This is a genomic window from Actinokineospora sp. NPDC051303 (assembly GCF_055586285.1).
The window spans coordinates 318,038-375,708 of record NZ_JBVJIN010000001.1; the positions used below are offsets into that span (position 1 = coordinate 318,038).

General features: G+C 74.0%; 27 protein-coding genes and 4 pseudogenes. 12 read left to right on the forward strand and 19 right to left on the reverse strand.

Annotation, left to right across the window (positions count from 1 at the left end; all coding sequences use genetic code 11):
• The first annotated feature begins 125 nt into the window (after positions 1 to 125).
• Positions 126 to 455 (forward strand): helix-turn-helix domain-containing protein, encoded by a 330-nt coding sequence (locus tag ACZ6SD_RS01450; RefSeq protein ID WP_465314909.1) that lies wholly within the window; start codon positions 126 to 128, stop codon positions 453 to 455.
• 10 nt (positions 456 to 465) lie between these two features.
• On the opposite strand, the gene ACZ6SD_RS01455 is transcribed toward ACZ6SD_RS01450, so the two are convergent.
• The 3 genes from ACZ6SD_RS01455 to ACZ6SD_RS01465 all read right to left on the reverse strand — a co-directional run bounded on the left by ACZ6SD_RS01455 (position 466) and on the right by ACZ6SD_RS01465 (position 3,216).
• Positions 466 to 1,056 (reverse strand): ClpP family protease, encoded by a 591-nt coding sequence (locus ACZ6SD_RS01455; RefSeq protein WP_465314910.1) that lies wholly within the window; start codon positions 1,054 to 1,056, stop codon positions 466 to 468.
• Positions 1,053 to 1,667, reverse strand: coding sequence for a ClpP family protease (locus ACZ6SD_RS01460; protein WP_465314911.1), 615 nt, complete (start codon positions 1,665 to 1,667; stop codon positions 1,053 to 1,055). Before ACZ6SD_RS01460 ends, ACZ6SD_RS01455 begins: the two co-directional genes overlap by 4 nt.
• Before the next feature lie 97 nt (positions 1,668 to 1,764).
• Positions 1,765 to 3,216 (reverse strand): MFS transporter, encoded by a 1,452-nt coding sequence (locus ACZ6SD_RS01465; RefSeq protein WP_465314912.1) that lies wholly within the window; start codon positions 3,214 to 3,216, stop codon positions 1,765 to 1,767.
• Between the two features lie 140 nt (positions 3,217 to 3,356).
• Here ACZ6SD_RS01465 and ACZ6SD_RS01470 point away from each other — a divergent pair, with 140 nt between their 5' ends.
• Both ACZ6SD_RS01470 and ACZ6SD_RS01475 read left to right on the forward strand, forming a co-directional pair.
• Complete coding sequence (locus ACZ6SD_RS01470; RefSeq protein ID WP_465314913.1) at positions 3,357 to 3,884, forward strand: MarR family winged helix-turn-helix transcriptional regulator; 528 nt, start codon at positions 3,357 to 3,359, stop codon at positions 3,882 to 3,884.
• Positions 3,885 to 4,429: 545 nt separating this feature from the next.
• A complete protein-coding gene (locus ACZ6SD_RS01475) occupies positions 4,430 to 4,564 on the forward strand; it encodes a hypothetical protein (protein WP_465314914.1) in 135 nt (44 codons plus the stop codon).
• A 238-nt stretch (positions 4,565 to 4,802) separates the two neighbouring features.
• Here ACZ6SD_RS01475 and ACZ6SD_RS01480 read toward each other — a convergent pair whose 3' ends face one another.
• The 11 genes and pseudogenes from ACZ6SD_RS01480 to ACZ6SD_RS01530 all read right to left on the reverse strand — a co-directional run bounded on the left by ACZ6SD_RS01480 (position 4,803) and on the right by ACZ6SD_RS01530 (position 44,698).
• A complete protein-coding gene (locus ACZ6SD_RS01480) occupies positions 4,803 to 6,677 on the reverse strand; it encodes a helix-turn-helix domain-containing protein (RefSeq protein ID WP_465314915.1) in 1,875 nt (624 codons plus the stop codon).
• Positions 6,678 to 6,835: 158 nt separating this feature from the next.
• Positions 6,836 to 10,144 (reverse strand): type I polyketide synthase, encoded by a 3,309-nt coding sequence (locus ACZ6SD_RS01485; protein WP_465314959.1) that lies wholly within the window; start codon positions 10,142 to 10,144, stop codon positions 6,836 to 6,838.
• A 36-nt stretch (positions 10,145 to 10,180) separates the two neighbouring features.
• A pseudogene (locus ACZ6SD_RS01490) lies at positions 10,181 to 10,846 on the reverse strand (beta-ketoacyl synthase N-terminal-like domain-containing protein); the annotation flags it as partial.
• Positions 10,847 to 10,915: 69 nt separating this feature from the next.
• Positions 10,916 to 10,966, reverse strand: a pseudogene (locus ACZ6SD_RS01495) (hypothetical protein); the annotation flags it as partial.
• 28 nt (positions 10,967 to 10,994) lie between these two features.
• Positions 10,995 to 21,125, reverse strand: a pseudogene (locus ACZ6SD_RS01500) (type I polyketide synthase); the annotation flags it as partial.
• 56 nt (positions 21,126 to 21,181) lie between these two features.
• Positions 21,182 to 39,076 carry an SDR family NAD(P)-dependent oxidoreductase gene (locus ACZ6SD_RS01505; protein ID WP_465314960.1) on the reverse strand — a complete coding sequence of 5,965 codons (17,895 nt, stop codon included), beginning with the start codon at positions 39,074 to 39,076 and terminating at the stop codon, positions 21,182 to 21,184.
• Between the two features lie 85 nt (positions 39,077 to 39,161).
• A complete protein-coding gene (locus ACZ6SD_RS01510) occupies positions 39,162 to 40,175 on the reverse strand; it encodes an alpha/beta hydrolase (protein ID WP_465314916.1) in 1,014 nt (337 codons plus the stop codon).
• A 1-nt stretch (position 40,176) separates the two neighbouring features.
• Positions 40,177 to 40,935, reverse strand: a complete 759-nt coding sequence (locus ACZ6SD_RS01515; RefSeq protein ID WP_465314917.1) for a 2-oxo acid dehydrogenase subunit E2 — start codon at positions 40,933 to 40,935, stop codon at positions 40,177 to 40,179.
• A gap of 70 nt (positions 40,936 to 41,005) precedes the next feature.
• On the reverse strand, positions 41,006 to 42,046 hold the full coding sequence (locus ACZ6SD_RS01520; protein ID WP_465314918.1) for a 3-oxoacyl-ACP synthase III family protein: 1,041 nt from the start codon (positions 42,044 to 42,046) through the stop codon (positions 41,006 to 41,008).
• Between the two features lie 118 nt (positions 42,047 to 42,164).
• A complete protein-coding gene (locus ACZ6SD_RS01525) occupies positions 42,165 to 43,640 on the reverse strand; it encodes an FAD-dependent monooxygenase (protein WP_465314919.1) in 1,476 nt (491 codons plus the stop codon).
• Positions 43,637 to 44,698 (reverse strand): LLM class flavin-dependent oxidoreductase, encoded by a 1,062-nt coding sequence (locus ACZ6SD_RS01530; RefSeq protein ID WP_465314920.1) that lies wholly within the window; start codon positions 44,696 to 44,698, stop codon positions 43,637 to 43,639. Before ACZ6SD_RS01530 ends, ACZ6SD_RS01525 begins: the two co-directional genes overlap by 4 nt.
• 211 nt (positions 44,699 to 44,909) lie before the next feature.
• On the opposite strand from ACZ6SD_RS01530, the gene ACZ6SD_RS01535 reads away from it, so the two are divergent.
• Positions 44,910 to 46,109, forward strand: a complete 1,200-nt coding sequence (locus ACZ6SD_RS01535) for a cytochrome P450 (RefSeq protein ID WP_465314921.1) — start codon at positions 44,910 to 44,912, stop codon at positions 46,107 to 46,109.
• Positions 46,109 to 46,315 carry a ferredoxin gene (locus ACZ6SD_RS01540; RefSeq protein WP_465314922.1) on the forward strand — a complete coding sequence of 69 codons (207 nt, stop codon included), beginning with the start codon at positions 46,109 to 46,111 and terminating at the stop codon, positions 46,313 to 46,315. Before ACZ6SD_RS01535 ends, ACZ6SD_RS01540 begins: the two co-directional genes overlap by 1 nt.
• A gap of 96 nt (positions 46,316 to 46,411) precedes the next feature.
• On the opposite strand, the gene ACZ6SD_RS01545 is transcribed toward ACZ6SD_RS01540, so the two are convergent.
• On the reverse strand, positions 46,412 to 47,077 hold the full coding sequence (locus ACZ6SD_RS01545; RefSeq protein WP_465314923.1) for an alpha/beta hydrolase family protein: 666 nt from the start codon (positions 47,075 to 47,077) through the stop codon (positions 46,412 to 46,414).
• A 68-nt stretch (positions 47,078 to 47,145) separates the two neighbouring features.
• Between ACZ6SD_RS01545 and ACZ6SD_RS01550 the strand changes: the two are divergent.
• A pseudogene (locus ACZ6SD_RS01550) lies at positions 47,146 to 47,529 on the forward strand (fumarylacetoacetate hydrolase family protein); the annotation flags it as partial.
• A gap of 33 nt (positions 47,530 to 47,562) precedes the next feature.
• On the opposite strand, the gene ACZ6SD_RS01555 reads toward ACZ6SD_RS01550, so the two are convergent.
• The gene (locus tag ACZ6SD_RS01555; RefSeq protein WP_465314924.1) at positions 47,563 to 48,708 is read right to left on the reverse strand and encodes an alkaline phosphatase family protein; all 1,146 of its coding nucleotides are present in this window, start codon (positions 48,706 to 48,708) and stop codon (positions 47,563 to 47,565) included.
• Positions 48,709 to 48,829: 121 nt separating this feature from the next.
• On the opposite strand from ACZ6SD_RS01555, the gene ACZ6SD_RS01560 reads away from it, so the two are divergent.
• The 4 genes from ACZ6SD_RS01560 to ACZ6SD_RS01575 are packed head-to-tail and all read left to right on the forward strand — an operon-like array spanning position 48,830 to position 51,740.
• A complete protein-coding gene (locus ACZ6SD_RS01560) occupies positions 48,830 to 49,753 on the forward strand; it encodes a GTPase domain-containing protein (RefSeq protein ID WP_465314925.1) in 924 nt (307 codons plus the stop codon).
• Entirely contained in the window at positions 49,740 to 50,165 is a 426-nt protein-coding gene (locus ACZ6SD_RS01565) for a hypothetical protein (protein ID WP_465314926.1), read from the forward strand. The genes ACZ6SD_RS01560 and ACZ6SD_RS01565 overlap by 14 nt, the downstream gene beginning before the upstream one ends.
• The gene (locus ACZ6SD_RS01570) at positions 50,162 to 50,515 is read left to right on the forward strand and encodes a hypothetical protein (RefSeq protein WP_465314927.1); all 354 of its coding nucleotides are present in this window, start codon (positions 50,162 to 50,164) and stop codon (positions 50,513 to 50,515) included. The genes ACZ6SD_RS01565 and ACZ6SD_RS01570 overlap by 4 nt, the downstream gene beginning before the upstream one ends.
• A 55-nt stretch (positions 50,516 to 50,570) precedes the next feature.
• A complete protein-coding gene (locus ACZ6SD_RS01575; protein WP_465314928.1) occupies positions 50,571 to 51,740 on the forward strand; it encodes an NAD(P)/FAD-dependent oxidoreductase in 1,170 nt (389 codons plus the stop codon).
• 54 nt (positions 51,741 to 51,794) lie between these two features.
• Here ACZ6SD_RS01575 and ACZ6SD_RS01580 read toward each other — a convergent pair whose 3' ends face one another.
• Together ACZ6SD_RS01580 and ACZ6SD_RS01585 are read right to left on the reverse strand one after the other, a co-directional pair.
• Positions 51,795 to 53,084, reverse strand: coding sequence for a S8 family peptidase (locus tag ACZ6SD_RS01580; protein ID WP_465314929.1), 1,290 nt, complete (start codon positions 53,082 to 53,084; stop codon positions 51,795 to 51,797).
• Positions 53,085 to 53,274: 190 nt separating this feature from the next.
• Positions 53,275 to 54,696: a toll/interleukin-1 receptor domain-containing protein gene (locus ACZ6SD_RS01585; protein ID WP_465314930.1), complete on the reverse strand. Its 1,422-nt coding sequence runs from the start codon at positions 54,694 to 54,696 to the stop codon at positions 53,275 to 53,277.
• Between the two features lie 158 nt (positions 54,697 to 54,854).
• Between ACZ6SD_RS01585 and ACZ6SD_RS01590 the strand changes: the two genes are divergently transcribed.
• Positions 54,855 to 56,270 carry a TIR domain-containing protein gene (locus ACZ6SD_RS01590; RefSeq protein WP_465314931.1) on the forward strand — a complete coding sequence of 472 codons (1,416 nt, stop codon included), beginning with the start codon at positions 54,855 to 54,857 and terminating at the stop codon, positions 56,268 to 56,270.
• Here ACZ6SD_RS01590 and ACZ6SD_RS01595 read toward each other — a convergent pair whose 3' ends face one another.
• Positions 56,271 to 56,840, reverse strand: coding sequence for a class I SAM-dependent methyltransferase (locus tag ACZ6SD_RS01595; RefSeq protein WP_465314932.1), 570 nt, complete (start codon positions 56,838 to 56,840; stop codon positions 56,271 to 56,273). It abuts the gene before it with no gap.
• 55 nt (positions 56,841 to 56,895) lie between these two features.
• On the opposite strand from ACZ6SD_RS01595, the gene ACZ6SD_RS01600 reads away from it, so the two are divergent.
• Complete coding sequence (locus ACZ6SD_RS01600) at positions 56,896 to 57,636, forward strand: AraC family transcriptional regulator (protein ID WP_465314933.1); 741 nt, start codon at positions 56,896 to 56,898, stop codon at positions 57,634 to 57,636.
• The last annotated feature ends 35 nt before the right edge of the window (positions 57,637 to 57,671 follow it).

The following is a 57,671-nucleotide window of genomic DNA, read 5'->3' on the forward strand; positions in this document are numbered from 1 at the left end:
CACTGGGGACCGTGCCGGTCGACCGGGTAGGCGCCGTCGCCGCACAGGGCGGTGTCGGGGCGCAAGTGTTCCGCTGGCAGCGGAACGCACGTCCCGGCGTGCCGGACCGGTGCCAAAATCACGGCATGGCGAACGTTGTCTCCCTCCACCCGAAGCGCGCCCCGGAGCCGCTGTGGCGCGAAGTGCTGGGCCGGACCCTGCGCGCGATCAGGGCGGAGCAGGGTGGCAGGCTCGTTGACATCGCGAAGCGGGCGGGCATCTCGCCGCAGTACCTGTCGGAGATCGAGCGGGGCCGCAAGGAGCCGTCCAGCGAGATGATCGCCGCGGTCACCGGCGCGCTGGGGGTCGACCTGGCCGATGTGCTCGCGGACATCGCGGGCGGGCTCCCCCGGCCGCGCGGCGCGGGTCTCGCGGTCGGGCGCCGACCCGAGGGGCCCACGGCGATGGCCGCCTGAGCCCGCGGTCTCACGGCCGGTGGTCGAGGACGTGGTCCGCGAGCCCGTAGCCGACGGCACCCGCCGCGTCGAACACGCGGTCCCGGTCGGTGTCGTGCCGCAGCCGCGCGACGTCCTTGCCGGTGTGCGCCGAGAGGATCTCCTCCAACTGGGTCCGCACCCGCACGACTTCGTCGGCTTGGAGAATGAGGTCCGGGATGGTGCCGCGGCCCTGCGCCGCGGGCTGGTGCAGCACCACCCGGGTGTGGGGCAGCACGAAGCGGTTGCCGGGCTTGCCCGCGGCCAGCAGCACCGCGCTGGCCGCCACCGCCTGGCCGACGCATGTCGTGGACACCGGGGCCTTGATGAAGCGCATGGTGTCGTACAGCGCGAGCATCGCGGACGGGTCGCCGCCCTCGGAGTTGATGTACAGGCTGATCTCCCGGTCCGGGTTGTCCGCCTCCAGGTGCAGCAGCTGGGCGATCAGCGCGTTGGCCACGCCGGAGTCGATCGCGGTCCCGAGGTAGATGATCCGCTCCGACAGCAGGTGCGAGTAGACGTCCATGATCCGCTCGCCGCCCGCGACCCGGGTGATGACGTTGGGGATGGTGTAGGTGCTCATGCGCGCGCCCCCAGCCCCAGCGGATGCGCGCGCGGCGGCGCCACCTGCTCGAACGTGGTGACGACATGGTCGATGAAGCCGTAGTCCCGCGCCTGTTCGGCGGTGAACCACCGGTCGTGCAGCGAGTCGGCGAAGATCCGTTCGAGCGGCTGCCCCGTGTCCGCCGCGATGATCCCGAGCACGGTGTCCCGGGTGTGCCGCAGATCGTCGGCCTGCACTTCGACCTCGACCGCCGACCCGCCGATCCCCGCCGAGCCCTGGTGCATCAGGACGCGCGCGTGCGGAAGGGCGAAGCGCTTACCCGGTGTGCCCGCCGACAGCAGGAACTGCCCCGCGCTGCACGCCAGCCCCAGCGCGAACGTGGCCACATCGCACGGCGCCAGCCGCATCACGTCACGGATGGCCAGCATCGCGGGAACCGAACCCCCCGGCGAGTGAATCCACAACGCGATGTCCTTGCCCGCGTCCTCACTCGCCAGCGACAACATCTGCGCGGCGAGCACCGTCCCGTTGTCGTCGTCAAGCACCCCATCGAGGACCAGCACCCGCTGGCGCAGAAAATGCTCCCGAAGCCGCTGGTCGAACCGCGGCTGCTTCTCGTTGTCGGTCATGCCCCGACAATGCCGCCACCTCGGCGTAGCTCGCTGGTTTCGCCGCTGTGAGCGGATCAGCTCCCGGCAGAACGGCGGATGGTCCATTATGGACATTTCAGCCGGTGGGCGCGCTCGCGGCCGAATCGATCTTTGGCAATGCCAGGCACAGCAGGGCGCACACCAGGAAGAACCCGGCGATGACGAGGGTTGAGGCCGTGAACGCCGAGGTGTGCCCGGTGTTGGCGAGGATGGAGAAGAAAATCGTGCCCGACACCGCGACGCCCAGTGCGCCGCCGAACTGCTGGCTGGTGCTCCAGACTCCGGACGCGCCGCCCGCCGCGTCCGGGGGGACGTCGGCCAGGGTGAGGCTGATCAGCGGCACCACGATCATGTTGAGGCTCGCGCCGAGGACGAGCAGGCCCGGGAACAGGTACCAGGCATTGATCGCGTGTTCGGACTGCTGGGCGGCCAGCGCCAGCGCGGCGCAGCCGACAGCGAACAGGACGGTGCCCACCATGACGACGTAGCGGCCGAACCTGGCCGCGAGGCGACCGGCGGGGGCCGCGGTGATGAGCGTGCCGAGGCTGAACACGATGGTGGTCATCCCGGCCTGGAGCGGCGAGTACCCCTGCCCCTGCTGCAACCACAGGGTGAACACCAGCAGGAACCCGGCGAGCCCGGCGAAGGCGAGCATCTGCACGGTCATCCCCGCGCTGAAGGTCGGTAGCCGGAACAGCGACACCGGCAGAACCGATGCGCGCTTGTCCCGGCGTCGCGACTCGAACACGGCCAGCGCGATGATCGCCAGGACACCGGCCGCCAGCAGCACGAAGATCCACAGCGGCCAGTCGAAGCGGCGCCCTTCCAGCAGCGGGTAGATCACCGCGACCAGGGCGACGGTCAGCAGTCCGGCGCCGACCAGGTCCAGCCTGCCCGCCTCGCGCGACCGAGTTTCGGGGATCACCGCCAGCGCGAGGATCACTAGGACGACCGCGATCGGCACGTTCACCAGGAAAATCATTCGCCAGCTCAGCCCGAAGACGTTCGCGCTGGTCAGTAGACCGCCGACCGCGACGCCGAGCGCCTGCGCGAGCCCGCCGACCATGCCGAACAGGCCGAAGACCTTGCCGCGCTCGGCGCCGTGAAAGATCGTTTGCAGGGTGCTCAGCACCTGGGGCGCGAGGCCCGCGGCGGCGATGCCCTGCAACGCCCTGGCCGCGATCAGTTGGCCGGGGCTCTGCGCCAGGCTGCACAGGAGGCTGGTCAGGCCGAACATGCCGACCGACCAGACGAACAGCCGTCGGCGACCCCACAGGTCGCCCAGCCTGCCCGCGGTGATCAGCATGACGGCGAACGCGAGCAGGTAAACCGCGACCACCCACTCCAGGGAGTTCGACTCCAGCCCGAGATCGGCCTGGATGGTGGGCAGGGCGACGTTGACGATGGTGGCGTCGATGAGGTCCATCAGCGCCGCCACCATCAGGACGCCCGCCGCGGCCCACCGCTTGGGGTAGGGGGTTGGCGGTTCGGCGGTCTCTTCCCGCGCCGGGGTAACTTCGCTGGCCACTGGCTCACTCCGCGATCTGGTCCGCGCGATACAATCGCGCCAGGATGAGTATGTCGGCACGTCGATTGAGTCGAGGTAGAAAGTATCTCGTCCAGACGAGTAACTTGTTGAGCTGAGACAGTAGTGGGGGAGGTCAGCCGATGGCAAGCCATACGCGCCCGCAGCTCGAACGCGCGATTGACGCGGCCCTGCGCGGGCAGGTCGCGGGCGCGACGGTGGCCAAGCATCAGGTTGGCAAGGCGTTCGACCTGGTGCTCAGCACGTGCGAGGGGCACTTCGCCAACCTCCTCGAACTGCACGGACCGCTCACGCCGAGCGAGCTGGGTCGGATGACGGGCCTGCGCTCGGGAACCGTGACCGGCGTCATCGACCGGCTGGAGCGGGCGGGCTACGTCCGGCGCGAGCGCGACACCAAGGACCGGCGCAAGGTGATCGTGTCGCTCAACCACGAGTCGATCGCGAAGGAACCGGTGGCGCACGAGCGGGCGCTGCCGCAGATCCTGGCGGGATACACCGACGACCAGTTGGAGGTGCTCGCCGACTTCCTGGTGCGCGTGACCAACACCTACACCGAGTTCAACCCGTGCGTCGAGAAAGCCGCTGACGTGCGGTCCGAACTCGATCGGGATGAGCGCAGGCCCGCCCGACTGACCAGCGGGCATCGGTGAAGCGCCCCCCACGGTCGGGACCGTGGGGGCGGGTGGCGGCGGTGCCGGTCAGACCGGTCGGGCCTCGATCGCGAAGAACAGAAACGGGCAGCGCGGCGACGTCACCCGGCCAAGCTCGAAGCCCGCGGCGCCGAACAACCGCTCGTACTCGGCCAGCGTGCGCTCCTTGCCGTTGGTGAGCTGGCTACCGCCAGCTTGTCGGCGGGGTCGAACCCCTGGGTCGCGGTGTCGCCTTCCGGCAGCAGGGACGTGAACACCACGACCCGCGGCCGAGCACCGCAGCGGCGTGCGTGCGCGGCAGGTCGAGCACCAGGCCCGCTTACCTGCCTTCCGGGGCGTCGGTCAGCCGCCGCAGCCGGGAACGGTCGGGGCGGCGGGCTTGGTGACCTCGGCAAACGGGGGCCGGTCGTGGTGGACCAGTCGAAATCGGCGACGACGAGGTGTGCGTGGACACCAGCGGGGATCACCGGTGCGGCGAACGCGAGTCTGTCCGCCGCGCGTCGGAAGATGTCGACGATGGGGTCCATGTCGGGGGAGTGGAACGCGTGGCTGACCCGCAGCCTGCGTGCCTTGATCCCGCGCGCCCGGAATCGGGCCGCGACCACGGCCTCGCCGCGGAGACCACCGGCCGCTGGTCCCGCACAAGGAGCGTCTCCAACATCTTCTTCCACCGCCGGTGATCCGTTGTCAGCCCCCAAGTGAGCCTGGGCGAGGACCACGTTGTCGCCCGCCCAGGTTCACCTGACCCCCAGATCCGCGATTTCCACGCTAGGGGTTTCCGGTGGTGTCGCGCGCCCTCACGCGCGCACAATTCCGGCGTTTCGGCTATCACGGGTGCACGGTTGGGGCGTCACCGCGCACAACGGGGACGGGCCGACCCCTCATCGGTGCACTGATCCGGGTGACGCGGGGCCGCGGTTACCGTTGCCAGGCGGACAGCAGTGGTGGGCGTCCTGTGCTCACGTAGAGGGCGAAGGCAAGTGGGCGGACCCCGCCGGGCAGGTGCTCCCCGTCGTCGCGGGCGTTGTCCGGCTCGGTGATCAGTTCACGCTGGATCAGGGGGGCGGCGGCGCGCAGGTGGCTGCGGACGGTCACCGGGGAGATGTTCAGCGCCGCGGCCGCCGGTTCCGCGCGGGTGTCGTGTTCCAGCCACGCCGAGAGGGTGCGCGGGAGATCGCGGCGGTCGGCCTTCAGCGGGCTCAGCAGCGCCTCGGCCCAGGCCCGGGTTTCGGGGGCGGCGAGCATGGCGGTGAAGTCGGCCGCCGGGTCGGTCGCGGCGTCCTCGTGCCCGTGTGTGATGGCGATCTTCAGGGCGGCGGAGACGGCCACCTGGCTCAGGACGCTGCGCCGGTCGAGGCCGAGCAGGTCGAAGCACCGGGAGATCCGATGGGTCACGGTGTTGCGGTGGACGCCGAGGATGCGGCTCACGGCCTTGTGCGGGAAATCCAGGGCCAGGTCGAGGGTGCGCAGCAGCCGGTCGCGCTGCGCCATGGGCAAGGTCAGCACCGGCCGCAGGACCGCGGCGGCCCAGCGCCGCGCCGGGGCCGGGGGCAGGATGTCCACCAGGCTCGTCCGCTCGTCGTAGAGCGCCACCCGCTCCGGCAGCCGCCGGGCCATCACCAGGGCGGTGGCCGCTTCCGTGTACGCGTCCGCGGTGTCGCCGAGCGGGTGCGCGCGACTGCCGCCCATCACGTGCCGGGGCAGCGCGGCGACGATCAGCCGCAGCGCGTCGCGCACGGTGTTGGCGTCGTCGTCGTGCGCCGGGTCCAGCGCGAGCAGGTGGTTGTAGGCCGGGCAGCGGGCGACCAGCGCGCGGTCCCCGATGGCGTTCTCGGCCTGCCTGGCCGCGATCTCCCGGTCCTCTTGGCCGCAGTCGATCACGTAGACCCGGGCGTTCTCGGTGGCCAGCAGATCGGGCGCGAGCGCGGCCATGACCCGCTGCGCGGCGACCTCCTCGCCCAGCAGGAGCAGTTGGAACACACTGACGCGCACCTCGCGCGCGGCGATCGTGGTGTCGTGGTGCCCTCGCGCCTGGTCGATCAGGCCGAGAACCTTGGCCGCGGGCCGGATCAGCTCGGCGCCGACGTCGTCCAGCGGACGGCGCGCGGCCAGCGAGAGCATGGTGGTCGACCCGGTCGTGGCGAGCGGGATCGACTGTGTGTGCAGCGCGCCGTCCGCGGGACGCGCGGTCTGTCGGGCGAGCAAGGGGGCGAGGGTCCCGGGCGCGGTGTCGGGCGACGCGGCCAAGACCCCGCGCCGCGGATCGCTGACGAGCACCTCGGCGTCCGTGGCCGCGGCCAGCCAGTCGGCGATCCGCTGCATCGCGCCGCTGTCCGCGTCGGCGAGCCTGCCGGGCAGCCGGTTGAGCAGCGCGGTGAGCTGGTCGACGTGCCACTCGGCCTGCCGGTAGCGGTACTCCCGCAGGCGTGGTCCGAGGTCCGCCCACGCCGCCAACGTGTTCGTCGTGGTCAGCAGCGGCACGTTCAACCGCTCCGCCGAACCGCGCACCGCCCGCGGCACGGCCTCGGCGTCATGCCGGTCGACGGCCACGGCGAGACCGGCGGCCCGGCCGCGGGACAGGGCGCGCAGCAGTTGGTCGGCGGCGAGCCGGTCTTCGGACAGCGCGGAACCGCCGAGCACCACCAGGGCGTCGGTGACATCGCCCAGGGAGTCGCCGCCCGCGGTCTCCGACAGCACGCGGAGGCAGTCCACCGCCCGGTTGGCCGACTGCTCCCCGCCGACGAACCGGAGTGCGAAGTCCGGCTCACCGCACATCTGGCTCAGTGTGGGCATGACACCCTTTCCGCCGACCCGCCTCCACCGCGCGGCGCCGTGACCGGCGCCCGCCCGAACGCGATCGGTGTCGCGCACCGAACGATTCTGCTCGGGCGGGCGGGCCGCGAAAACAACCAGTCGGGGGACGCGTGGTGGCACCAGGGTGGCGCCCCGCCTCAGGCGCTCAGGTCGACCACCCAGTCCGCCGCCGACAGTTCCGCGCGCAGGTAGCGGGCGAGGGCCCGCGGCGTGGGGTGGTCGTAGATGGCGACGGGGGGCAGCAGCACGCCCGCCTCGGATTTGAGGCGGTTGCTCAGTTCCAGCGCGGTGAACGACGAAAACCCGATCTCCAGCAGGCTCAGCTCGGTCTCCACCAGCTCCGGCGACCCGTGGCCGAGCACCGCCGCGGCGTGCGTGCGCAGCAGGTCGAGCACCAGGCCCTCCTGCTCGTCTTCCGGGGCGTCGGCCACCTGCCGCAGCCAGGAACGGGCCGGGGCGGTGGTCTCGGTGCTCTCGGCGACCTCAGCGAACAGGGGGGCGGTCGTGGTGGACCAGTCGAAATCGGCGACCACGAGGTGCGCGGCGGCGGGGGCCTGGGCCAGCGCGTTCATCGCGAACCGCAGTGCCGGGTCGGTCGGGGACCACGGCCCGAACGCCACCGACGTCGCGGGCAGGCCCAGTGCCCGGCGGCGGCGCACCAGGGCCGCGGCGGGGCCCTCGGCTCCGAAGCGGGACAGCACCGCGAACGCCGACAGGGGCAGGTCCCGGGTGGCCAGGTCCAGCGCCTCGGCCAGCTCGACGGGGCCATCGACGACGACCGCGCTGACATCGCCGAGATCCGCGGTGTCCAGCGACCGCACCACCTCGGCGCCGGACCGCCGCACCCAGCGGGCGGCGGGCGCGGCTAGGTCCCCGTCGCCCACGACCAGCACCGTTCCCGACGGCGTCCACTCGGACCCGGCCCGCGCCCGGACGAGCCGCCGGGCCAGCACGCCTTCCGGCCGCAGCACAAGCTGGTCGACCGGCCCGCCGAGCACCGACCCCAGCCGCGCCAGATCCGGTGGACCCGAGACCTCCGGGCTCGCTTCCGCCGAGCCTGCGCCGCCGGAGCCCTCGGCCGACCCGGTCGCCGCCGCGGAACCCAGGTCGACCAGGCCCACCCCCTCCGGGACCCATCCCCAGATCGCCGCCTGGGTCGCGTCCACGGTCTCCCCGACCGCGCCCCGGGTGACCACCCAGAGCGGCGCATCCGGTCTTCTGGCCACCAGGTCCCGGGTGGCCGCGACCGGGTCGGGGCCCAGGGCCAGCAGGGAGACGACGCCGTCGTAGCCGGTGAGGTCGGCGGTGGCGGGCACGGTCTCGCCGAAGCCCGCGGTCAGGCCGTCGGGGGCCACGACCGCCCAGCGGCCGGTGACCGGTCGGCCGGGCACGGGCGACCAGGTCTCGGTGTACCGCCAGGTGTGCTGTTCGCGGGCCGCGGCCAGCGTGGGCAGCAGCACTTCCAGCGCGGCCCGCTCGGCGTCGTCGGCGTGCAGCGCCTCGGCGGCGGCCGCCGGGTCGCCCAAGTCCAGGGCGGCCAGCACGGGGTCGTCGGCGCGGCGGGGGTGGGTGGGTTTGAGCCAATATCGGTCGCCTTGGAAGGGGTAGGTGGGGGCGGCGATGTCGGGGGCGGGGCCGGTGAATCCCCAGGTGACCGCCGCGCCCGCGGCGTGGAGGCGGGCCAGGGCCGTGCGCACGGACTGGTCTTCCGGGACATTCTGGCGCAGCGCGGGCTCGAAGGCGGCCGGGCCCGTCACGCACTCGGTGGCGAGCGCGCTGAGGGTGGCGTTCGGGCCGATTTCCAGGAAGTGCTTGACTCCCAGTGATTCGAGGGTGCGCACGCCATCGAGGAAGCGGACAGTGCCGCGCAGGTGGTCGGCCCAGTAGTCCGCGGTGGTCGCCCGCGCGTCGGCGAGCCGACCGGTCACATTGGACACCAGCGGGATCACCGGTGCGGCGAAGGCGAGTCTGCTTGCCGCGCGCCGGAAGATGTCCAGAATCGGCGCCATGTCGGGGGAGTGGAACGCGTGGCTGACCCGCAGCCTGCGTGCCTTGACCCCGCGGGCCCGGAACCGAGCCGCGATCTCGGCGACCACGGCCTCGTCGCCGGAGACCACCGTCGCCCTCGGCCCGTTGACCGCCGCGACGCTCACCCGGTCTTCGTGCCCGGCCAGCGCGGCGGCGACCTCGGCCTCGGGCGCGGCGACCGAGACCATGGCGCCGCCCTCCGGCGCGGCCTGCATCAGCTTCCCGCGCGCGGCGACCAGCGCGCACGCCTCGCGCAGCGGCAGCATCCCGGCCACGTGCGCCGCGGCGAGTTCGCCGATCGAGTGCCCGAGGACGTAGTCCGGGACGAGCCCGCGCGACTCGACGAGCCGATAGAGCGCGACCTCGAAGGCGAACAGCGCCGCCTGGGTGAACGCGGTCTGGTCCAGCAGCGCCGCGTCCGCGTCGCCGGGCGCGGCGAACACCACGTCCCGGATCGGCCGGTCCAGCAGCGGGTCCAGGTGCGCGCACGCGGCGTCCAGCGCCGCGGCGAACACCGGTTCCCGCCCGTGCAACTCGCGGCCCATGCCGAGCCGCTGGCTGCCCTGCCCGGCGAACAGGAAAGCCGTCTTGCCCTTGCTCGCCACCCCGGTCAGCACTGTCGGCGCGGGCTCCCCGGCGGCGACCCGGTCCAGCGCGGCGGCCACCTCGTCCCGATCTGCCGCGACGACCACGGCCCGCACGGGAAACCGCGGCTTGGCCAGCAGGCACCCGGCGAGGTCGGACACCGCGACCTCGGCGTTGTCCCGCACGAACGCGCCCAGCCGCCGCGCCTGCTCCCGCAGCGCCGCCTCGGTGCGCGCGGTGAGCACCAGCGGCGCTCCGGCCGCGGGCTTGGCTGGCTCCTGCTCGGGCGCCTGCTCCAGGATGACGTGCGCGTTGGTGCCGCTGATCCCGAACGAGGACACCCCGGCCCGGCGCGGCCGCCCGGTCCTCGGCCACGGCACGTCCTCGGTCAGCAGGGACACCGCGCCGGAGGACCAGTCGACGTTCGGGCTCGGCTCGTCCACGTGCAGCGTGCGCGGGAGCACGCCGTGGCGCAGGGCGGCGATCATCTTGACGACCCCCGCGACGCCCGCCGCGGCCTGGGTGTGCCCGATGTTGGACTTCACCGAGCCCAGCCACAGCGGCGTTTCCCGCTCCTGCCCGTAGGTTTCCAGCAGCGCCTGCGCCTCGATCGGGTCGCCCAGCGTCGTCCCGGTCCCGTGCGCCTCCACGGCGTCCACATCGGACGGACGCAGCCCGGCGTCGGCCAGCGCCGCCCGGATGACCCGCTGCTGCGCCGGTCCGTTGGGCGCGGTGAGCCCGTTGGACGAGCCGTCGGAGTTCACCGCCGTCCCGGCGACGACGGCCAGCACCCGGCGGCCCGCCCGGCGCGCGTCCGAGAGCCGCTGCACCACCAGTTGCGCGACGCCCTCGCCGAAGCCGGTGCCGTCCGCGCCCGCCGCGAACGCCTTGCAGCGGCCGTCCGGCGCGAGCCCGCGCTGGCGGCTGAACTCCACGAACGTCGCCTGGTTCGCCATCACCGTCGCCCCGCCGACCACCGCGAGGTCGCACTCGCGCCCGCGCAGCGCCCGCACGGCCAGGTGCAGCGCCACCAGCGAGGACGAGCAGGCGGTGTCCAGCGTGACCGCGGGCCCCTCGAACCCGAAGGTGTAGGCGATCCGGCCGGAGGCGACGCTGTTCGCGTTGCCGGTCATCAGGTATCCGTCGAGCCCGTCGGGCAGTCCGGCGGAGAACGACACGTACTCCTGCCCGATCAGCCCGGTGAACACCCCGGTTCGGCTGCCGCGCAGCGACTCCGGCTCGATGCCCGCCCGCTCCAGCGCCTCCCACGCGGTTTCCAGCAGCAGCCGGTGCTGCGGGTCCATCGCCAGCGCCTCCCGGGGGGAGATGCCGAAGAACTCGGCGTCGAAGCGGGACGGGTCCGGCAGGAACCCGCCCGCCTGGGTGGAGATCCGCCCGCCCGCGTCAGGGTCGGGGTCATACAGCCGCGCCCACCCCCGGTCGGCGGGGAACTCGCCGATGGCGTCGCCGCCGGAGGCGACCAGCCGCCACAGGTCCTCGGGGGAGGACACCCCGCCGGGGAACCGGCACGCCATGCCGACCACGGCGATCGGCTCCCGGTCGGCGGCCTCCAGCTCGGCCACCCGGGCGCGGGTCCTGCGCAGGTCTTCCGTGACCCATTTCAGGTAGTCGGCCAGCTTCTGGTCCTCTGCCATGTTCACCCTCCCCGGGCTGGTCGTGCGGTCAGCGCTCGGAAAGCCGTCCAAGCTCGGTGTCGATCAGGTCGAAGATCTCCTCGGTGCTCGCCGAGGCCGCGGGCGGCGGCGCCCACTTGGCGGCCAGCGCGGCGAGCCTGCCCGCGATCTCCGCGCGGGCGACATCGGATTCCAGGGATTCCAGCCCCGCCAGAGAGGCTTCCAACCGGTCGAGAACCGCGCTGTGGTCAGCGCCGTCGTCTGCGGCAGCAGGCGTGGGCGCGAGCTTGGTGGTCAGGTGCCCGGCCAGCGCGGTCGGCGTCGGGAAGTCGAAGATCACCGTCGGCGGCAGCCGCAGCCCGGTCGCCGCGGCCAGCCGGTTGCGCAGCTCGACGGCGGTCAGCGAGTCGAACCCGACGTCCTTGAACGCCCGGTCGGCGTCCACCGCGTCCGGCGCGGGGTGGCCGAGCACGGTCGCGGCGTGCGCGCGCACCAGGTCCAGCAGCACGATCGCGCGCCGCTCGGCGTCCACACCGGACAGTCGCCGGTCGAGCGAGTCCGGCTCGGCCTCGGCCGCCGTCCGCCTGCTCACCCCTCGGGCCACCAGGTCGCGCAGGATCGAGGGGACGTCCTCCCGGTTGCGCGTGTCGAGGCCGGTGGCCACGAACCCGGCCCGGTCGGCGGTCAGGGCCGCGTCGAACACCGCAAGCGCCCGCTCGGTGTCCAGCGGCAGCAGCCCGCCCCTGTCGAGCCGGGCGCGGTCGGCCGCGCCGAGCCCACCGGTCATGCCGCTGGCTTGCGCCCACAATCCCCAGGCGACCGAGGTCGCCGCCAGGCCCCACGACCGGCGGTGCGCGGCGAGGGCGTCGAGGAACGTGTTCGTCGCCGCGTAGGCGCCCTGGCCCGCGCCGCCGAACACCCCGGCGGCCGACGAGAACAGCACGAACGCGGCCAGGTCCGCGCCGCGGGTCAGCTCGTGCAGCAGCCACGCCGCGTCCGCCTTCGGCCGCAGCACCGCGGCCAGCCGCTCGGGGGTGAGCGAGGCAAGCACCCCGTCGTCGAGCACCCCGGCCGCGTGCACGACGGCGGTCAGGTCGACCCCGTCGAGCAGCGCGGCCATCGCGTCCCGGTCGGCCACGTCGGCGGCCGCGATCCGCACCGCCGCGCCCGATTCGGCCAGCTCGGCGGCCAGCTCAGCCGCGCCGTCCGCGTCCGGCCCGCGCCTGCTGACCAGCAGCAGGTTCCGCGCGCCGTGGTGGGTGACGAGCCTGCGGGCGATCAGCCCGCCGAGCGTGCCGGTGCCGCCGGTGACAAGCACGGTCTTGTCTGGGTCGAGCGCGGCCGGGATCGTGAGCGCCACCTTGCCGACGTGTTTGGCCTGGCTCAGGTGCCGCAGCGCCTCCGGAGCCCGTCGGGCGTCCCACGCGGTCACCGGCAGCGGGCGGACCGCGCCGCTGTCGAACAGCGCCAGAACCTTGCCCAGCATCAGCTGGATTCGCTCCGCGCCCGCGTCCATCAACTCGAACGATCGGTAGTCCACGTTCGCGGGCAGCGTGTCGGCCGCGCGGAGGTCGGCCTTGCCCATCTCCACGAACCGCCCGCCGCGCGGCAGCAGCCGCAGCGAGGCGTCCACGAACTCGCCCGTGAGCGAGTTCAGCACGATGTCCACGCCCTGGCCGCCGGTCGCGGCGAGGAAGGCCGCGCCGAAGTCCGTCGTGCGCGAGGATGCCACGCGCTCGTCGGCCAGCCCCAGCCCGCGCAGTACCGGCCACTTGCCCCGGCTGGCGGTGCCGTAGACGGTGAGCCCGAGGTGGTGGGCGAGCTGGACGGCGGCCATGCCGACCCCGCCCGCCGCCGCGTGCACCAGGATCGACTCGCCCCGCCGCGCGTCGGCCAGCTCGACCAGGCTGTAGTACGCGGTCAGCCACACCGCCGGGACCACCGCGGCGTCGGTCAGCGACCAGCCCGCCGGGACCCGGGCGAGCAGCGCCCGCTCGGTGACCGCGACCGGGCCGACCGACCCGGGGAACAGGCCCAGCACCCGGTCGCCCGGGGCAAGGTCGGCGACCTCTGCGCCGACCTCGGTGACGATGCCCGCGCCCTCGCTGCCGATCCGCGCCTCGCCCGGGTACATGCCCAGCGCGTACAGCACGTCGCGGAAGTTCACCCCGGCCGCGCGGATCGCGACCCGCACCTGCCCCGGCGCCAGCGGCGCGGCGGCGTCCTCGGCGGGGACCAGCGCGAGATTGTCGAGCGTGCCCTGTTCGGTGACGTCCAGCCGCCACGGGCCCGCGCCGGGAGCCAGGCCCGGGGTTGGGCGGGCCAGCCGCGGCGCGCGCAGGTCGCCGTCGCGGACGGCGACCTGCGGTTCCCCGGTCGCCACCGCCTGGGCCAGCAGCGCCGGGTCGTCGGTGTCCACCAGGGTGATCCGGCCCGGGTTCTCCGCCTGCGCGGAGCGGACCAGCCCCCACACCGCCGCCGCGCCCAGATCGCCCACCCGGTCGCCCGGGGCCGCCGCGACGGCGTCCCGGGTGACCACGACCAGCTTGGTGTCGGCGAGCCGGTCGTCGGCGAGCCAGCGCCGCAGCAGCGCCAGGGTCCGGGTCGTGGCCTCGCGCGCGGCGGCCGCGTCGGGGCCGCCGGTCACCGCGAATACGAGATGACGGGCAGGCACCAGGTCCGGCACGACCGTGGCGACCGGCCGCAGGTCGTCGACCAACGCGTCCGGGCCGTCGAGCAGGGTCAGCGCGGGCGCGGGGGCGGTCGCGGCGACGGCGGGCCAGCCCACGTCGAACACGGCGTCCGCCGCGCCGCTGGCGAGAGCGGCCAGCCGGTCGGCCTCGACCGGGCGGATGGTCAGCGACTCGACCGTGGCGACCGGCGCGCCAGTCTCGTCGGCCAAGGCCAGCGCGACCGAGTCCGCGCCGAGGCGCCGGACCCGCACCCGCAGCGCGGCGGCCCCGGTCGCGTGCACGGTGACGCCCGCGAACGAGAACGGCAGGCCCGCCGGGATCGAGCCCAGCCCAGCGGCCTGGACCGCCGCGTCGAGCAGCGCCGGATGCAGCGCGAACCCGTCCGTGGCGAGCCCTTCCGGGGCCCGCACCTCGGCGTGGACCTCGTCGCCGGACACCCAGGCGGCCGTCAGGCCCTGGAAAGCCGGGCCGTAGGCCAGATCCGCCGCCGCGAGCCGGTCGCGCAACTCGGCCAGGTCGACTCCGGGGCCGGTAGGCCAGTTGCGCAGATCCGCGCCCGGGTCGGGAGTCTGGCTGAGCGCGCCGGTCGCGTGCAGGGTCCATGGGCCCTCGCCCTGCCGGGCGTGGATGGTCACCTCGCGCCCGCCGGTCACCCGGACCTGCGCCTCGACCGCTCCGCGCGGGGGCAGCGCCAGCGGCGCGCGCAGCACCAGTTCGTCCAGCCTGCCCGCGCCGACCTGGTCACCGGCCCGCACCGCGAGTTCCACGAACGCCGCGCCCGGCAGCAGGACCGTGCCGCCCACGGCGTGGTCGGCCAACCAGGGGTGCGTGCCGAGCGAGATCCGCCCGGTCAGCAGCACGTCGCCGTCGGCGAGCGAGACCGCGGCGCCGAGTAGCGGGTGCCCGGCCGGGGCCAGCCCCAGTCCGGCCGCGTCGCCGGTCGTGGCCGGGTCGAGCCAGTAGCGTTCGCGCTGGAACGGGTAGGTGGGCACGTCGGCGCGTGGAGAGCCCGGGGTGAACGCCTCGGCCCAGCGCACCGGGGCGCCGTGCGCGTAGGCGGTGGCCAGCGAGGTCAGAAACCGCGGCCAGCCACCCTCGTCGCGGCGCAGCGACCCCACCGCGAGCCCGCCGACACTGTCCACAGTGTCCTGGATGCCGATCGTGAGCACCGGGTGCGCGCTGGCTTCCACGAACAGCCGGTGCCCCTCCGCCGCGAGCGTGTCCACGACCTGTCCGAACAGGACGGTCTGGCGCAGGTTGCGGTACCAGTACTCCGCGTCCAGCGGCTCGTCGGTGACGACCGAGCCGGTGACGGTGGAGTGGAACGCGATCTCTGGGCGGCGCGGCTCGATGCCCGCCAGCGCGGCGAGCACGTCGGCGCGGATGTCCTCGACGTGCGCGGAATGCGACGCGTAGTCGACGGGGATGACCCGGGCGCGGACGTCCTCGGCCTGACACGCCTCGACCAGCGCGCGCAGGTCGTCGGTGTCGCCAGACACCACGGTCGAAGTGGGGCCGTTGACCGCCGCGACGCCCAGCGACCCGCTCAGCCGGGGTTCCACCTCGGCGACCGGCAGCGGGATCGAGGCCATGCCGCCGCGCCCCGCGATCGCCCGGATGGCCTTGCTGCGCAACGCGACCACCTTCGCCGCGTCGGCCAGCGACAGCGCGCCCGCGACGCAGGCGGCGGCGATCTCGCCCTGGGAGTGACCGACCACGGCGGCGGGCCGCACGCCGAAGGACTGCCACAGCCGGGTCAGCGACACCATCACCGCGAACAGCGCGGGCTGCACCACGTCCACCCGGTCGAACGGCGGCGCGGTCTCGGCGCCCTCGATCACCTCGACCAGCGACCAGTCGGTGTGCGGGGCGAGCGCGTCGGCGCAGGCCAGCATCTCGGCCCGGAACACCGGCGCGGACTGGAAAAGCTCGCGCGCCATGCCGGTCCACTGCGAGCCCTGCCCCGGGTAGACGAACACCGGCCCCGGCTGCTCGGCGGCGACGCCGGTGATCACCGCCGTGGACGGCGCGCCCTCGGCGAGGTCGGCCAGGGCCTGGGCCGCGGTGTCCCGGTCGGCGGCGACCACCACGGCCCGGTGCTCGAACTCGGCGCGGGCCGTGGCCACTGTGTAACCCAGCGTGGCCAGTGTGTGACCCGGCTCAGCGGGGTCGGTCACGGCCAGGAAGTCACGCAGCCGGGCGGCCTGCTCCCGCAGCGCTGCCGCGGACCGGGCCGTCACGACCAGCGGGACCGCCTCGGTCTTCGGCTCAGGGCGCGGCCGGGGGCTGGCGGGCGGGGCTTCCTCGATGATGACGTGGACGTTCGTGCCGCTCACGCCGAACGCCGACACCCCCGCCCGGCGCGGCCGGTCGCCGCGCGGCCACGGGACCGGCTCGGTGAGCAGCGCGATCGAGCCCGCCGACCAGTCGACCTGCCCGGTGGGCTCATCGATGTGCAGGGTGCGCGGCAGTTCGCCGTGCCGCAGCGCCTGCACCATCTTCATCACCCCGCCGACCGCGGCCGCGGCCTGGGTGTGCCCGATGTTGGATTTCAGAGATCCTAGCCACAGCGGCGTTTCCCGGTCCTGCCCGTAGGTGGCGAGCAGGGCCTGCGCCTCGATCGGGTCCCCCAGCCGGGTTCCCGTGCCGTGCGCCTCCACGGCGTCCACTTCGGACGGTTCGAGGCCCGCGTCGGCCAGCGCCGCCCGGATGACCCGCTGCTGCGCCGGGCCGTTGGGCGCGGTGAGGCCGTTGGACGCGCCGTCGGAGTTGATCGCGCTGCCACGCACGATCGCGAGCACCGGGTGCCCGTTGCGGCGCGCGTCCGACAGCCGCTCCACCAGCAGCAGCCCCGCGCCCTCGGCGAACCCGGTGCCGTCCGCGGCGGCCGAGAAGGCGCGGCAGCGGCCGTCCGGCGACAGGCCGCGCTGCCTGCTGAAGTCCAGCAGCAGGTACGGGCTCGCCATGACCGTCACGCCACCGGCCAGCGCCAGGTCGCACTCGCCAGCGCGCAGCGCCCGCGCGGCCAGGTGCAGTGCCACGACCGACGACGAGCACGCCGTGTCGACGGTGACCGCGGGGCCTTCCAGCCCCAGCGCGTAGGCCACCCGCCCGGACGCCACGCTCGCCGCGTTGCCAGTGCCCAGGTAGCCCTCGAACTCCGCGGGCGCTCCGGTGTGCAGCCGTGCGCCGTAGTCGCCGAGGTTGACCCCGGCGAACACCCCGGTCCGGCTGCCGCGCAGCGTCGTCGCGTCGATGCCCGCCCGCTCGACGGCCTCCCACGCGGTCTCCAGCAGCAGCCGGTGCTGCGGGTCGGTGGCCAGCGCCTCCCGCGGGCTGATTCCGAAGAACGCCGGGTCGAACCGGTCCGCGTCGTGCAGGAAGCCGCCCGCCCGGGTCGACACGCCGCCCGCGGCGTCGGGGTCGGTCCCGAACAGGCCGTCGAGGTCCCAGCCGCGGTTGGTCGGGAACGGGCCGATCGCGTCGACCCCGTTCGCCACCAGGTCCCACAGCTCGTCCGGCGAGCTCACCCCGCCGGGGTAGCGGCAGGCCATGGCGACGATCGCGATCGGCTCGTCGGCCCTGGCCGTGCGCTTGACGGCGGCCACCGCGCCCGCGCCGGTCAGCTCGGCGCGCAGGAACGCGGCGACCCCGGCGGGCGTCGGGTGGTCGAACACCAGCGTCGCGGGCAGCGGCACCCCGGTCGCGGCCACCAGCCGGTTGCGCAGTTCGACCGCGGTGAGCGAGTCGAAGCCCAGCTCCTTGAACGCCTGCCCGGCGCTCACCGCGGCTAGTGAGGCGTGCTTGAGCACCGCCGCCGCCTGCGCGCGCACCAGGTCGACCACGATGGCCAGCTGATCGTCGGCGGAGCGGCCTGCTAGCCGGGCGGCCAGCGCGGATGTCTCGCGGCCGCCCACCGCGACTCGGCGCGGCGCGGGCCGGGCGGGTTCGGCGGTGGCTGACGCGGGGGCGGCGAGCTGGTCGAGGGTGACCGGACGGGTCACCACGGACTCGGCGGCGGCCACGAGCGCGCCGGTCGGGTCCTCGATCCACAGCGCGCCACCGGAAAGCCGCACGCGCAGGGTGGTCGCGCCGGTCGCGGCCAGGGTGACCCCGGACCAGGCGAACGGCAGCCGGATCTCCCGGGCGCCCTCGGCGAGTCCCGCCACGGCGAGCGGTTGCAGCGCGGCGTCGAGCAGCGCCGGGTGCAGCCCGAACCCGGCCGGGTCGAGCCCGTCCGGGGCGGCCACCTCGGCGTAGAGGTCGTCCCCGGCGCGCCACACCTGGCGCAGGCCCAGGTAGCTTCCGGCGTAGCCGACGCGCAGGTCGGCCAGCTCGTCCAGGAACCCGGACAGGTCAACGGGTTCCCCGTCCGGCGGCCAGCTCATGCCGTCGCCGTCCGAAGTGTCTGGGGTGTTCAAGGTGTCCGAGGTGTCCGCTGTGGACAGTCTGGCGGTGGCGTGGTGCGTCCAGCCCGCGCCCGCGGTGTCCGGCCGCGAGTGGACGGTGACCTCGTCCTCGGTGACCGTGACCTGGAGGTGCGCGTCGCCGGTCACCGGCAGCGGCGCGTGCAGGATAAGCTCGTCCACCCGGTCGTGGCCCACCCGATCGGCCGCGGCCAGCGCCAATTCGATGTGCCCGGTGCCGGGGAACAGCGGCACGCCATCCACGGTGTGCTCGGTCAGCCACGGGTGCGTGCGCGGCGAGATCCGCCCGGTGAGCAGCGTCGTGCCGCCGTCGGTCAGGGTGGTCACGGCCGCGAGCAGCGGGTGCCCGGTCGGGGTCAGGCCAAGATCGCCCGCGTCGCCCGCGCGGGCGGGCAGGTCGAGCCAGTAGCGCTCCCGGGCGAACGGGTAGGTCGGCAGGTCCACCGGGGCGGGGCGGCCCGCGCCGAACACCGCCGACCAGTCGACCGCCACCCCGTTCGCGTGCGCCTCGCCTAGCGCCGTGCGGAAGCGGCTCAGCCCGCCGTCGTCGCGGCGCAGCGTGCCCAGCGCGGCGGCCGGTTCGTCGGGGGACACCTCGTCCAGCGTCTCCCGCACGCCCAGCGTGAGCACCGGGTGCGGACTGGCTTCGATGAACACCCGGTGCCCATCGGTCACGAGTCGGCGGACCGTCTGGTCGAAGTGGACAGTCTGGCGAAGATTGCGGTACCAGTACTCGGCGTCCAGCCCGGTCGTGTCGATCGGCTCGCCGGTGACGGTCGAGTAGAACGCGATCTCGGCGGCCTTCGGCCGGATGCCCGCGAGCGCGCCAACCACCTCGGCGCGGATTTCCGCCACGTGCGCGGAATGCGAGGCGTAGTCGACCGGGATCACCCGCGCCCGGATGCCCGCGCGCTCCGCCTCGGCGACGAACGCGCGCAGCGCGTCGGCGTCGCCGGACACCACGGTCGACGCGGCGCCGTTGACCGCGGCGATTTCCAGCGACCCGGTGAGCCTGCCCCGGACCTCGGCGGCGGGCAGCGCGACCGACGCCATGCCGCCACGCCCCGCGATCGCCCGGATGGCCTTGCTGCGCAACGCGACCACCTTCGCCGCGTCCGCCAGCGACAGCGCGCCCGCGACACAGGCGGCGGCGATCTCGCCCTGCGAGTGCCCGATCACCGCGTCCGGCCGCACGCCGTGCGCCTGCCACAACTCGGCCAGCGACACCAGCACCGCGAACAGCGCGGGCTGCACGACATCCACCCGGTCCAGATCGCCCGCGCCGCGCAGGACGTCGGTCAGCGACCAGTCCACGTGCGGCGCCAGCGCGGCCTCGACCTCCGCGATCCGCGCGGCGAACACCGGCGAGGTGTCCAGCAGGCCAGCGGCCATCCCCGGCCACTGCGATCCCTGCCCGGGAAAGACGAACACGGTCTTGCCGGATGCGGCGACCCCTTCGACCACGTTCGGCGCGGGCTCGCCGTTGGCCAGCAGCGCCAAGCCGTCGAGCACCTCGGCCCGGTCGCCGACGACCACCGCGCGGCGCTCGAAGCCGGTGCGGGTGGTGGCCAGGGCGTGCGCGACGGCGCCGAGATCCTGCTCGCCCACCGCGTCGGCCAGTCGCGCCGCCTGCGCGCGCAGCGCGGAGGCCGTGCGCGCGGACAACACGACCGGCACAGCGGAATCCAAGTCAGGCAACGGAACCGGCTCGGCGGCGGGCGGCTGCTCCACGATCACGTGCGCGTTGGTGCCGCTGACCCCGAATGACGACACGCCCGCCCGGCGCGGGCGGCCGGTGTCCGGCCACGCCACCGCGTCGGTGAGCAGCGACACCGCGCCAGCGGACCAGTCGACCTCCGGGGTCGGCTCGTCCACGTGCAGGGTCTTGGGCAGCAGGCCGTGCTCGATGGCCGACACCATCTTGATCACCCCGCCGACGCCAGCCGCGGCCTGGGTATGCCCGATGTTGGACTTCAGCGACCCCAGCCACAGCGGCTCGGCTCGGTCGCGGCCGTACACCGACAGCAGCGCGTTCGCCTCGATCGGGTCGCCCAGCCGGGTTCCGGTGCCGTGCGCCTCCACGGCGTCCACATCGGACGGTTCCAGTCCGGCCGCGGCCAGCGCGGCGCGGATCACCCGCTGCTGCGCGGGGCCGTTGGGCGCGGTGAGCCTGCTGCTGCGGCCGTCCTGGTTGACCGCGCTGCCGCTGATCACCCCGAGAATCCGCCGCCCGTCCCGCACCGCGTCGGAAAGCCTGGCCAGCAACAGGATTCCCGCGCCCTCGGCCCAGCCGGTGCCGTCAGCCGCCGCCGCGAACGCCTTGCACCGGCCGTCGGCGGCCAGCCCGCGCTGGCGGCTGAACTCCAGAAACGTGTTCGGCGTCGCCATCACCGTCACGCCACCGGCCAGCGCGAACTCGCTTTCGCCCTGCCGCAGCGACTGCGCCGCCAGGTGCAGGGCCACCAGCGACGACGAGCACGCGGTGTCGATGCTGACCGCGGGGCCTTCCAGCCCGAGGGTGTAGGAGACCCGGCCGGAGGCGACGCTGCCCGCGCTGCCGGTGCCCAAATACCCCTCGAACCCGTCCGGGGTCCGGTCGAGCAGCCGCAGCGCGTAGTCGTCGTACATCACACCCGCGAAGACCCCGGTTCGGCTGCCGTGCAGCGAAGTCGGGTCGATGCCCGCCCGCTCCACCGCCTCCCACGAGGTTTCCAGCAGCAGCCGCTGCTGCGGGTCGATGGCCAGTGCCTCGCGCGGGCTGATCCCGAAGAACGCCGGGTCGAACTCGTCGGCGTCGTGCAGGAAGCCGCCTTGCTCGGCGTACACCGTGCCCGCCCGGTCCGGGTCGGGATCGAACAGCGTGGCCAGGTCCCAGCCGCGGTTGGTCGGGAACCCGCTCACCGCGTCCGCGCCGGTCGACACCAGGTTCCACAGGTCCGCGGGAGAGGCGACCCCGCCGGGGTACCGGCAGGCCATGCCGATGATCGCGATCGGCTCCCGGGAGCCGGATTCGGCTTGCAGCAGCCGCTTGCGCGTCTGCTGCAAGTCCGCGGTTACCCGCTTGAGGTAGTCCCGAAGTTTCTCTTCGTTCGCCACGCGTCGCGCCCCTTGACCGGTCAGGTGATGCCCAGTTCGTTGTCGATGAGATCGAAGATGTCCTCGTCCGAGGCGACCGTGAGGTCGGCCTCCGCAGCCCGCTCCGCCGGGTCGATCTGGTCGACCTGGGCGAGCAGGTCCCGCAATCGTCGGCCGACGAGCTTGCGTGTCTCTAGACTCCCGTTAAGTTCGGCCACCGCGGCCGCCACCCGGTCCAATTCGGCCAGGATCGGCGGCTTCGCCTCCTGCCGGGCGGTGAGCCCGGCGGCCAGCTCGGCGCGCAGGTGCTCGGCCAGCGCGCCGGGCGTCGGGTGGTCGAACACGACCGTGCTCGCCAGCCGCAGCCCGGTCGCCGCGCCCAGCCGGTTGCGCAGCTCGACCGAGGTGAGCGAGTCGAAACCCAGGTCCAGCAGCCCCCGGTCGGGGTCGACAGCCGGGCCGCCGCGATGCCCGAGCACCTCGGCGATCCGCGCCCGAACCAGGTCCAGGGTGGCGCCTGCCCGCGCGTCCTCGGGCAGCGCGGCGAACCGCTCGGCGAACGACTGGCCCGCCGGTGGCGTCGTTCGCGGCGCCAGTCCACCCAGCACGCTCGGCGCGTGCTCTCCCAGCGCCCGCAGGGAAGCCAGGTCGACCGCGGCGGGCACCAGCACCGGCCGGTCCGACCGCAGCGCCGCGTCGAACAGCGCCAGTCCGTCCTCTGTGGACAGCGCGGTCACGCCGGTCGCCGCGCGGGTCCGCTCGGCGTCGAGGTCCGCGCCCATGCCGGGACCCGCCCACAGGCCCCACGCCAGCGACGTGGCCGGGAGCCCGACGGCGTGCCGGTGCTCCGCGAGCGCGTCGAGGAAGGTGTTGCCCGCCGCGTAGTTCGCCTGCCCCGCGTTGCCGATGATCCCGGCGATGGACGAGAACAGGACGAACGCGGCGAGGTCGGCGTCCCGGGTCAGCTCGTGCAGCCCCCAGGCAGCGTCCACTTTGGTCCGCAGAACGGCATCGAACCGCTGTGGGGTCAGGCTTTCCAGAACGCCGTCGTCCAGCGCGCCCGCCGCGTGCACCACGGCGGTCAGCGGGTGCTCGGTCGGGAGGGTGAGGCTCGCCAGGTCGGTCAGGTCCGACTGGACGTGCGTCGCGGTCGCGCCGAGTCCGGCCAGTTCGGCCCGCAACTCGGCCGGATCGCGCCTGCCGACCAACAGCAGACGCCGGACGCCGTGCTCGGTCACCAGCCGCCGGGCCACCAGCCCGCCGAGCCGCCCGGTCGCGCCGGTCACCAGCACCGTGCCGTCCGGGTCGAGCGGCCTGCCCTGCTCGGGCACGCTCACCCGCACGACCCTGGGCGCCAGTGCCACACCGTCGCGGACCGCGACTTCCGGCTCGCCTGCCGACAGCGCCACGCCGATCCGGTCCTCGTCCGCGTCGACCAGAACGAACCGTCCGGGGTGCTCGGTTCGCGCGGCGCGGACCAGGCCGGTGATCGCGGCGTGCGTGAGTCCCCGCGTGACCACGGCCAGCGTGACGTCCGCGAACCGCTCGTCGGCAACCCACCGCTGGAGCACCGGCAGCACGACCTCGACCGCCTCGCGGACGGATTCGGCAGGCGGGACCGCGAACACGACCGTGTCACCGGGAACGGCGTCGTCCCGGTCGGCGTAGGGGAGCCAGACAGCGGGCTCGCCGGTCGGGACCTCGGCCCAGTCGAGGCCGAACATCGGCGGCGTGCGGCCAGTGAACGGCCGAACCGCCAAGGAGTCCACTGTGGCCACAACCGTCCCGGTCTCGTCGGCCACGGTCAGCGACACCGTGTCCTGGCTCCTGGGCTCGATCCGCGCCCGCAGCCTGGTCGCCGCGGTGGACCGCACCCGCACCCCCGACCAGGAGAACGGCAGCCGCACCGGCGTGTCCTCCAGCAGCAGGGCGTGCAGGGCGGAGTCGAGCAGCGCCGCGAACCCGCCCTCCGGCGGCGTCTCGGCCTCGGCGTAAACCACCGTGCCGTCGACCCAGGCCGCCCGCAGCCCCTGGAAAGCGGGACCGTAGCCGTAGCCCCGGTCGGCGAGCCGGTCGTAGAGCCCGGCCAGGTCGACCGGCGTCCCCGGCGGCGGCCACGCGCCCAGACCGGCATGCCCGGACCCGGCATCGGCGCGCCCGCCTGGATTGGCCGTTCCGGACCTGGCGTCCGCCCGCGCGGCGGGACCGGCGTCGCCGGACTCGGTGTCGGTGGGTGTGCCCAGATCGGCGTTGCCGGACTCGGCGTAGGTGAGCGTGCCCGGATCGGCCTGCCGGAATCCGGGGTCGGTGAGCGTGCCAGAATCGGCCGCTCCGGACCTGGTGTCGGTGAGGGTGCCAGTGGCGTGCTGGACCCACTCGTCGCCCGTGCGGCTGTGGATCTCCACCGCGTCCCCGCGCACGATGACCTGAATCGTCACCCCGCCCGGCGGCAGGACGAGCGGCGCGGTCAGCACCAGTTCTTCGACCCCCGGCAGGCCAACCCGCGCGCCCGCGTGCAGCGCCAAGTCGAGCAGGGCCGTCGCGGGCGCCAGCGCGGAGCCGTGCACCGTGTGGTCGGCCAGCCAGGGATGCGAGCGGGTCGACACGGCGCCGGTGAGCACCACCCCGCCCTCGGGCAGCGCGACCTCGGCGGCCAGCAGCGGATGGCCCGCGTCGGCCAGGCCGGACGGTCGCGCGGCGGGCGCGTCCAGCCAGAACCGCTTTCGCTGGAACGGGTACGTCGGCAGGTCCACCCGGTTCCGCCGCGCGCCCAGCAGCGGGGTCCAGTCCACCTCGGGCGCCCGGGCCAGCGCGGCGACCAGGGTCCGCACCTCGTCCCGGTCCCGGCGCAGCACCGGAGCCGCGTCCTCGACCAAGGCAGCGAGCACGGCGTCCGGGCCGATCTCCAGGAACGTCCCCACCCCGAGCCCGCGCAGCGTGTCCACCGCGTCGGCGAATCGGACAGTGGCCTCGACGTGCCGCACCCAGTGCTCCGGGGACGTCGCCTCGGTCAGCACCTCGCCGGTCACCGTCGACACGATCGGCAGCGACGGCTCGTGGAAATCCAGTTCCCCGACCACGGCGCGGAACTCGGCCAGCATCGGCGCCATCAGCGGCGAGTGGAACGCGTGGCTCACCCGCAGCCGGGTCGACTTCACCCCGCGCTCGGTCAGCGCCGCGACGACGTCGCCCACCGCGTCGGCCGCCCCGGAGACCACTGTCGCTTGTGGACCGTTGATCGCCGCGATTCCCACCGCCCCGGTCAACAGCGGCTCGACGTCCGCCGCCGCGGCCCGCACCGCCACCATCACCCCGCCCGGGGGCAGGGCCTGCATCAGCCGCCCGCGGGCGGCGACCAGCCGGGCCGCGTCCGGCAGCGACAGCACGCCCGCGACATGGGCCGCGGCGATCTCGCCGATCGAGTGTCCGGCGACGAAATCCGGTGTCACGCCGAAGGATTCGACCAGTCGGTAGAGCGCGACCTCGACGGCGAACAGCGCGGGCTGGGTGTATTCGGTGCGCTCCAACAGGTCGGCGTCGTCAAACAGCCCGTCCGGCAGGTCGAACGCGCCCACGGCCGCGTCGAAGGCGGCGGCGAACACCGGGAACGCCACGCGCAGTCCCCGGCCCATGCCCACCCGCTGGCTGCCCTGCCCGGAGAACAGGAACGCGAGCTTGCCCGGTTCGCCGCGCACGTCGCCGCCGCCCTCGGCCAGCGCGTCGAGCCCGCGCAGCAACTCGTCCCGGTCGCCCACGAGCGCGGCCCTGCGCTCGAATCGCGCCCGCCCCAGCAGCGACCAGGCCACGTCGGCGGGATCGGCGTCGGCGACCGCGGCCCGCAGCCGCTTGGCCTGCGCCCGCAACGCGCGCTCCGACCGCGCCGAGAGCACCCACGGCACCACATCGGCGGCGGCAGCGGCCACCGGTTCCGGCGTCGGGTAGTGCTCGATCACCACGTGCGCGTTGGTGCCGCTGATGCCGAACGACGACACCGCCGCCCGCCGCGGCCGACCCGGCGCGGGCCACTCCACCGGCTCGGTCAGCAGCGACACCGCGCCAGCGGACCAGTCGACCTCCGGGGTCGGCGCGTCGACGTGCAGCGTCGCGGGCAGTCGGCCCGCGCGCATCGCCTGCACCATTTTGATCACGCCCGCGACGCCTGCCGCGGCCTGGGTGTGTCCGATGTTGGACTTCACCGAGCCCAGCCACAGCGGCGTTTCCCGGTCCTGCCCGTAGGTCGCCAGCAGGGCCTGCGCCTCGATCGGGTCGCCCAGCCGGGTTCCCGTGCCGTGCGCCTCCACGGCGTCCACATCGGACGGTCGCAGCCCGGCGTCGGCCAACGCGGCCCGGATGACCCGCTGCTGCGACGGCCCGTTCGGCGCGGTCAGCCCGTTGGACGCCCCGTCCTGGTTCACCGCGCTGCCGCGCACGACCGCCAGCACCGGCAGCCCGTCGCGCACCGCGTCGGAAAGCCTTGCCAGCAGCAAGATTCCCGCGCCCTCGGCCCAGCCGGTCCCGTCGGCCGCCGCCGCGAACGACTTGCACCGCCCGTCGGCGGCCAGGCCGCGCTGGCGGCTGAACTCCACGAACGTCGCCGGGCTGGCCATCACGGTCACCCCGCCCGCCACCGCGAGGTCGCACTCGCCCGACCGCAGCGCCCGCGCGGCCAAGTGCAGCGCCACCAGCGACGACGAGCACGCCGTGTCCACGGTGACCGCGGGCCCCTCGAAGCCCAGCGTGTAGGACACCCGCCCAGACGCGACACTGCCCGCGCTGCCGCTGACCAGGTACCCCTCGACCCCAGCCGGGGCCGCGCCGGACTGGTGCGCCCGCGCGCCGTAGTCGTTGTACATCACGCCCGCGAACACCCCGGTCCGGCTACCGCGCAGTGTCGCCGGGTCGATGCCCGCGCGTTCCAGGCTCTCCCACGTGATCTCCAGCAGCAGCCGGTGCTGCGGGTCGGTGGTCAGCGCCTCGCGCGGCGAGAGCCCGAAGAAGTCGGGGTCGAACTCAGCCGCGTCGTGCAGGAACCCGCCCTCGCGGGTGGAGGACGTGCCCGGCTTGTCGGGGTCCGGGTGGTAGAGCCGGTCGAGGTCCCAGCCGCGGTCGTCGGGGAACCCGGTGATCGCGTCCCGGCCCTGGGCGACCAGGTCCCACAGCTGCTCGGGCGTGCTCACCCCGCCCGGGTAGCGGCAGGCCATCGCGACGATCGCGATCGGGTCGTCCGCGCTCGCCGCGACCGCGGCCCGCTCAGGCGCGGCCGCGCCAGCCCCGGACAGGGTGTCGCGCAACAGTTCCACGACGGCGGCGGGGGTGGGGTGGTCGAACACCAGCGTCGCGGGCAGCCGCAGGCCGGTCTCCGCGGCGAGCCGGTTGCGCAGCTCGACCGCGGTCAGCGAGTCGAACCCCAGGTCGGTGAACGCCCGGGTCGGATCGACCGCCGCGGCCGAGGCGTGGCCCAGCACGTCCGCGACGGCCGCGCGCACGATCTCCGGCAACCGCGCGCCGTCCACGGCCCGGTCTGCGGTGACCGCGCGGCGGCGTGGCCGGGCCAGGCCGCGCAGCACCGGGGGAACCTGGCCCAGCGCGGCCACATCGAGGCGGGCGGGCACCACCACAGCCCGCTCGCCGGTGAGCGTGGCGTCGAACAGAGCCAGCCCGTCCGCCACGGACAGCTCGGCCACGCCCGTGCGGGCCAGCCGCGCGCGGTCGCCGTCGCCCAGGGCCGAGCCCATGCCCGCGCCCGACCACAGGCCCCACGCCAACGACGTCCCGGCCAGGCCCAAGCCGCGCCGATGCTCGGCCAGGGCGTCGAGGAAGGCGTTGGCCGCGGCGTAGTTCGCCTGCCCCGCGGTGCCGAGCGTGCCCGTCACAGAGGAGAACAGCACGAACGCGGCCAGATCCCGGTCACGGGTCACCTCATGCAGCGTCCACGCCGCGTCGACCTTGGGCGCCAGCACGGTGTCCAGCCGCTCGGGGGTGAGCGCGTCGACCGTGCCGTCGTCCAAGACACCCGCCGTGTGCACGACGGCGGCCAGGTCGACGCCGTCGAGCAGCGCGGCCATCGCCGTCCGGTCCGCGGCGTCGGCCGCGGCGAGCGTGACCCGCACGCCCAAGTCGCGCAGGTCGGCGACCAACTCGTCCGCGCCCGGGGCGGCCGGGCCGCGCCTGCTCACCAGCAGCAGGTCCCGGACCCCGTGGTGGGTCGCCAGCCTGCGGGCGACCAGCGCGCCCAACACCCCGGTCGCGCCGGTCACCAGGACGGCGCCGGTGAGTTCGGGCCGGTCGGCCCCGGGGCGGACCCGCGTGAGGCGCGGCGCGCGCGCCACGCCGTCGCGGACCAGGACCTGCGGCTCGTCCGGGTCGGGCGGGCCGTCGCCGTCCACGAGCAGGAACCGGCCGGGGTGCTCGGTCTGCGCGGTGCGCACCAGCCCCCACACCGCGGCCGCGGCCGGGTCGGTGACCTGCTCGCCCACCGCGCCCCGGGTGCGGAAGGCCAGCCGCCCCGCGCCGTTGGCCAGGGCGAGCTGGATCAGGCGCAGCGCGTCGTGCGCCGCCGACCGGGCCGCGCCCGCGACGTCCGGGACCTGCCCCGCGGCCGCTGGGCTGAAGTCCACGATGGCGTCGGCGGCGGGCAGTTCGGTCGCCGCGCGCTCGATTGGTTGCCAGGAAACAGGTTCCGGGGCGCGCACCGGCGTCCAGTCCACCGCGAACAGCGCGTCGGTCGGGCCGGTGACGGGGTCGCCGAGCGGGCGCAGCGTCAGCGCGTCGATCGTGGCGACCGGCGCGCCGGTGTCATCGGCGAGGTCGAGCGACACCCCGGCCCCGGCGGGCCTGATCCGCACCCGCGCCGCGCTCGCCCCGGTCGCGTGCAGCCGCACCCCGGCGAGGCTGAACGGCAGCGCCACCGCGTCGGTGTTCGCCAGCGCCAGCGGGTGCAGGGCGGCGTCGAGCAGGGCCGGGTGCAGCCCGAAGCCCGCCGGGTCGCCGGGCAGCCGCACCTCGGCGTACCACTCGTCGTCCTTGCGCCACAACGCCCGCAGCCCCTGGAACAGCGGGCCGTAGCCGTAGCCCGCCGCGGCCAGCCGGTCGTACGCGCCCTCCAGATCGACCGGCGTCGCGTCCGGCGGCCACGTGGTCAACTCCGCGCCCGGCGTCGAGGTCTCGGTGAGCGCGCCGGACGCGTGCCGAGTCCAGTCACCGGTCTGTCGTGAGTGGACAGTGAACGGCCGCGCGCCCGATTCCGGGGCGCCGACAGCCACTTGCAGCTCCACCGACCCGCTTTCCGGCAGGATCAGCGGCGCGTGCAGGGTCAACTCGGCGATCGTGTCGGCGCCAACGTGGTCGCCCGCGGCCAAGGCGATCTCCACCAACGCGGCGGCAGGCGCCAGAACCGTTCCCGCGACCGCGTGCTCGGCCAGCCACGGGTGGCTGCCCAGCGAGATCCGCCCGGTGAAAACGACCTCGTCCCGGTCGGCCGACTCCACGGCAGGCCCCAGCAGGCCCCGGCCGCTCGCGCCCAGCCAGTGCCGCCGCCGCTGAAACGCGTACGTCGGCAACGGCACCCGCGCCGCCCCCGGGAACACCCGGTCCCAGGCGAGCGCCGAGCCCCGCACATGCTGGCGCGCCAAGGCGGCGGCCACCGTCTCCGGCTCGGACCGCCCCGCCCGCAGCAGCGCCACCGCCGACCCGACCCGGGCCGCGGTGTCCTGGACCAGCGCGGTGAGCACGCCGTCCGGTCCCAACTCCACGAACTCGGTGACACCAGCGGACTCCACATGCCTTACGCCGTCAAGGAAGCGCACCGTGCCGCGCAGGTGGTCAACCCAGTAGTCCGGCGAGCGCAGCTCCTCAGCCGTGGCCACCGTCCCGGTCACGTTCGACACGATCGGCACGGCGGGCTCGGCGAACCGCAGGCCCGCCGCGACGGCGCGGAAGTCGTCGAGCACCTCGTCCATGTGCGCGGAGTGGAACGCGTGGCTGACCGTGAGCCGCTTCGCCTTGCGCCCCAGCCCCCGCCAGTGCGCGAGCACGGCTTCCACCGCCGCTACGTCCCCGGAGACCACAGTGGACAGTGGGGCGTTCACCCCGGCCACCGACACCCCGTCCGGCAGCGCCGCGGCCACCTCAATCTCGCTCGCCTCGACGGCGGCCATCGCCCCGCCGGACCGGGCCGACTGCATCACCCGCCCGCGCGCGACCACCAGCGCCGCCGCGTCCGCGAGGTCGAGCACCCCGGCGACATGCGCCGCCGCCACCTCGCCGACGGAATGGCCGAGCAGGTAGTCCGGCCGCACCCCGTGGTGCTCCAGCAGCCGGAACAGCGCCACCTCCAGCGCGAACAGCGCGGGCTGGGTGAACTCCGTGCGGTCCAGCGGGTCCGCGCCGTGCCTGCCGAACACCACGTCCCGCAGCGCGTGGTCGGCCAGGTGCCGGTCGATCTCAGCGGCCACCGCGTCGAAGGCGGCGGCGAACACCGGGTCCGTCTCGTGCAGTTCCCGGCCCATGCCCAGGCGCTGGCTGCCCTGCCCGGTGAACAGGAACGCCCGCTTGCCCGCGGCCTCGGCCGTCCCCGCGACGGCCGCGCCGCCCTCGGCGTAGGCCGAGAGGTTCCGCAGCAACTCGTCGCGGTCGTGGCCGGTGACCACCGCCCGGTGCGCCAGCGCGGCGCGGGTCGTGGCCAGAGAGAACCCGATGTCGCCCGCGCTCACCTCGGGGTGGGCCACGACGAACTCCCGCAGCCGCGCGGCCTGCGCCCGCGTCGCCGTCTCGTCGTGCCCGGACAGCACCCACGGCCCGGTGTCCGCGCCCCGGCCGGACGCGGGCGGGGCGTCGGCCTGGTCGATGGGTTGCTCGATGATCACGTGCGCGTTGGTGCCGCTGATGCCGAACGAGGACACCGCCGCCCGCCTCGGCCGCCCGCGCTCGGGCCACGCGGTCGGCTCGGTCAGCAGCGCCACCGCGCCCGCGGACCAGTCCACGTGCGGCGACGGCTCGTCCACGTGCAGGGTCTTGGGCAGCACGCCGTGCCGGATGGCCTCGACCATCTTGATCACGCCGCCGACGCCAGCCGCGGCCTGCGCGTGCCCGATGTTCGACTTGAGCGAGCCCAGCAGCAGCGGCTCGGCCCGGTCCTGCCCGTAGGTGGCCAACAGCGCCTGCGCCTCGATCGGGTCGCCCAGCGTCGTGCCGGTCCCGTGCGCCTCCACCGCGTCCACATCGGACGGTTCGAGCCGCGCGTTCGCCAGCGCCTGCCGGATGACCCGCTCCTGTGCGGGCCCATTCGGCGCGGTGAGCCCGTTGGACGCGCCGTCGGAGTTGACCGCGGTCCCGCGCACCACCGCGAGCACTCGGCGCCCGCGCCGCAGCGCGTCTGACAGCCGCTCCACCAACAGCAGGCCCACGCCCTCGCTCCACCCGGTGCCGTCCGCCGCCGCGGCGAACGACTTGCACCGCCCGTCCGGCGAGAGCCCGCGCTGGCGGCTGAACTCCACGAACGTCGACGGCCCGGACATCACCGTCACCCCGCCCGCCAGCGCCAGGTCGCACTCGCCCGACCGCAGCGCCTGCGCGGCCAGGTGCAGCGCCACCAGCGACGACGAGCACGCGGTGTCCACGGTGAGCGCCGGTCCGGTGAGGCCGAAGGTGTAGGCGAGCCGCCCGGAGACCACGCTGGAGGTGTTGCCGGTCAGCACGAAGCCCTCGACCTCGGCCGGGGTCGCGCCGAGCCGGGAGACGTAGTCGTCGTACATGACCCCGACGAAGGTCCCGGTGGCGCTGCCGCGCAGCGTGGTCGGGTCGACGCCCGCGCTCTCGAAGGTCTCCCACGCGGTTTCCAGCAGCAGCCGCTGCTGCGGGTCGGTCGCGGTCGCCTCGCGCGGGGAGATCCCGAAGAACTCCGCGTCGAACAGGTCGGCGTCGTGCAGGAACCCGCCCTCGCGGGTGTAGGAGGTGCCCAGGTTCGCCGGGTCGGGGTCGTACAGCGCGTCGAGGTCCCAGCCGCGGTTGACCGGGAATCCGCTCACCGCGTCCGTGCCGGTCGCCACCAGGTTCCACAGGTCTTGCGGCGACTGGACCCCGCCGGGGTAGCGGCAGGCCATGCCGACGATGGCGATGGGCTCGTCGGTGGCGGCCGTCGCGGCGACCTCCGTGGCGGCGCCCGCGCCCGCGACCAGGCCCACCACGAACTCGGTGAGCGCGGCCGGGGTCGGGTGGTCGAACACCGCCGTGGCGGGCAGCCGCAGCCCGGTCAGCGCGCCGAGGCGGTTGCGCAGTTCGACGCTCGCCAGCGAGTCGAAGCCCTGCTCCTTGAACGCCCGGTCCGCCGCGATCGCCGCCGGGTCCGCGTGCCCCAGCGCCGCGGCCGCGGCCGAGCGCACCAGGTCGAAGACCCGCTCGGGCGTCAGCGCCGCGCTCGCCCGCCGGACCGGTGTCCGCCGCCGGGGCTGGGCGCGCAGCCGGGCGGGGACGACCAGCGCCCGGCCGGTCGCGATCGCGGCGTCGAACATCGCCAGGCCGTCGGCGGGCGCGATCGGGGCGAACCCGGCCCGCGCCCACCGCTCGACGTCCACAGTGGACAGACCGGCGCCCATGCCGCCGTCCCACAGGCCCCACGCCAGCGAGGTCGCCGGGAGCCCGGCCGCCAGCCGGTGCGCGGCGAGGGCGTCGAGGAAGCTGTTGGCCGCGGCGTAGTTGGCCTGGCCCGCCGTGCCGGTGATGCCCGACACCGAGGAGAACAGCACGAACGCGGCCAGGTCGCCGGTCAACTCGTGCAGGTGCCAGGCCGCGTCGACCTTGGGCCGCAGCACCGCGGCGAGCCGGTCGCCGGTCAGGAAGGTCACGGTGGCGTCGTCGAGGACGCCCGCGGTGTGGACGACGGCGGTCAGGTCGGGAATGCCCGCCAGCAGGGCAGCCACGGCGTCCCGGTCGGCCGCGTCGCAGGCGGCGACCGCGACCCGCGCGCCCGCCGCCCGCAGCCGCTCGGCCACCTCCTCGGCTCCCGGGGCGGCGGGCCCGCGCCTGCTGGCCAGCACCAAGTCCCGCACGCCGTGCGCGGTCACCAGATGCTCGGCGACCAGCGCGCCCAGCCCTGCCGTGCCGCCGGTCACCAGCACCGTGCCCGCCCCGAACGGCCCCGCGTCGGCCACCGCCGGGCCGGGCGGCGCTGTCGTGCCGGGCGGGGTGAGCTTGCCCAGGCTCGGCGCGTGCGGGATTCCGCCGCGCACAGCGATGTGCGGCTCGTCCAGGCTCAGCACAGCGGCGGGGATCTCGTCCTGGTCGAGGTCGAGCGCGGCCACCCGTCCCGGGTGCTCGGACTCGACCGCGCGGACCAGGCCCCACACGGCCGCGTTCGCCAGGTCCGGCACCGTGTCCTCGGCGGTCACCGCGATCGCGCCCCGGGTCAGGAACACCAGTCGCGACTCGGCGTACCGGTCGTCGGCGAGCCACCGCCGCACCAGGTCCAGCGCGCGCCGGGTGGCCGCGTGCACGGCGTCCGCGCCCTCGCCCGCCCACGGCGAGACGACCACCACGTCGGCTGGCTCGTCCGGCAGGACGTCGACCAGCGCCCAGTCCGGCTCGGCCGAGGGGACGGGCACCGGCGTCCACCGCACCTCGTGCAGCGCGTCCGCCCCGGCGCCGAGCCCGCCGCGGTCGACGGCCCGCAGGGTCAGCGACGCCACCGACAGCACCGGCGCGCCCGCCGCGTCGGTGACGGCCAGGGCCACGGTGTCCGGGCCGGTCGCGCGCAGCCGAGCCCGCAGCGCGGTCGCCCCGGTGGCGTGCCTGCTCACGCCAGACCAGGCGAACGGCAGCCGGATGCGGCCCGGGTCGTCGGCCAGCGCCAGCACCAGGGGGTGCAGCACCGCGTCGAGCAGGGCCGGGTGCACGCCCCAGCCGTCGACCGGGTGGTCCACCGCGACCTCGGCGTAGAGGTCGTCGCCGGACCGCCAGGCCGCGACCAGGTTCTGGAACGCGGGCCCGTACTCGTAGCCGAGGTCGGCGAGCCGGTCGTAGACGCCGTCGAGGTCCACCGGCTCACCCGGCGGCGGCCACGGGAACCGTTCCGGCGCAACCTCTTCCCGGTCCGAAAGCACGCCGTGCGCGTGCCGGGTCCACCGGTCGTCCTGTCGCGTGTGGACACTGAAGGACCGGCCGCTGACCCGCACCTGCGCCCGCAGCGGCGCGTCGGACAGCGGCAGCGGCGCCTCCAGCGTCAGGTCCTCGACCGGGCCCGAGGCCAGCGCCAGGTCGAGCACCGCCGTCGCGGGCGCCAGGACCCGGCCCGCGATGGCGTGGTCGGCCAGCCACGGGTGCGTGCGCAGCGACAGCACGCCGGTCAACACGGTCTCGGACTCGCCGGACGTGTCCGTCCCGGCCAGCTCGACCGTCGCGCCCAGCAGCGGGTGCTCGGCCGGGTCGACCCCCAGCCCGCGCGCGTCCGCGCGTGCCGCGCTCGCGATCCAGTAGTGCTGTCGCTGGAAGGGATACGTGGGCAGGTCGACGTGCGCGCCGCCGGTCAGCAGCGGCGTCCAGTCCACCGCGACGCCCGCGGTGTGCGCGGCGGCGAGCGCCGCGGCGAAGGTCGCCGTCTCGGGCCGGTCCGCGCGTAGCAGCGGGATCGTGGGCACGTCGTCCGGCAGCGTCGCCGCGGCCATCGGGGACAGCACCGCATCCGGGCCGATCTCGATGAAGGCGGACGCGCCCGACTCCCGCAGTCGCGCCACGGCGTCGGCGAAGCGGACCGTGGCGCGGATGTGCCGGGTCCAGTGCTCAGCGGAGGTCACCTCCACCGTGCCCGCCACGGCGGACACCAGCGGGATCGCGGGCTCGTGGAAGGTCAGGCCAGCCGCGACGGCCCGGAACTCGTCCAACACGTCGTCCATGTGTGGCGAATGGAACGCGTGGCTCACCATCAGCCTGCGCGTCCGACGACCCGCCCACCGCTCGGCGACCGCGGTCGCGGCGTCCGCGTCGCCCGCGATCACCACCGAGGCCGGGCCGTTGACCGCGGCGATCTCGACCCCGTCGAGGAGGGTCGCCAGCACCTCGGCCTCGCTCGCCTCGATCGCGATCATCGCCCCGCCGGAACGCGCGGCCTGCATCAGCCGCCCGCGCGCGGCCACCAGCGCCGCCGCGTCCGACAGCGACAGCACGCCCGCGACATGGGCCGCGGTGATCTCGCCCACCGAGTGTCCGGCGACGAAATCCGGTGTCACGCCGAAGGATTCGACCAGTCGGTAAAGCGCCACCTCGACGGCGAACAGCGCGGGTTGGGTGCAGGCCGTCTCGTCCAGCCTGCCCGCGTCGCCGAAGACCACATCGCGCAACGGGATGTCCAGATGCCGGTCCAGCTCCGCGGCCGCCGCGTCGAAGGCGGCGGCGAACACCGGGAACTCCGCGTGCAGTTCTCGGCCCATTCCCGCGCGCTGCGCGCCCTGCCCGGTGAACAGGAACGCGGTGCGCCTCGGCGCGGCCACGCCGCCCGCGTCGCCGTCGACCACCGCGGCCAGCCCGGCCAGCAGCGCGTCCCGGTCGCCGCCGAGCACCACGGCCCGGTGGTCGTGCCCGCTCCGCGCGGCCAGGGTCCACCCGACGTCGACCGGGTCCAGGTCGCGGGCCGCCGCCCGAATCTGCCGCGCCATTTCCCGCAGCGCGGGCCCGCTGCGCGCCGACAGCACCCATGGGGTGACCCCGCACGCCGGGGGCCGCTCGGCCCGCTCGACTGGCTCGGCTTGCTCGATGATCACGTGCGCGTTGGTGCCGCTGATGCCGAACGACGACACCGCCGCCCGCCGTGGCCGATCCGCCCGCGGCCACGGGGTTCGCTCGGTCAGCACCTCGACCGCGCCCGCCGTCCAGTCCACATGCGACAAGGGCCGCTCGACGTGCAGGGTCTTGGGCAGCACGCCGTGCCGGATGGCCTGCGCCATCTTGATCACGCCGCCCACGCCCGCCGCGGCCTGGGTGTGCCCGATGTTGGACTTCAGCGAGCCCAGCAGCACCGGCGCGGCTCTATTCTGCCCGTAGGTGGCCAGAATCGCCTCCGCCTCGATCGGGTCGCCCAAGGCGGTCCCGGTGCCGTGCGCCTCCACGGCGTCCACATCGGACGGTCGCAGTCCCGCGTCGGCCAGCGCGGCGCGGATGACCCGCTCCTGCGCCGGGCCGCTGGGCGCGGTGAGCCCGTTGGACGCGCCATCGGAGTTGATCGCCGACCCGCGCAGCACCGCGAGCACGGTGTGCCCGTTGCGGCGCGCGTCCGAGAGCCGCTCCAGCACCAGCACGCCCACGCCCTCGGCCCACCCGGTGCCGTCCGCCCCATCGGAGAACGCCTTGCAGCGCCCGTCCGGGGACAGCCCGCGCTGGCGGCTGAACTCCACGAACATCCCCGGGGTCGCCATCACCGTCGCCCCGCCCGCGAGCGCGAGCGCGCTCTCGCCGGAACGCAGCGACCGGCTCGCCAGGTGCAGCGCCACCAGCGACGACGAGCACGCGGTGTCCACGGTGAGCGCCGGACCCCGCAGGCCCAGCGCGTAGGCGATCCGCCCGGACGCGACGCTGATGGCGCCGCCGGTCAGCAGGTAGCCGTCCGAGCCGTCCGCGGGTTGGTCGAGCCGGGGACCGTAATCCTGCGCGGTGAGGCCGACGAACACGCCGGTGTCGGACCCGCGCAGCCCCGCCGGGTCGACCCCGGCCCGTTCCAGGGCCTCCCAGGAGGTCTCCAGCAGCAGCCGCTGCTGGGGGTCCATCGCGGCGGCCTCGCGCGGGCCGATGCCGAAGAACGCCGGGTCGAACCCGCCCGCGTCGGCGAGGAAGCCGCCGTGGCGCGCGTAGGTCTTGCCGGGGGTGCCCGGGGTCGGGTCGTGGAGGGCGTCGAGGTCCCAGCCGCGGTCGGCGGGGAACTCGCCCACGGCGTCGCTGCCGGAGAACACCAGCCGCCACAGGTCTTCCGGCGAGCGCACGTCGCCGGGGTAGCGGCAGGCCATGCCCACGATCGCGATCGGCTCGTCGGACGCCGCCACGCTCGTGGCCGTCTCGACGCGGCCTACGGTGAGGTGAGCCACCAGGTCTTCTGGCGTCGGGTGGGTGAAGGTCAGGCTCGCGGGCAGGGAAAGCCCGGTCGCCTCGGCGAGGCGGTCGCGGAACTCGACGGCGCTGAGCGAGTCGAAGCCCAGGTCCTTGAACGTGCGCCGGGTGTCCACGCCGGTCTCGTCGGCGTGCCCGAGGACTGCGGCGATGGTCGAGCGCACCAGCTCCAGCGTCGGCGGCTCGGCCGCGGGCGGCGGCGCGGTTGCCGGTGTTTCCGGTACCCCGCTTGTTGTTTCCGGCGCGGCCGCGCGACCGGGCGTCGCGTCCGGCCAGTACCGCTGCCGCTGGAACGGGTAAGTGGGCAGCGGAACCGTTGCGGCGCCGGGAAAAACCGCCGCCCAATCGACGTCGACCCCTGCGGTGAAGGCGGCGGCGAGGGCGGTCACGACGCTGGCCGCCTCGGGCCGGTCACGGCGCAGCGTGGGAATCAGCCGGGCGTCGGGCAGCGTCTCGCGCGCCATGGCGGTCAGCACCGCGTCCGGGCCGATCTCGATGAACGCGGTCACCCCCAGGTCCGCCAGGGTCCGCACGCCGTCGACAAACCGGACGGCGGCGCGCGCGTGCTCGACCCAGTACCCCGGCGAGGCGATCCGCGCCGGGTCGGCGGGCGCGCCGGTCACGTTCGACACGATCGGCACCTCGGGCTCGGCGTAGGCCAAGCCCTCGGCGACGGCGGCGAACTCGGCCAGCATCGGGTCCATTCGCGCCGAGTGGAACGCGTGGCTGACCGTGAGCCTGCGGGTCTTCCGGTCGGCGAACCCAGCGGCGTAGGCGGTGACGGCGTCCTCGTCGCCGGACAGCACGACCGAGCGCGGCCCGTTCACCGCGGCGATGTCGACCCCGGCTGGCCGCTCCCGCACCTCGTCCTCGGTCGCCTCAACCGCGACCATTGCCCCGCCCTCGGGCAGCGCCTGCATCAGCCTGCCCCGGGCCGCGACGAGCGCCGCCGCGTCCGGCAGCGTCAGCACACCCGCCACGTGCGCGGCGGCCAACTCGCCGATCGAGTGTCCGATGAGGACGTCCGGCCGAATGCCCCAGTGCGCCAACAGTCGGAACAGGGCGACTTCCACCGCGAACAGCGCGGGCTGGGTGAACTCGGTCCGGTCCACTTCGGACCCGCGCCCGAACACCAGCTCCGCCAGCGACCGCCCCAGCAGCGGGTCGAAGTGCTCGGCCACCTCATCGAAGGCGGCGGCGAACACGGGGTACCTCTCGTGCAACTCGCGGCCCATGCCCGCCCGCTGGCTGCCCTGCCCGGTGAACAGGAAGGCGACCTTCCCCGGCGCGACGCCGCCGCGCACGACCGAGGCGGCGGGCCTGCCGTCGGCGATGGCGAGCAGCCCCCGGCGGAAGCCGTCCGCGTCGGCGGCGACCACGGCCGCCCGGTCTTCGAACCCGGTGCGGGTGGTGGCCAGGGACAGTCCCACCTCGGCGGGATGCGCCCGGTCCGCCCAGGACAGCAGGCTCGCGGCCTGCGCCCGCAGCGCTTGCTCGCCGCGCGCCGAGAGCACCCAGGGCAGCGCGGGCGCGTCGGCGGGCTCCGGCCGGGCGGCGGGCTCGGGGGCCGAGGCCAGCACCACGTGGCAGTTGGTGCCACCCATGCCGAACGCGCTGACCCCGGCGGTGAACGGCCCGTCCGGCAGGTCGGCCAACTCGGTCTGCACCCGCAGATTCAGCGCGTCCAGCGGGATTTCCGGGTTGGCGCGGCGGAAGTTCAGGCTCGGCGGCAGCGCCCGGTGCCGCAGGCTCAGCGCGACCTTGATCAGCCCGACGATGCCCGCCGCGCCCTCCAGGTGCCCCACGTTCGTCTTCGCCGACCCGACCGCCAGCGGCGCCGCGCGCCCGGCGCCCAGCGTCGCGCCCAGCGCGGCGGCCTCGATCGGGTCGCCGATCCGGGTGCCGGTGCCGTGCAACTCGACGTAGCCCACGGCGGCCGGGTCCACACCCGCGCGCTCGTACGCCTGGCGCAGCGCGGCTTCCTGGCCCGCGCGGCCCGGCACGGTCAGCCCGTCGGTCGCGCCGTCGTTGGTGACCGCGCTGCCCAGGATCACGCAGTGCACCGGGTCGCCATCGGCCAGCGCCGCGGCGAGCGGCTTGAGCACGACCACGCCGCCGCCCTCGCCGCGCGCGTAACCGTCCGCCCGTTCATCGAAGGTGTGGCAGCGCCCGGTGGGGGACAGGCCGCCGAACTTGGCCGCGGTGATGGTCGACTCGCCGACCAGGTTCAGGTTCACCCCGCCCGCGATGGCCACAGTGGACTCACCGCGCCGCAGGCTCTCCACGGCCGCGTGCACGGCGACCAGCGCCGAGGACTGCCCGGAGTCGACCGCGACGCTGGGCCCGCGCAGCCCCAGCAGGTAGGACACCCGGTTCGCCAGGATGCCCCGGTTCACGCCGGTGAGCGTGTGTCTGTCGATGGCGTCCGCGCCGCCGCGCGCGAGCAGGGCGGCGTAGTCGTCCCAGATGGCGCCGATGAACACCCCGGTACGGGTCTCGCGCAGCGCCGCGGGCACGATTCGCCCGTCCTCCAACGCTTCCCAGGCCAGTTCGAGCACGAGCCGCTGCTGCGGGTCCATCGCCACCGCCTCGCGCGGCGAGATCCCGAAAAACGCCGGGTCGAACTCGTCCACCCGGTCGAGGAACCCGCCGCGGGTGACGCCGTGCGCGCGCGGATCGGCCGCGGCGCCCCGGTCCCACCGGTCGTCGGGAACCTCGGTGGTCGCGTCGACCCCGTCGCGCAGCAGCGCCCAGAACGCCGCCGGGTTGGGCGCGCCGGGCAGCCTGCAGGCCAGGCCCACCACGGCGGTCGCGTTGTCGTCCCCTTCGCGGGTCACATGCTCGTTGGCCATCGCGCTGTTCGACTGCCCCTCTTGGCTGGAGAACACGGACTCCACCAAGCCTGTCGGGGCGGTCTAACCGGCACCTTGGCACGGGCTAAAGCTGATCGTCCACAAGGGACGCCAGCGTGGCGATCATCCACTCGCGGGTTTGCACAGCGTGGCGGGGCGCGCCGTGCACGTCGTCATGCTCCAGCAGGCTCAGGTCGCTCACGGTGGCGCGCAGCAGGTCCAGATCCCCGGGCGGGATGATCTCGTCGCGCAGGCTGGCCACGTAGCGCACCGGGATGTCCAGCGCGGCCAACTGCTCCGCGCTCAGCGCCCACCCCGGCAGCAGCGCCGACAGCTCGCCCGCCTTGGTCCCGGTCAGATGCGCCAGGGTGTTCACGGTGACCTTCGGCAGGCGCGACTGCCAAGCGGCGTCGGTGAAGGTCTCTCGAATAGGAGCGCCCGCGGTGACGATCGCTCGAATGCGCGGGTCCGCCACCGCCGCGCGCAGCGCGAGGTGCCCGCTGAAGCTCAGCGTCATCGCCACGGTCCGCCCGACGTCGGCGCGGTCGGCCAGGGCGTCGAGGATCGCGGGCAGCAGCCGCCAGCTTTCCGGGGTGTAGCGCAGGGTGTTCTCGCCGACGCCGGGCAGCTCGGTGACCACTCCGGCGTAGCCGAGTTTCGCCCCAGCCAGCAGGACCGGCGCCCACTGCTCCTTGGTGCTCACGATGCCCCCGCTGATGAGCAGCAGCGGCTTTGGATCCACTGTGGACAGGCCATGCGTCCAGAAGCCGACTTTGCCGCCGAGCAGCGGCAAGTCCAGCCGCTCGATCCCGGTCCCGGCCGCGCTCCACTCGCCGATCGAGCGCACCGCGTTCTCCAGCGCGTCCTGGCGGGCATTGCCGTCGACAAACGGGAAACGGGCGAAGGTGTACCGCTGCGCCGCGCCCAGCAGGTCGCCGTCGGCCTCCAGGTCCTCGGCCCAACTCGACCACTCGTACACCCAGGACCCCGGACCGACCCCATCGGTCCTGATCCGGTCGAACACCGGCCGGTAGTCCCCGATCCCCAGGGATTCGGCGTGCGCGGCGACATACCGCTTCAGTTCCTCGACATCGTTCATCTCAGTCCTCCCGCTCGACGGTCTCCAGGGCGTCCTTGATCTCGGCGAGCACGTCCGCCGCCTCTGCGCCATCGATCACCCGGTGGTCGAAGGCCAGGCTCAGCCGCAGGACCGGCGCGACGACGATCGCGCCGCCGCGCACCACCGCGCGGTCCACGACCCGGCCGACGCCGAGGGTGACCGTGGTGCCACCGACCGAGTGGAACGAGTCGACCGGCCGGTGCCCCAGCGAGGTCACCGCGAACGTGCCCCACACTGCCGAGCGGGTCGCCAGTGGACGGACGACGTCCCGGAAAGCCCGCGCCGCCACCCGCCAGGACGGCTCGGCGTGCAGCCCGCGCACCCCGGCGAACTCCGGGGCGGTCTCGGGGTCGGCGTCACGCAGGTGCTCCACCCGGTCTTGGATCTCGGCGAGGCTCGCCCGGTCGACGTCGCGCAGCACCACGGCCAGCACCACCCGCTGCCCACCGATCGTCTTGTCCAGCGTCAGTTTCCCGTGCACGCCGTCGTGGCGGGCCAGCTTGGGCGGCCACCCGTCGAGGATGGCCGCGTTCGCCTCGGGATGCTTGGCCAGCACCCGGGCCGCGGCGGCCAGGACGTGGGTGACCGTGGAGATCCGCCGCGTGCCCCTGGCCGCGCGCACGGCGGTCATGTCGACCTCGGTGTCGAGGAAGACCGGCGCGAAATCCTTGGTGGCGCGCAGAAAGAACAGCGTGTGCCGCCGCTCGCGCGGCAGGTCGACCACGATCGGCTCCGTCATCGGGCCACCTCGCCCGTTCGCCCGCCCCGCGGCCCTCCGCGCGGTGTCGACGGTTCGCGCGCGATCCGGCTCATACCCGCTCCAACGCGAAGCCCGCTTTGATCCACTTGCTCGACTCGACCGCGATGCCCAGCACCCGGTCGCCGTCGTCCAGTTTCGGCAGGACCCGCTCAAGCTGCTGGAACGGCAGGGCGTTGGCGTTGTTGCCGGTCTCGGTGACACAGCTGACTTCCCGCATCGACGGCACGTCCAGCTCGCGCATGATCCGCGCCGTCATCCGCTCCGAGAGCTGCGGCGGCAGGATGTAGTCCACGTCCGTGTCTGTCCACTGGAGACTGTCCAGCAGCTCCTTGAGGATCTCCACGGCCATCGTCGGCACGGATTCCTCGATCGCCTTGTAGTCCTCCCGCGACCCGGTGCGGCCGGGCACGTGGTCGACCGGCCCGAACCACTCCAGGACCTGCCCTGGCGCGCGGCCGAGGCCGGTGAGCCGGGTCAGCACCCGGCGCAGGACCACCCCGGAGCCGGAATCGGTGGTGAGCACCGCGGCGCCCGCGCCGTCGCCGAACAGGGCCACGTTCACCATCTCCGCGGGCGGCAGCGCGGCCAGGTCCAGCGTCAGGTCGTAGTGCTTGGCGATGACGTCGCCGCCGATGACCAGCGCGTGCCGGTACCGGCCGGTGAGCAGCATCTGCTGGGCCACGTCGAGGGCCTGGAACGCCCCGGCGCAGCCGGACTGGAGCTGGTAGGTGGGCACGTTGTCGATGCCGAGCCGGTCGGCGACCACGTTGACCGTGGCGGGCATCAGGTTGTCCGGCGTCGCGGTCCCCATCACCAGCAGGTCCACGTCCGCGCCGGTGATCCCGGCCGCGTCGAGCGCCTTGCGGCCAGCGGCCTCCCCGAGGTCGGCGAGGGAGTGGCGGATCTCGCCGGAGTCCAGGTCCACCGCCAGGTGCCGAGTCTTGGTGCCGATGAAGGTGTCCACCCACTGCTCCCACAGCGCGTCCATGCCGAACCGGCGCGCCAGGTCGCCGTTGCCGACCGGCGGGCCGGGCAGGGCGGTGCCCACCGACAGCAGAGTGATCTCGGGTGGGGCCAATGGGGAGGTCATGTCAGTCCTTTCATCGCGCGGAGGACTCCTGCGGCATCCTCGGTGCGGTCGCTCTTGTCGATCTGTGGGCAGGGCAGGGCTGCGGGCAGGCGGGTCTCGGCCGGGACTGGCGGTGGGGTCATCGCGCGTGTTCCCGCGCGCCCGCCCAGGTCGGCGAGACGTGGTCGCCGGCTGGCGCGCCGAACCAGCGCCGCAGCGCCCGGTCGAGCCCGGACGGGCCCGCCCAGGCGACGTGCCCGTCCGGGCGGACGAGCAGCGCCCGCGCGCCCGCGACGGCGCCGGGGGCGGCCACCAGGTCGACCCGGTCCCGCCACGGCGCGGCGACCCGGGCCAGGTCGGGGTCGTCCGCGAGGTCGAGCAGCAGGCCGCGGCCCGCGCGCGGCAGCCCGTCGCCCGCCTGGTGGGGGAGTGGCGCGCCGACCAGCGGGTGGTCGTCGCCGAGGTCGTAGCGCAGGCGCGTGCCGGTCACCTCGGCCGCGAGGTGGGCGTTGGCCGCGGGGACCGCGGCCAGTTCGGCGAGGAAGTCGCGCAGACTCGCCACCGCTGGCCCGGGGCCCATCAGCGCGTCCTGGGCCTGGGTGAGCCCCAGCACGCGCGCGGCGGCCGGGTGGCGCTCGGCGTGGTAGGTGTCGAGCAAGCCGGGCGGCGCCCAGCCGCCGATCTCGGCGGCGAGCTTCCAGCCGAGATTGACCGCGTCCTGCACGCCCACCCCGATGCCCTGCCCGCCGAAGGGCGGGTGCACGTGCGCGGCGTCGCCCGCCAGCAGCACCCGCCCGCGCCGGTACGCGGTGACCTGCCGGGTCGCGTTGCCGAACCGGCTCAGCCAGCGCGGCGTGCCCGAGGAGATGTCGACGCCCGCGAGGTCGGCCGCCGCCGCGGCGACCTCGGCGAAGCTCGGCGGGCCCGCGCCGCGCACCGGCGGGCGGGCGAAGTCGCACACGAAGACCCGCACGCTGTCCTCGGTGACCACCGACAGGCCGACCCACCCGCGCTCGGTGCGCAGGAACGGGAACGGCGTGCGCGGCAACGGGATGTCCTCCGCGCGCAGCCCGCCGAGGTCAGCCAGCAGGACGTCCACAGTGGACTCGGTGCCGGTGAACTCGAACCCGGCCAGCCCGCGGACCGCGCTGTGCCCGCCGTCGCAGCCCACCAGGTAGTCCGCGGTGAGCCGGTACGCGCCGTCCGGGCCGGACACGGACACCTCCACGCCGTCCGGCGACTGCCGCAGCCCGACGACCTCGTGCCCGCGCCGAATCTCCGCGCCCAGCTCGGCCGCCCACTCGCCCAGCACCGTCTCGACGGTGGCCTGCGGCACCAGGGCAGCCGCGCGCGGGGTGTCCAGCACGCTCAGGTCGAGCCCGCCGGGCAGCAGCGCGAAATGTCCGTACGCGCCGAACCGCAGCAGCCCGTCGAACCGCTCCGCGAGCCCGCACCACGCCCACGTCCGCAGCGTCCCGGCGTACACCCCGGGAGCGCGCGACTGGCCGGAGGGCGCGGGCAGCCGGTCCAGCACGACCACCGGCGCCCCGCCGAGGCGCAGCTCGCCCGCCAGGGTCAGCCCGGTCGGACCGGCGCCGACGACGACGGCGGTCACGGCGCCGTGGCCGCCGGGACCCGCCGGGCCAGCCCGCCCACCTCGGGCAGCACCTCGGCGGCGAACAGCCGCGCCGACGCGTCGGCCAGGTCCGTGGGCAGCGCGCCGTACTGGAAGCCCGCGTTCACATACGTCACGCCCGCGTCGGCGATGTCGCGCAACTGCGCCACGATCTCCTCCGGGGTGCCCGCCAGCAGCCGCTCATAGGCCAGTGCCTCGTCGTCGGCGTCGATGACATCCGGGGTCGGCGCGAGCCCCAGCGTCGGCTCCGCGCCCTGGGCCAGCGACCGGGAGATCTGGATCTGCCGGGCGACCTCGCGAGCGGCGATCCGGCGGCCGTCCGGGTCGGTGGAGCAGTAGACGAACCGGTTCGCCGCGTACTCGATGCCCTCGGTGGACCGGCCAGCCGCCGCGCTCAGCCGCTCGATGAGCCGCCACTGCTCGCCCAGCTCGGCCGGGGTCGACAGCGCGAGGCCGAGGTGGTGGAAGCCGCGCTCCACCGCGAACTTGGTCGACTCTTCGCTGACCGCGGCCAGCCAGATCGGCGGGTGCGGGGTCTGCGCGGGCTGCGGCAGGACCGTCACCGGCGCGTCGACCCGGTAGAACTCGCCCTCGTGCACGATGTCGGACTCGGTGAACAGGCGGGTGATCAGGTCGACGTGCTCGGTGAAGGTGGCGCGGCTGTCGGCGAGTTCGCGGCCGAACCCGAGGAACTCGTGCGGCTGGTAACCCCGGCCGATGCCCAGGTCGAACCGGCCGCCGGAGAGCACGTCGAGGGTGCTCACGTCGGCGACGAGCCTGCGCGGGTCCCACAGCGGCAGCACCAGGATGCCGGTGCCGATCCGCAGGTCCGGCGCGATGGCGGCGGCCTTGGCCAGCAGCACCAGCGGCGACGAGCTCAGGCTGTAGGTGGAGAAATGGTGCTCGGTCACCCAGATACCGGAGAATCCGCGCCCGTTCGCCCATTCCACCTGGTCGAAGAATTCGCGGTACTTCGTCGCTGTGGCCGCACCGTCGATCGCCGACGACGGGCTGAGATAAGTGATGCCGACACGCACTGGTCATCCCCTGTTCGGTGGTCGGGCGGCGCTCTGTGCCTGGACCATCGCAGCGCGCGCTAACGACGCCCTAGCCGATTTCTAAAGTCCTGACCTTTTCTAAAGGCGCGACAAAGGGCGCGGATTCGGCCATTGCGGGACCCGGCGTGGGTCCCCTAGCTTTTTGGCTATTCCGCCGTGCAGGCCATTTCTCCCCGATCCTGGAGGCCCCGTGTCGTCCGATCTCGCCGACGCCCCGTCGTTTCCGGAGCGCCGCACCTGCCCGTACCACCCGCCCGAGTCCTACCGGCGGATCAGCGCCCGCGGCCCGCTGAACAAGGTGACGCTGTGGAACGGGCAGCGGGTGTGGCTGGTGACCGGGTACGCCCAAGCCCGCCAGCTGCTCAGCGACCCGAGGCTGTCGGCCGACCGCCAGCAGGAGCAGTACCCGACCATGGCCCCGCATCTGCAGGCGCAGGCCGCGCGCAAACTCGTCCTCGTCGGCGAGGACCCGCCGCTGCACGACAAGCACCGCAGGCTGCTCAACCCCGAGTTCAGCCTCAAGCGCGCCCGCGCCATGCGCGCGGGCATCCAGGACATGATCAACGAGCTGATCGACGGCATCCTGGCCATCGGCCCCGGCGCGGACCTGGTCACCGAGTACGCGCTGCCGATCCCGTCGCGGGTCATGTCGGAGCTGGTCGGGGTCCCCTACGCCGACCGCGACTTCTTCCAGGCCGCCACCGCCGGGGTCATGCAGGCCCGCGACGCCGAGCAGTCCCAGCGCGCGGGCACCGAACTGGCCCAGTACCTGGCCACGCTGGTCGAGGCCCAGATCGAGGCGCCCGGCGACGGGGTCATCGGCAGGCTCACCGAGCACGTGCGCTCCGGCGAGATCACCGCGGACGAGCTGGCGCAACTCGCGATGGTGCTGATGATCGCGGGCTTGGAGACCACCTCGTCGATGATCCCGCTGGGCGTGATCACCCTGCTGGAGCACCCGGACCAGCTCGCGGCCCTGACCTCCGGCGCCGTCCCGGTGCCAACCGCCGTCGAGGAGCTGCTGCGCTTCCTGGCCGTCACCGACTTCGCCGCCGTGCGCTGGGTGACCGACGACATCGAGATCGACGGCCACACCATCCGCGCCAAGGACGGCATCGTCGTCTCCTCCACCATGGTCAACCGCGACCCCGGCGTGCACGCCGACCCGCACACCTTCGACCTGGCCAGGGGCAACCGCCAGCACCTGACCTTCGGCTACGGCATCCACCAGTGCCTGGGCCAGAACCTGGCGCGCCTGCAACTGGAACTGGCCTACCGCACCCTCTTCGAGCGCATCCCCACCCTGCGCCTGGGCATCCCCGCCGACGAGATCACGATGCGCGCCACCGGCACCATGCAGGGCGTCGAACGCCTCCCGGTGGTGTGGTGATGCCCCTGCACGTCACCGCCGAACGCGCCCGCTGCATCGGCGCGGGCCTGTGCGTCCTGACCGCCCCCGACATCTTCGAGCACGACGACGAAGAAGGCCTGGTCACCGTCCTGCACCCCACCCCAAACCCCGAGCACCACGACGCGGTCCACCTCGCGAACGAACTCTGCCCAGCCAACGCCATCCGCGTCGCCCCACCACCGTGACGGCACCGCTCCGACGCCGCCGGTGGGCGCGGTGAAAGCCCGCTATCGGTCTCGCGGACAGCCTGCGAAAGGCAGGGACCGGTGCGGGCTAATCGATCACAGCAGTCGGTCGGCGAACCAGTCGGCGATGATGGTGTGCTTTTCGAGGGAGTGGTTGTAGAGGCAGTGGTCGCCGTCGGGCCATTCGAGCCAGGTCTTGTCGTCGGACGCGGCGGCGTCGTGGAGCGCTCGGGCGTTCTCGACGAGGAAAACTTGGTCGGGTGTGCCGTGCAGGACCAGCAGGGGGCACCGCAACGCGCGTAGGTCGTCGGCGGTCAGGCTGAGGTCGCTCAGGATCGCCAGCGCTCGTTCTGGGTTCTGTTCGCCGAGCAGGAGTTGAGCCTTCTCGGTCATGCGGGGATAGCGCAGCGGGAACTCGGCGGGGGTGGTGGTGCCGCCGTTGACGCAGCACGCCTGGATGCGTTCGTCGTGGATGGCCGCGGCCGCCGCGAGGAATCCGCCCATGCTGTTGCCCCAGACGCCCACGCGGTCGTTGAGCCGGGGCTCCTGGGTGATCCACGTGGTGATCGTGGCGAACGCGTCGGTGAAGCCGCTCCCCATGGTCAGGCCTCCGAAGAGGCGGGTTTCGCCTTGGCCGGGCGCGTCCATGAGCAGGACCGCGATGCCGCGCTGGCACAGGTAGGTGGCGCCGGTGTGGTATTCCTCGCGCCAGCCGTCGAATCCGCCGACGACGATGACGGTCGGCGGACTGGTCGCCGTCATCGGCCGAACCGCGCGCGGTCACCGAAGCCGACGCCTGGAGCCACGTCGCCGGACTCACCGTTGGCCAAGACCTCTCCGAACGCGTCCGGCAGATGGTCGGTTCCGTCCCCCAGTTCAGCCTCGCCAAGTCCCACCCTGGCTTCACACCCATGGGACCGTGGCTGGTCACCCCCGACGAGTTCACCAACCCCGACGACCTCGACATCAGCTGCGCGATCGGCGGCGAAGAAGTCCAGAAGGCCCGCACCTCCGAACTGATTTTTTCGGTGCCCGCGCTGATCGCGGCACTGTCCGCCGTTCTCCCGCTGTACCCCGGTGACGTCATCTTCACCGGCACCCCCGCGGGCGTCGGGCACGGCCGGAACCCCCAGCGCTACCTCAAACCCGGCGAAACCCTCACCAGCACCATCGAGCACATCGGACAGCTCCGTCAAACCTTCACCCGTCGCTGACCCTTTCTCGGCTCGTGCGTCCGGGCGACGATTTCAGGCGGTATTGCGGGCCATGAGCAGTGGGACGAGTTGTTCTTCCGTGGTGAGTGACCCGTGGTGGCCGACGAAGGTGCTCAGGCCGGGTTCGGTCGCGGTGCGGACCAGCGCGAGCCGGTCTCGGGCGGCGACGACGAGGTCTCCGATTCGGGGGCGGACGTGGTCGGCGACGTGGGGGCCGAACCATCCGGCTGCGATGGCCTCGTCCCTCGACGCGATCCAGGCTCGGTCGCCGAGTGCGGCGGTCCAGTGGGCGCGCACGTCGGCCAGGGCGCCCGGGGCGGTGTAGACGTGGCGGACGCGGGCCTCGCCGCCGAGGAGGCGGACGCCGTCGTGGAAGCGGGGGTCGTGGTCCAGGTCGACGCGGTCGGGTTCGGGCACGGCGACCATGCCGTGGTCGGCGGTGATCACGAGGGCGGCGCCGGGGGGCAGGCTGTTGGCGAGTGCGGCGGCCAGGGTGTCCACAAAGGACAATTGGTGGCGCCACGGGTCGCTTCCCGGTCCGTAGAGGTGGCCCAAGGCGTCCAAGTCCGCGTGGTAGGCGTAGCAGAACACGCGGTCCCGTTCGCGCAGCGCGGCCGCGGTGCGGCTGACGAGGTCGCCGAGCGCGTGCACGCCGTGGAAGTCGCCGCCGCGCAGGACCGCCCGGGACAGGCCGCTGCCCCGCTGCTCGTGCGGCACGACCATACGCACCGCGACGCCCGCGGCCGCGGCCCGCTCGAAGACGGTCGGGCGTGGCTGGATCCGCTCGGGAACCAGCGCCTGCCGCAGGTCGACCTGCTCGGCGACGCCGTGCCGGTGCCACCGCAGGGCGTTGAGCAGCTCGTCGGGACCGGCGGCGAACGAGTAGCCGACCAAGCCGTGCTCGCCTGCCGCCGCGCCGGTTCCGATGGCGGCGATGCTGGTGGCCGTGGTCGCGGGGAATCCGGCGGTGATCGGGTCGCTGTCGTCGGCGAGCGCGGTCAGGAACGGGGCCTCGGCGCGGTGTTCGCGCAGCGACTCCCACCCCAACCCGTCCACCAGCAGCAGGCACACCCGCGTCGGGCCCGCCACCCCGAGCACGTCCACCATGCCCGGCACCCCGAGCCCGGCCAACAGCGAGGGCACGACCTCGGCGAGTGACCCGGTTCCATACCTCGGCACGAACGGCTCCACAGCGCGACCTTAGCGAGCACGGCGAAGGAGGCCAGCGAATTACGGGTAACGCGCTCTCGGCGCCAGGCGATCACTGGTGCGACGACGGTCCCGCGCGGCGGAGGTTCGGTTGCCAGAAGACATCTGGTTGGCGGTGCGGCGACGATGGGCCGCGCTGACCCCGCTGGTCCTGCGGCCGGGCGGCCCGCGTGACCGGAAAGTCGAGTTTCGACGGCGGTGGAACTTCTTCATCACCCCCGACGTGGCCATCGCGCTCACCGGAATGCGCGGCACCGGAAAGTCCACTTTGCTGAAAGCGATTCGCGGCAGGCTGCGGCTCGACGTCTACCCGGTGCGGGGGGAGAGCCCCGACGCCGAGTCGGACCGGTTCGTCGCGGTGACCGAGCGCGGCAAGAAGCAGATCAAGACGGTCGTCGTCCCCGGCCAGAAGGACTCGGACCAGGGCGAGCGGACGCTGCGGAAGTACTTTCGCAACGGCAAGTCGCCCGACGGCGTGGTGCACGTCGTGTCCTGGGGATACAGCACGATCTGGGACTACACAACGGAAAAGGTCGCCATCGACTCCACGACTGTGGGGAACTCGCCCGCCGGTCTCGACCACGACGTGACCCGGACCCGCGAGTACAACCGCAAGGGCGAGCTCGACGATTTCCGCCGGACCTGCGCGCTGCTCAAGGAGAGTTGGCGCGGCACCCGCAAGTCGCTGTGGCTGGTGATCGCCGTGGCGAAGGTCGACCTGTTCCAGGACGCCGAATCCCTGCGCCGGGCGGGCGAGTACTACCTCCCGGCGGAGCGGCCCGAGGACGACAGCCCGTTCGCCCGCGAGTTGCGCGCCCTGGTGAACAGCCTGGGCGAGCAGCGTTTCGGCGCGGCGAACCGGCCGCGGCTCGCCGTGCTGCCGCTGGTGTCGTTCCCCGAGGACTACCTTGTGGGCGACGCGGTTGTGCGGTCGACGGGCAAGCCGGACGTCGTCTCCGCGCTCCTGACCACCTTCATCGACACACTCTGGGAGTTCAGTGGTGGACAAGGCTGACCGCAGGGCGTTGGGCGCGGAACTGGAGCGCACCCTCGTCCACGCCGAGACCATCCTGGCCGCGGTGGACCAGGCGAACTGGCGGCTCAGCCTGCTTTACGCCTGGCAGGTGGTCTGCCTGCTCGGCGGGTTGGCTGCCGCGAGCGGCCTCTACGCGGCCGGGGGAGACCTCGCCGCCATCATCGGGGTGCTCGTGCTGCTAGTCACGCTGGGCTGCGTCGCGGTGCTGGTCACGGCGACCATGCGGGTCAACCGCGTCCGCGAGCGCGACATCGCGGTCATGGTGGCCCTGTCCCGGACCGTGCGCGACCTGCTGCCCGCGGTGTCGCAGGACGAGGAGTGGTCCGAACTGCGGCTCGCCGCGACCCGGGCCCGCGTGGCGCGGTTCCCGATCTCGGAGCGGTCGCGGTGACCGGGGAGACCGCGTGGACCCACGTCGGCCGCCTCGCCGACGTGCTCCAGATCCTGACCGTGGTCGGCGGCCTGGTCTTCGTGGGGTTCGCCGTGGCGGGCGTGGACGTCCTCGCCGACCCCAGCGACCAGACGCTGCTGCTCGCCGCGATCGTCCTCGGTGTCTCGTCGCTGCTGTCGGTGGCCACGGCCGTGGTTCGGGCGCAGCTTCCCGACAGCGGCTTCCGGGAGGACGGCCGGGCCACGAACCGGATGCTCTACACCGCCGGGGCGGTGCTGCTCGTGCTGGCCCTGCTCGCCGGGGCGCTGCTGCTCTACCGGGACCCCGTGCCCGCCCAGGCGGTGTGCTGAGCCTGTCACAGTCCCGCGCCGCGTCTCGTCCGCTGGGTGAGGACGAGGAGGACACATGGGGAACGGACATCGAGTGGTCGTGCTGGGCGCGGGCTACGCCGGGCTGGTCGCGGCGAAGCGGCTGGCGCGGCGGATCTGCCCGGCTGGGGCGTCGGTGACGCTGGTCGACGCGCGGCCCGCGTTCGTGGAGCGGATTCGGCTGCACCAGGTGGCGGCGGGACAGGCCGTCGCGGAGTTGCCGTTGGCCGAGGTGCTGGCCGGTTCGGGGGCGCGGTTGGTGGTCGGCCGGGTCACCGGGCTCGACCTGGCGGCGCGGGTTGTGCGGGTGGGGGAGCAGGAGATCGGGTACGACACGCTGGTCTACGGCCTGGGCAGCGTGACGGAGGTGGACCGCGTGCCCGGGGTGGCCGACCACGCCGCGGCGCTGTCGGGTCCCGCCGAGGCGCGGCGGCTGGCCGGGCGGCTGAGCGCCCTCGCCGACCGCGGCGGCGTCGCGGCCGTCTGCGGCGGCGGGCCGACCGGGGTCGAACTCGCCGCGGAACTGGCCGAGTCCTACCCGGGCCTGGCCGTCCGGCTGCTCACCAGGGGCGAACCCGGCGGGTGGCTGTCTCCGCGCGCTGCCCGCTACCTGCGGCGTCGGCTCGGCCGAATGGGCGTCGCGGTCACCGCGGGCGCCGAGGTGTCCCGCGTCGACCCGGATGCCGTCGTGCTGGCCGACGGCGGGCGCGTGCCCGCCGACCTCGTCCTGTGGACCGGGGGATTCACGGTGCCGCCGCTGGCGCGCGCGGCGGGCTTGGCGGTGAACGACCGCGGCCGCGTCCTGGTGGACCGGACTCTGCGCTCGGTCTCGCACCCCGAGGTGCACGCCATCGGCGACGCCGCCGCGGCGCCGGGGCCATGGGGCGCGGAGATCGCCTACGGCTGCCGCTCGGGCGGCTTCACCGGACCGTATGTGGCCGACGCGATCGCCACCCGGCTGGCGGGCGGCACACCGCGGCCGTTCCGGTTCCGCTATTTCCACCAGTGCCTGAGCCTTGGGCGGCGCGCGGGCGTGATCCAGTTCGTCCACGGCGCCGACGAGAGTCCGCAGTGGATGTTCCTGCGCGGCCGGATCGCCGCCTGGTACAAGGAAATCGTGTGCCGGTCCGCGGTCTGGCTGTTCCAGCACCCCGGGCCGTACCGCCCGCGGGTCCTGGCGGCGTCGCGACCGGCGAAACGGCCATGAGGTCCGCGGACGGCTCTCGCGCGCCCGCGGACCTCATGGCTCATCGTGCGGTGTTTACCGCCAGCACCACCACTGGCACCACCACGGCGGCGGGGGAGGAGGCGTCGGCGTCGGGGTGGGAGTCGGGCTGGGCGGCTGCTGGGCGGCCTGGCCGGTGTAGAGCAGGCGGTTCGGCGTGTCACCGGAGACGCCGCTGATCTTGGCGCTCGACGCGGCCCCGACGATGCCGCTCTTGACCTGCTGCGGGGTGGCAGCCGGGTTGGCCGCCAGGTAGAGGGCGGCGGCCCCGGCCACATGCGGCGCGGCCATCGACGTGCCGGACAGGCTCTTGGTCGCGGTGTCCGAGTCCTTCCCGGCTGAGGTGATGTCGGCGCCGGGCGCGAACAGGTCGGTGCAGCGGCCGTAGTTGGAGAACGACGCCTTGGCGTCGGACTTGGTCGAGGCGTTCACCGTGAGCGTGAGGCCGTTCGCGCCGCCGAGCCGGGCGGGGGACTGGCCGCAGGCGTCGGCGGCGGTGTTGCCGGAGGCGACGGCGTAGGTGATGCCCGCGGTGATGGACCGCTTGACCGCGTCGTCGATGGCCGCGGACGCGTTGCCGCCGAGGCTCATGTTGGCCACCGCGGGCCGGACGGCGTTCGCGGTGACCCAGTCGATCCCGGCGACGACGGCGGAGGTGGCGCCCGAGCCGCCGCAGCCGAGGACCTTCACCGCGGTGAGCCGCACCGCCTTGGCGACACCGTGCGCCGTGCCGCCGATCGTGCCCGCGACGTGGGTGCCGTGGCCGTGGCAGTCGCTGTTGTCGCCGTCGCCGGTCGTGTTCGTGCCCCACCGGGCCCGGCCGCCGAAATCGCTGTGCGTCGTGCGGATGCCGGTGTCGAGGACATAGGCGTTCACGGTGGCCGCGGTCGCCGAGTAGGTGTAAACGCTGTTGAGTGACAGGTCGCGCTGGTCGACCCGATCGAGCCCCCAGGACGGCGGGTTCGTCTGCGTGTCCAGCAGGGTCACGGTCTGGTCCTGCTCCACATAGGCCACCCGGGGGTCCGCGGCCAGCCGCCTGGCCTGCCGCTCGCCCATCGTGGCGGAGTAGCCGCGCACGACGGAGCCGTACCGGTGCCGCACAGTGGCGCCGTATGTGCGCGCCTGCGCGTCCGTGGTCGCCCCAGCCGTCACCCCGTCCTTGAGCACCACGATGTAGGACCCGCTGATCGCCCGCCCCGAATCGGCGTGCCGGACATCGCCCTCGTCAGCCACGGCCAACCCGGTCCCGGCCACGATGGCGACCGGGCTGAGCAATCCGATGCCTACCCAGCGTCGCCAGGTTCTTGCCCGACGTGAGGTCGTCATTGACCTTGTCGCCATAGTGGCGTCCTTCCACCCGAATGGCCGTGCTTGGTGCGCCAACATGCCCCACGCCTGCGGTGGATTCATCGGGATAACTACTGAGCGGCGCCTACCTAGGCCGTTTGGCCCATCGGCGTTGTCGTCCACTTTCGTCACTCGATGACAAAGTGGACGGGATATTTCGCGCGAGCCGCTACGGCTTCCGCTCGGGCTGAGTCACCGGAGCGCCCGGGTAGATCAAGGGCCGGAGCTCATCCTCCCACTCGCCCAGCTCATCGACCAGGCGCAGCACGCCGCGGCGCTCGGCGCGGAAGCCCACCGCGAGGCCCGCCGTCGCCACTGCCAGCGCGGCCGCGATGAGCGCCATCCCGATCGCGACCACCCGCGGGGGTGTGTCGCCAAGCGACAGCCTGACCACCAGACCGGCGACGGTCAGGCCGACGACGGCCCCGAGCGTGCCGACCAGAGCGGGCGGAAGGGGATCGTTGCGGTGCCCCATGGCGAGCCAGCGCCGCCACGGGCGGTCCGCGCGCTCCCGCAGCACGGCCCGCACTTGCGTCAGGGCCTGGTAAACCGACTCGGCTTGGCGTTGCCTGCCGAAGTCCTTGGCCGCCAAGTGGCCTTCGGCGAGCAGTTCCCGCAGTCGGACCGCGGCCCTGCGGAAGGTGAGAGTGTCCGGGGAGACCGGCGGCGGCCACTGGGTGTCCACTCGCGACACCTGGCCCACCTGGCGCTGAACCAGCCGGGCGAAGGCGATCGCGACGGCCCCGCTCACCAAGACCTTCATCTCGGTCCCCAGCCAGGCCGCGTCGAGCAGCGGAAGCCCCATCCAGACGACCGCCACCACCAGCAGGTACAGGGCGTAGAGCGGCCACATGTCGGTCAGGCTCGCCCGGAACGCCCGCTCCTGCCACCGCCTGGTCACCGCGTCCAGCCGGGGCCGCAGCACGGCCATCACGACGACGCAGACGGCGAGGGCGGCCGTCACCAGGACCAGGATGTACGCCGTGGTGAGCAGCTTCTGCCACACCGGCCAGTCCAGCTCGAACGCGAGCAGCAGGGGGAAGATCGTGAACACCGCGCCCCAGCCCGTCGCGGCCAGCGCCAGCCGCAGGCCCGGCCGGGCGGGCTGGTCGCCGGTGAGGTCCGCGACCGCGACGGCCACCTCTGGCGCCGCGGGCGTCTTGTCGATCGTGGCGGTCAGCCTGGCCAGGCCGTCCTCGTAGTCCGCGGGGCGCAGCGGAATGGACTGCAGCAGCGTGACTTCGGCGACCTCCGGCGGCAGCTCGTGGTACTCGGGCTGCCTGGCCTGCCCCAGCAAGACCGGGATCACCGTCTTCCCGGTGCGCAGCGCCGTCGACAGTTCGTAGGCCACCCAGTCCATCCGCCGCTCGACGGCGAAGTCCGCGACCCAGCCGTCATGGATCACCGCGACCACCACGTCACTGGCGGCCAGCGCCGCCTTCAACTCGTCGGGATACCGCTCGCCCGGGGTGAGGTCGGTGTCCACGAACACCCGGTCCGGCCCGAACCGCTGCCCGAGCCGCGCGACGAGCCCGGCAACGGCGAGCGCGTAGGGGTCGTGTCTTCGATAGCTGACGAAAATCGTGCCCACTGCCGTGCCCCCGTGCTCGCTGATGACCCGCGCCGCCCGCGTCGGACGTCGACACGCGCGCCGACGACCGTGCCATGTCCGCGCCATCGGCGCCAGGACAGAATGCGTCCATGTCAGCGGAGCGAACCGCGCGGGCGGCGCGGCGGAACGGTTGAGCGATGGCGACCATCTTCGTCAACTACCGGCAGACCTATTACCTCAACGGCGACCCGGACGTGGCGGTCCGGCACGTGCACACCCAGGTCGTGGAGGCCATCGCGGACCGGCTCGCCTGGCATTTCGGCCGAGACCAGGTTTTCGTGGACACGACGCTGCGGATGGGCGACCGCTATCCCTCGGTGCTGCGCCACCACCTCGCCGAGAGCGAAGTCGTCGTCGCCGTGATCCACCGGGAGTGGGTGGGCGACCTGATGGACCGCGCGGGCGCCCAGGACTGGGTGCGGTTCGAGCTGAGCACCGCGCTGCGCGCGGGAAAGCAGATCATCCCGGTGCTGCTCGACGGCGCCCCGCTGCCGCGCGCCGACGAGGTGCCCCCCGAGCTCAGCGAGTTGTCGCTGCTGCAGAAGAAGGACCTCACGTTCGGCAACTGGCTCCGCGACCTCGCCGACGTGATCGCCGAGATCGAGCGGCACGTGCGCACGGACGTGGTCGTGCGGGACGCCCCGCGGCGGGTCGAGCGGGAACGCGGTCCGGTCGCGTTCGCCGTGGCTGGCGTGCTCGGGCTGCTGGCGCCGGTGGGCGCCGCGATGGTCTTGCCGCTTGACGCGTCGGGCCTGGCCGTGTGGTTCACCGCGCTGGTCGTCGCCGGGCTGTTCGGCATCGGCGTGGTGTTGGGCACGGCCACGCTCGTCAGCCTGGCCAAGGCGCCCCTCGATGTCCTGCACAACGCCTACACGCGGACACCCGTGGCGCAGCGGACCAACGCCATCGTCGGCCTCGTCGTGTTCGGGCTGGCCGCGGGCGTGCTGCTGACCACCGACACCATTCACATGGAGTTGCGCTTGGTCGCGACGGTGCTGATCGCGAGCCTGTGGGGAATGCTCGGCGCGCAGTGGTTCCGCCACCGCGAGTCCGCCGACCAGTGGCCGACCCCGGACCTGCCCGCGCGGCCGACGTCGATCCGTTGGGGGATCGGCAAAGTCGAGACGCACCTGCGCACCAGCGCCACCCCGCTCTCGCGGACCCACCGCGACCAGGCGAGGTTCGCCCTCGACCAACTCACCGCGAGCGTCGCCCTGCTGAGCGAGTCCTGCCGCTCGCGGCGCGTGACCTGGCTGCGCAAGTCCGCGCCCTGGCTCACCTTGCCGCATCTGTTCTGGTCCTGCGCCACGATCGGCGCGGCGGCCGTCGCTCTGACCGCGTACTGGAAATCCGGCGGCGGCCACTGGTCGGCCCCGGCGTGGGCGGCGGGCGCGGTCCTGTTGGCCCTGGCGGGCTACCTCGGCGCCATCGACCGCGCGTACCGCCTGTGGCGGTGGCAGGGCCAGGTCGTCGTGGCCGCCGCGCCCGGCGAGATCGAGCGGTTGGAAAGCGCGCTCGCCGAGATCAGCGTGCCCGGCGTCGCGGAGCCGTAGTCACCGGGCGGGTTTCACGCCCGCGAACTCGATCGTCCTCGGCTCACGGTCCACCCGAACGTCGCGCAGACCGGCGCGGGTGAGGCGGGCGGGCAGGGTGGCCGCGTCGACGATGGTCATCGTGTCGCCGATGTGGAGCAGGCGGAAAACGACGCTTGACTGGCTGTCGACGCCGAGAAAGACCCCGCCGGGCCGCAGCACCCTGACCGCCTCGGCGAACAGGGCGTCCTGGAGTTCGGTCGTCGGGATGTGGTGCAGCATGGTGAAACAGACGACGGCGGAGAAGCGGTCGCTGTCGAAGGGCATCGCGGCGCCGCTGCCTTCAACCACGTCGACCCGGCCGCCGAACTTCGCGCGGAGGGCGGCGCACGAGGCGGGGTCGATTTCGAGCACGGTCAGGTTGGGGGCCAAGTCCGCCAGGACGGCGGTGGTGGCGCCGAAACCGGGGCCGATCTCCAGCGGGTCGTCGCCGAGGTCGACGCCTGCCAGGCGGCGGGGGAGGCGTTCGGCGACCGCGTCCGCCCACGTGGCGGAGGCGCATATCTTGCGGTGCAACAGGTTCATCGGCATGGAGTCGACGGTAGGGCAGTGATCGACTGTCCGACAGGCGATAGGCTGACAGGCGATGTCGCAGAACGGTCAGGTCGGCGCGATGGTGCTCGGCGAGTTCGACCTGCCCGCCGGAACGTGGATTCCCTGGCACGAGCACGCCGTCCACCAACTCGTCTGGTCCGCGCGCGGGGTGGTCGCGGTGACCGTCGGGGACGCGCACTGGGTGCTGCCGCCGACCCGTGCGCTGTGGCTCCCCGCTGGCGTCCGGCACCGCACCGGCGCGGTCGGCCGCGCCGCCCTGCGCGGCGTCTACGCCGACCCGGGCCGCTGCCCGGTGCGCTGGCCCGCCCCCACCATGGTCGCCGTGCGCCCCCTGCTGCGCGAGATCCTCGAATACCTCACCGGCGACGGCATCGGCGCGCCCCAGCGCCGCCGCGCCGAAGCCGTCGCCTTCGACCTGCTCGACCCGGTCGACGTCGTCCCGATCACCGTGCCCGCGCCGGTCGACCCACGGGCCAGGGAAGTCCAGGCCGCACTCCTCGCCGACCCAGCCGACCCGAGAGGACTGGCCGAGTTCGGCCGGGCCGTCGGCGCGAGCGAGCGCACCCTCGCGCGGATCTTCCTGCGGGAGTGCCGGATGACCTTCGGCACCTGGCGCACCCAGGCCCGCCTGCGCGCGTCCCTGCCGCTGCTGGCCGCCGGAATGCCGGTCGCCTCGGTCGCCCGCCGGGTCGGCTACGGCTCCGCCAGCGCCTACGTCGCCGCCTTCCACCGCGAGGTCGGCACAACCCCCAGCGCCTACTTCGCCTCCTGACCCCCACCGCCGGATCCGGTCGCGGTGTGACCGGC

Bases quoted from the DNA above. Each gene is read 5' to 3' on its own strand.
- ACZ6SD_RS01450 (WP_465314909.1), top strand. From the start codon at position 126: ATGGCGAACGTTGTCTCCCTCCACCCGAAGCGCGCCCCGGAGCCGCTG.
- ACZ6SD_RS01455 (WP_465314910.1), bottom strand. From the start codon at position 1,056: ATGAGCACCTACACCATCCCCAACGTCATCACCCGGGTCGCGGGCGGC.
- ACZ6SD_RS01460 (WP_465314911.1), bottom strand. From the start codon at position 1,667: ATGACCGACAACGAGAAGCAGCCGCGGTTCGACCAGCGGCTTCGGGAG.
- ACZ6SD_RS01470 (WP_465314913.1), top strand. From the start codon at position 3,357: ATGGCAAGCCATACGCGCCCGCAGCTCGAACGCGCGATTGACGCGGCC.
- ACZ6SD_RS01480 (WP_465314915.1), bottom strand. From the start codon at position 6,677: ATGCCCACACTGAGCCAGATGTGCGGTGAGCCGGACTTCGCACTCCGG.
- ACZ6SD_RS01505 (WP_465314960.1), bottom strand. From the start codon at position 39,076: ATGGCCAACGAGCATGTGACCCGCGAAGGGGACGACAACGCGACCGCC.
- ACZ6SD_RS01510 (WP_465314916.1), bottom strand. From the start codon at position 40,175: ATGAACGATGTCGAGGAACTGAAGCGGTATGTCGCCGCGCACGCCGAA.
- ACZ6SD_RS01515 (WP_465314917.1), bottom strand. From the start codon at position 40,935: ATGACGGAGCCGATCGTGGTCGACCTGCCGCGCGAGCGGCGGCACACG.
- ACZ6SD_RS01520 (WP_465314918.1), bottom strand. From the start codon at position 42,046: ATGACCTCCCCATTGGCCCCACCCGAGATCACTCTGCTGTCGGTGGGC.
- ACZ6SD_RS01540 (WP_465314922.1), top strand. From the start codon at position 46,109: ATGCCCCTGCACGTCACCGCCGAACGCGCCCGCTGCATCGGCGCGGGC.
- ACZ6SD_RS01545 (WP_465314923.1), bottom strand. From the start codon at position 47,077: ATGACGGCGACCAGTCCGCCGACCGTCATCGTCGTCGGCGGATTCGAC.
- ACZ6SD_RS01575 (WP_465314928.1), top strand. From the start codon at position 50,571: ATGGGGAACGGACATCGAGTGGTCGTGCTGGGCGCGGGCTACGCCGGG.
- ACZ6SD_RS01580 (WP_465314929.1), bottom strand. From the start codon at position 53,084: ATGACGACCTCACGTCGGGCAAGAACCTGGCGACGCTGGGTAGGCATC.
- ACZ6SD_RS01590 (WP_465314931.1), top strand. From the start codon at position 54,855: ATGGCGACCATCTTCGTCAACTACCGGCAGACCTATTACCTCAACGGC.
- ACZ6SD_RS01595 (WP_465314932.1), bottom strand. From the start codon at position 56,840: ATGCCGATGAACCTGTTGCACCGCAAGATATGCGCCTCCGCCACGTGG.
- ACZ6SD_RS01600 (WP_465314933.1), top strand. From the start codon at position 56,896: ATGTCGCAGAACGGTCAGGTCGGCGCGATGGTGCTCGGCGAGTTCGAC.